This is a genomic window from Sutcliffiella horikoshii, assembly GCF_021991925.1.
Taxonomy (GTDB): Bacteria; Bacillota; Bacilli; order Bacillales; family Bacillaceae_I; genus Sutcliffiella_A; species Sutcliffiella_A horikoshii_F.
Map to the genome: position 1 here is coordinate 1 of NZ_RXZI01000004.1, position 57,671 is coordinate 57,671.

Sequence of the window (57,671 nt, forward strand, 5' to 3'; positions counted from 1 at the left end):
CCTGCGGGGGGATAGCGACAATCTTGAGACCCCGCAGGGCGCAGCTCGAGGAGGCTCAAGGTCGCCCCGCGGAAAGCGAAGCCGTTTGCGAAGATTAACAGCGGTGTTAACCAGATTATTAACATTCATTACTTTTTCAGTGGCCTTGCTTCGCCCTGCGGGGTCTCCCCTGTCCCTTCCTCCCGCAGGACAAGGAAGGCTACGACAGCGATACATCGCACGAAGAAAATGCGATAGCATTTTCGAGGAGTCTTCGCGCCTTCCACTACGATCAACTTGAAAATTACCATGAAATGTACTTTGTCTTCAAGCTGAAACTAGGTACCGACATCGGCCCCTAGTCTGTAGAAGGTTTTAAGTTTTCACATCATGATGCCGCCATCCACATGGAGCACCGTCCCATTCACATAGTCCGATTCATCTGATGCCAAATACAGATACGCATTCGCAACGTCACTTGGTTTTCCAAGTCGCTGCATCGGAATGACCTGAAGTAATCCTTGGATCACCTTTTCTGGAACGGTGGCTACCATATTCGTATCCACAAATCCCGGGGCTACGGCATTGACATTAATATTCTTCCTACCAAATTCCTTTGCCCATGATTTTGTCATTCCCACCACTGCTGCTTTGGACGCGGCGTAATTCGTCTGACCGACATTACCATAAACACCACTCACCGAAGATGTGTTAATAATTTTCCCTTTTCCATTTTCCAGCATATGCGGGACCACTGCCTGCGTACAATTAAAGACACCGTTGACATTGACATCCATCACCTTTTGAAAGTCTTCTCCGGTCATTTTCAAAAGCATGTTATCTTTTGTAATGCCTGCATTGTTTACTAATATATCAATCTTGCCAAATCTTTCTTTTACCATGGAGACCATCTCCACAACCTTTTCCTGATTGGCTACATCCACTTGATAGAATGACGCCTCTCCTTCCGCTTGCAGTTCTGCCGTCCTTTGTTCTCCTATTGATGCATCATAATCCACAAGGGCCACCTTTGCCCCCTCTTTTAGAAATAGTCGTGCAGCTTCCAAACCAAGTCCATTAGCCGCACCGGTAATGATAGCAATTTTCCCCTCTAATCTCATTTGTACTGTTCCTCCTGTTTGAATACGAATGATGTAATCGCTTGCAATAACTGTGGTAGATCATCTACTTGTGCAGAGTGTCCGCACCCTTTCAATGTAACAAGCGTTGCCACTTCGCCAAGATCCTCCATTATTTCGATCGCCATCTGTTCTGATATGACAAGGTCTTTTTCTCCTGCCAAAACGAGTACAGGGATATGGATATTTTTTGCTTCCCCAGTACCTTCTTTCAATCCATTATGTTGGGTACTGATGTTGAATGTATTAAGTGCATGCAATATTTCTGGATAGTTACGTTGTGTCAACATATCTTCCAAATATGCTTCATAACGAACGGCTTCCGGTTTATTATCATGGTAAATGGCATAGTCCCAAATCATTCTTAGTACATCCTTATTCCGTGATTCATAAGCCTTGGAAATGGTGATGGTCCTTGTCTTGTCTTCCAATACCTGGTCATAGTTTGATAATCTTTTTGCAAAATCCGGTTGACCGCTTTCATCGGTCTCGTACATCGGATATCCTCTTGTGGATGCGGAAGCAAGCAAAATAAGTTTTTCCGCATATCCCGGATGATCGGAAACGAACTGCATGGCCACAGCCCCACCAGTAGACCAACCTACAATTGTAAAGCCTGATAGCCCCAACTCGTTCACTAACAGTTTCATGTCAGTCGCCAAGTCCTTGATGGAATATATTTTCTCGTTATAAGTGGATTCACCGAACCCCCTCATATCCACTGCGACAAGGTGAAAAGAAGAATCTATGTTTTCCATCAGGAGGTCCCAATGCTTGGAAGAAGTCATATTTCCATGGATGAGGACGATGGTTTTCCCGGGACCTTCACGTTCCCTATAGCCATAAGTCTCGCCATTCGGCAGTTTCACTTGCTTTTGTACGATCATTAAAAAAACCTCCTTTAAGGTTTCCCCCATTGAATAGTCGTGGCTCCCCACGCATAGCCTATACCTGCACTCACAAGTACAATTATGTCGCCACCTTTAATTCTGCCTTGCTGCAAAGCAAGCTCTAGAGAAAGAATCTGATCAATTTGCCCGATGTGGCCATAGTTTTCTAGATAGATAGATTGATGTTCCCTCAAGCCAAGTTCCTGAAGCACATAATCATGGGCCGATTTTTTCATATGGAGAATTCCGAGATAATCCACATCTTCTTGGGTATAGCCGCTTTTTGATAATGACTCTCTTATCACTTTCAGGAAGTTATTCATTGATTTTTCTTCTAGTCTTGATTTCATCCCTTCAGGATCGAGTACATCCAGCTTATTTCTCTTTAATTCCAAAGCTTCTGCTGAAATGGGGTATTTCGTTCCACCGGCAACCACGACAACATCTTCCGAAAAGGAACCGTCCGTAATAAGATGGGAAGACAATACCGTATTCCTCCCATAGTCTTTTTTTAGAAGGATGGCACCCCCTCCCGCTCCAAGGTTATACATGAAACGGGTGCGGGGGTTTGTATAATCAATAAAATCTTCATTGCGATAACCACCTGCAAGCAAGACGGTCCTAATGGATTCATCCGCTACCATCATGTCCTTTGCCAGCTTCATCCCCATTATCGTGGTTCCGCAACGCAATGCCATATCAAACCCCACTGCATTTACCGCCCCAAGGTGTTTTTGCATATAAAGGGCTGCCGTCCATAAAGGATATTCCTTATGCTCTTCTCCGATATAGATGATCAGGTCTATTTCTTCCGGAGCAACATCCCCTTTTTTCAAGGCAATTTGTGCAGCTTTTATACCCATTTCACAGGTATGATCCTCATAAGAGGCCACAGGCTTGGATTTTATACCAAGTTTTGCTTCCACCACCTCTATAGGTATTCCAGATTTTTCGGCAATCTCCTTGCTGGTCATGAATTTTTCTGGAATAAATGTGCCGACACTGACAATTCCGATGTTTGTCATGACCTCACCCACTTAGTTTTTCTTTCATATATTCACTTACTTTTTCAAAGGAAGTTACGGTAATTTCCTCTTCTCCTTGCACATGGCTGACTGTTATTCTCCATACCGGAGTCGGTTGTCCCGCATCCAATAAACTTGTGCAACGAACAATAAAGGATGCTACGTGAGGCTGACTGACCATTCCTTCTCCTCCTCTCACCCTGAAATATCCTTTTCGTTTTGACCCGTGATTTGCGTTCCTTTTTTTCTAACCCACCACATTTTCACGGTACCTACAATACCTTGCGGGAAAAACATCACCACCACGATATAGAGGATCCCAAAGAAAATGATCCAGCGTTCAAATATCCAATGCACCTTCGCAAGGTCTGTCAACCAGTGGTGCGCAAACTCTATCAATCCTGCTCCAATAATGGCACCCACCAACGTGCCTACACCTCCAATGATGGTCATCAACAAAGCATCAAGCGTGACATCCACCGCAAAGACGGAGGTATTGACAAATCTTAGAGTCAAAACATAAAGACTGCCTGCAAAACTTGCAAGGATCCCTGCCACCACACTGGCTATTACTTTATAATGCAATACATGATATCCGAGCGATTCTGTCCGGTCCTCATTTTCCCTTATCGCTTGGAGGACCTTCCCTACTGGGGAATGTGTAAATCTCCTTAATAAAAGAAAGATCATCATCATAAGAATCAATGCGATCAAATATAAATTCAATCTGTCTCTTAAAGGATCCGGGATACTGAAAGTAAATCCATCGTTCCCAAAGGTTAGTGTTCTCCATTTTTCCGCCAACACCAAGAAAAGCCCTGAAAAAGCTAGTGTTAACATCGCATAAAAATGACTTTTCAATCGGAGGGAAAGCATGCCAACGATATAACTGACAATCCCTGCAATGATGGCACCCACTAATACTGCCAGCAGAAGCATGGGAATGGTACTATCATATTGCTTCAGCATGATTCCTGTTGAGTAGGCACCGATACCGAAGAACATGGCATGACCAAAAGAAACGATCCCTGTATAACCGAGCAAGATATCATAGCTCATTGCAAAAATGGCAAAAAGGAAGATTTGGGTGAACATGATTAAAAGAGTACGAGAGTCCGTGACAAAAGGGAGGGCAAGAAGCATCAGGAAAATAATGAAATACACCGTATTGGATTTTGTCATATATCTGTTCATGCGCTCACCCCTTTACTCCAAATAGACCTTGAGGACGGAAGATCAAGACTATGGTCATCAGCAGCATGTTGACTGCCAGAGCTAAGTCTGGTACGAAATATGCCATAAATGATCCACTTATTCCTACCAAGATGGCTGCAAGGACCGAACCTGTAATACTTCCCATTCCGCCGATGACCACCACAATGAATGCCAATATCCCAAATTCAAGTCCCATCTCTGCATAGATGACTCCAGAATATGGTCCAAGCAGCATCCCCCCGAGTGCGGCCATTGCCGCTCCCGCCATGAACACAAGCATGAACACCCTTTTTATATTAATGCCCAGAGCCTGCACCATCTCCTTATTAATAACACCCGCACGAACGATAAGACCTATTTTCGTGTTTCTTAAAATATAGAAAATGACTCCAAATACAAGTGCACCTATTACAATGATGAACACACGGTATTTAATGATGATGATATCCCCAAACTCCCAACTCCCGCTCAAATAAGAAGGGGTTCTCGCGCTGAGCTGATTGGGGCCGAATACCACTTTGATCATCTCACTTAACACAAGCATGACCCCTAACGTAATCAGGATCTGCTGTACATGGTTTCCATAGACAGGTTGAATGATATAACGCTCTAACGCCAAGCCTAAAATAAGTCCAGTTCCTATTGCAGCAATTATTCCAATCATAAAGCTGCCTGTTGCCGTGTACACCCATATTCCGGAGAAGGCGCCCCAGGCAAATAGCCCTCCATGAGCAAAGTTCAGAACATCCATTAGACCAAATATCAATGTTAGACCAGCAGCAAGCAAGAATATCAGCATTCCCGTTGCCAATCCGTTAACTGTCAGATTCACAATTACTTCCACGTATCGCCCCTCCTATTATGCAATTCCAAGATAATTTCTCTTTAGTTCCTCATCCTCCTTCAGTTCATGCATGAGGCCATGATGTACCGTCCTACCGTCGTCCAATATATAAAAGCAGTCCCCGATTGTACTGGCCATGTAAAAATTCTGCTCTACCAAGATGATGGTCGTTTCTTTTTTCATCTCTTGGATGGAGTTCATCACTTTTTCCACCATGATTGGAGCAAGTCCCTTACTTGGTTCATCTATTAATAACAGCTTGCTATTATTTATATAGGCCCGGGAGATTGCCAGCATCTGCTTTTGTCCACCGCTTAAATTCCCACCTCGTTTTTTCCAATATGTCTTTAAATCTGGGAAAAGATCGAGAATCCAATCCAATTTTGCCCGTGTTTCGTCATCATTCTTTCTCATGGCGACCTTCATATTTTCCTCCACTGTCAATTCACCGAAGACACCTTGATCTTCTGGGACATAGCCTATTCCTTTATTGGCAATTTCATAGGTTGCAAGGCCGGTGATATCCTCTCCATCAAAAATAACCGATCCTTTTTGAGGAGGGTTCAATCCCATGACACTTCTGAGTGTCGTTGTCTTACCAGCCCCGTTCCTCCCTAAAAGAACGGTGACCTCCCCTTGTTTTGCCTCAAAGCCAACACCTTGCAATATATGGAACTGTTCGATATACGTCTGTATTTTCTCCACTTTAAGAAGCGTCGTCATCATATAATCCTCCCAAATACGCAGACTGTACCGTTTCATTATTCATAATTTCTTCAGGAGTGCCGTCTGCCAACAGCCTACCGTTGAACAATACCGTTACAGAATCAGATAAATCCAAAATCATATCCATTTTGTGTTCAATCAAAACGATGGTCCGGTCCCCCTTTGCTTTTATCATTTTAATAACCTCCAAGATTGCAGGAACCTCTTCTATTGACATACCTGCAGTCGGCTCATCCAAGAGAAGGATTTCCGTTTCCAGCGCCAGGAGCATCGCAATCTCAAGCTTTCTCTTTTCCCCATGGGCAAGATTTTTTGCTAAAGAGTGGGCTTTGTTCTCCAACAGCACCGTCCTCAACAATTCCATTGCCCGCTTTTCAAATTCCTTAAAGTGAAGAAAGTGATAAAACATGTTATACCGGACGCCTCTTTGTGATTGAACAGCCAGGCGAACATTCTCCAACACGGTCAGATTGGGAAACACATTTGTTATTTGAAAGGAGCGACCAATTCCTTTTCTCGTCCTTTTCATCGGAGGGAGCTTTGTAATGTCCTCCCCTTTCCAGAACACTTCCCCCTTTGTCGGCTTTAACTGGCCACTCAACAAATTAAAAAAGGTTGTTTTTCCTGCCCCATTCGGACCGATAATGGACTTGAAATGAAATGGTTCGACTGAAAAATTCACGTGGTCCACTGCCACATGCCCACCAAAGTTTATCGTTAAATCCTTTGTTTCTAAAATAGGATTCAAAGTTACTGCCTCCTTTTTTTTCAAGGGTTTTATAGACAAAGGAACCTCAGAGCAGCGCCCCAAAGTTCCTTCCCCCTTCTTACTGATTATTTCGAACTGGTGGCGCTGTTTCCTCAGGAGTCAGTTCCCTCATCAACACAGGAACCGGATAATCAAAACCATCCACTTTCTCCAGACGCACAGCATATAAAGTTTGTAGCGCCTGATGATCTTCAGCACGGAATGTCATTTGACCCTTTGGAGTATCAAAGCTCATCCCCTCCATGGTCTCAATGATTAGTTCCGCATCCGTATCACCTTCTGTTTTCTTCAGCGCCTCCACAATTGCTATGGCAGCACTCATTCCTCCAGGAGTAAATAGATCCGGAACTTCCCCATTGAATTTCTCCTTATGCTTTTCCACCAGCCAATCATTGACCGGATTGTCTGGAAGTGTGTGATAGTAAACCGAGAATCCTTCCATTCCTATCAACTGCTCCATCGTATATAATGCTGCAATATCTGGAGCACCCGTGGATATTTTTATTCCTCTTTCTTGAACTTTCATATCGGAGATCTGATTCCATGGTGAATTTGCACCTGCCCATACTACAAACAGATAATCAGGCTTAGCATCCAGGATTTTCTGAATATTAGAGGTAAAATCGGTTGCTGCCGGATCTGCGTATTCTTCCAAAACAATTTCAGCCCCAAGGTCCAATGCAGCTTCTTTAAAAGCGGCAACTCCATCATGCCCAAATGAATAGTCTGGTGCCAATGTAGCTATTTTTACCCCTTCACCAGCAATTGCAGCTGCACCGGCCACTGCATCTTGGGAAGAGTTTCGTGCTGTGCGGAAAATATACTTGTTCCAATCCGCTCCAGTAATACTATCTGCTACCGCTGGCTCGACCAGCATCACCTTTTCATATTCTTCCGCTAGCGGAAGCACTGCTAAAGTATCTCCAGAACTAGAAGATCCCACTAAAAAGTCCACTTTGTCATCTTCCAATAACTTTGTAGCTTTTTGAATGGCTACTTCCGGTTTGGTTTCTGTATCTTCCACTACAAACTCAATTTTGTGGCCGTTCACTTCCATGGTTCCTTCTGTTGCATACTCTAGACCAAGTTCAAATCCTTGCACTGTCTGCTTTCCATACGTTTCAAGCGCTCCAGTCAGAGAGGCTAGCACACCAACCTTGATTACCTTATTACCTCCATCTCCGCTTGAGTCTGCGTCTGTCCCAGCATTACTGTCACTGCATCCGGCCAAAACGAGCAAAATCATGCATAGAAGCAAAAAACCTGTCTTCCACTTTTTCATCTACCTTCCCCCTCAACCCATTGATTTGTAAAGTTGTAGTATCAGCATATATGGTGGCGGTTACAAACGGGTTACAAGCAGGTGGAAAAATTAAACCCCACCATCCTGGCGGGGTTTAATTTGCTTTTCCTAATACCATATCGTACATCTGCTTCGTAGAAAACATCGGCTCCACACCGAGCTCACTTTCCAAATACTGCTTGCACTTAGCAAACCACTTCATTGCTTGTGACCGATTGTTTTTTTGATAATAACAGAACATCAACAGGCGATATGCCTCTTCCCATGTTGGATCCTTTTCAATCACTCTCTCGCACCATTGTATGGCGGCATCATACTCTTTTCGTGCCACCAAAAGCTGAGCAAGCTTTTCACTGCATCGCAAATAGTAGACTAAAAGACGTTCCCTCTCATTCAGGCACCAATCCGCATACTTTTGGTCAGGAAGAAAGTCCCCTTTATATAAAGCCAACGCTTTTTCCAAAAATGATTGTGCCTTAGCAGGATCCTGTTCTTCCAGCCCTGCAGATGCAAACGATTCAAATTCGATAGCATCTACTATATACCCGCTATTAGGGCTCAATCCGTACGAATTTCCTTCTCTTTGAATGAAGAAAGGCTCTGTTCTTGCCTTCCTTTCAGGCTCTAAAGCATTGTTCAAGGCATTCAAGGCGACCTTAAAATCCCTTGTCATGGATTTTTCCGGTACATTCGGCCACAATGCCGCAAAAATTTCATCTCGTACTACGTGATTGTTTCTTTTTGTTACGAAGTACTCCAGCAGTTCTTTTGCCTTTGCACGTTGCCAGTCTTTTGCATCCACTTCCTTATGACCCAACCAGACCCTGAAATTTCCCAACGCTTGGATTTTCAAGGTGTAACCAGGATGGTTCTGAACATTTGAGAAGCCAAGCTCATTTAACAAGGATGTGACATATTCTCGCTGGATGCCCCTATTTTGCGCTTCCATTAGAAGTGGCGTAAACCGTTGAAGGTCACTTGGCCCAAAAGTGGTTCGATTAAATAGGATAAATTCATAGTTTCCTGTTTGTAAAGAATTCAAAAATGAATTGATGGAATTGGGGAAAGCATTCCACTCTTGGCGTTCATAATGATAAATAGATTCCCATAAATTCAGAAGCATTTCTGCATACTTGTCTCCACACTTACGTAAAAGCTTACTTGCACGAAGGCCATAAAATTCTACTCTTTCCCACTTAGTATTTTGAATGGAAGCAATTTTCATTGCGAGGTAGATGAGACCTGAGAGCCAATTGTCTTTTACCTCTTCGGTTTCTTTCAATGCTTCTTCCCCGCAGAGAACGGCTTTCTCGTAGGCTCCCTGGTATGTATATAAAATACACAACCCCATGTTTGCCTCTGCCTTCCCTCGAGAAACATTCAATTCTTCCATAATCTCCAGTGCGGTCTGATAACAGTCCTTTGCAAGAACACTATCGTATACCTCCATCAACTGTACGGCATGTCCAAGGCGTATCCAGCCACACGCTTCCACAAAGGGAGCTTGAAGCTTGATTCCTTGTTTAATCCCTGCATCAGCAAGTCCCTTTGCCTGATCTGCATTGCCGATAAATGCTTCCACAAGTGATAATAGAAGATCTGTCTCTCGGTGTGATTGAGGCAGTGCCCCATCAGTCTCCCCTTTCTTCTTGTTCAGTAAAAGTTTCTTCGCCATCTGCAAGTTTCCAGAACGCAACAAGATCCTGGCTTCCAAGTTCCCCGCCTTTTCCTGTTTATAAACTGTATCCAGCTTTTCAAACCATTCCAGTGCTTTCCCTGCATGACCAGCATTTAAAAGGTTTTCTGCCATAATCGCATAAAGTTGATTTTCTTCCGATTTTTCAATAGGACAGGTTTGCAGCATTTTAATCGCTTCTGATAGTACTCGCTCCGCCTTAATTGGTTGGATAGTATCCAAATATATTTTAGCAATTCCTTTTAGGGACCTTATGATCACAAGTGAATCCCCAGATATCCTGGCAGCATCCAAACCTTTCTTATACGCTGCTTCTGACTCTTCATATTGACAGCGATAGCGCAGGATCTCGCCTTGAATATACCACAGCATATAATATCTATCTTTAGTAGGGACATTTATTTTGAGCAGTTTTTCCAGTACATAGGAAAGCTGTCCTTGTTCCAGAAGTTGAACCCCATGTTCATGAATCAGCGCTCCGATAGAGGAATAATCATTAATTTTTTCAAAGTGCGCGATGGCAGGGAGAATATCCCTTTGCTTCATATACCATTTGGCACAGCGCTTATGCAATTGCATGTATTGTAAATCTTGTACTTTAAGCCTTCTTTCCAGGAATTCTTTGAACAGGGCATGATATCGATATCTGTCCTTTCCATTGACGGTGATGAACAGGTGACGTTCTGTCAGGGATTGCAGCATATAATTGGAACCATTGATTCCAAGAACTTCATCACATATCTCCCCGCTAAGCACATCCAATATGGATGTCTGTTCTAGAAATTGCTGTACCATAGGTGTCTGTTTCATGAACACTTCCGTAGCCAAGTATTTGAACAAATCTTCCAATGTTCCTTGAGTCATGAACAGTACATCTGTGGATGCTTGCTCTACAAGGCGCTGACTCAATAAGCCTAATGCCATGACCCACCCCTCTGACAAAGAATAAATTAGTTCTATATCCTCTGTGTTTACATCAAGCATATAAACATCTTGTAGAAGCACCTCCACTTCGTCTTTGGAGAATTTAAGGTCGTCCTCCGTTATTTCCATGAGCTCATTTTTCACTTTCATCGCTGTAACCATTTCCCAATCAGGCCTTTGCCTAGTTATTAAAATTAAATGGAGATTGTTTGGGATATGATGCAGCAACCAATGGAACCATATAATAATTTCGGTATTGTTCTGGACAAAATGAAAGTCATCTATTATTAGAATGAGAGAATTTTGGATCTTGGCTATTTCATTAATGAATAAGGAACAAAAGTCTTGAACTTCTTCCTCACGGATATACCTGTCCATTCTATCAAGGAAATATAATAGATTTTCGCCAAACTCACCATTTTCATTTCGAATGGAGTGGATAACGTATCTGAGAAAGGGAATTAATTCATCATCAAGTTCTGTTGCGGTATACCAACAGGTAATAGCATCAAACGCAGGTACAAATGATGCCACAATGGTACTTTTTCCATATCCAGGTCCAGAGTGGACCATGGTGACACCGAAGTTGGTAACCGCTTTCAATTTTCTTGCAATCTTAGCTCTCCTAAGGACATACTCTTTGACAGTTGGTGCCGTAATTTTGGTTTGCAATATGGTATCTTGAGAAATCATCAACCCGCCTCCTTTTTTCAGAATCTTCTTAATTCAATTATAATTATTTACACTTCCAATATCACTAAAAAGAACAGCTTTTCTACACAAAAGCTGTTCTTTACTTGAAAGTTGTATTAAATTCATCAAACGGCCAATAACGGACATGAACCTTACCAACAATATTCTCTATCTCTACAAAACCGAAATGCCTGCTGTCCAAGCTATTGAGCCTATTATCCCCGATGACGAACACATGACCTTTTGGCACCTCTTTTTGCCCGGTAAGCTCTTCAAGGGAAAAGTCTCCGGTGAAATTCCCTCCGAATACCTTTAAATGATCGGAACGGATAAACGGCTCCATAACAAGTTCACCATTCACATATAGCATATCCTGCTTATATTCTATCTGATCTCCCGGAAGGCCGATCACTCTTTTCACATAATTGTACTCAGCATTTTCCTGTTGAAAAACTACTACGTCAAAACGTTCAGGCTTGGTAAAGGAGTAGACCATCTTATTGACCATGAGGAAATTTCCCTGTTCCAAGGTGGGATTCATGGAATGCCCTTCCACAATATAATTAGAAAAGAAAAGCGCACGAACCATAAGCACCAAAAGGAATGAGACAATCAACCATTTCATTGTCGATTTACGTTTTGTGATCTTTTCTTTCAAGTCATAACCCCCGAATTTCTATCTCATAGGACTTTAGTACTTTAATATTATCACAATATACTGAATTCTTACAAATAAATCTTATTCATGGCTCTTTTTGTATACTCTGATGCTTTTATGTAGAGCTTATTTATCCCCTGACAGCTGCAGGCGCAACTCTACTTTCTTCCCGATGAACCACAACACCAGCATGATGGTGATTGCAATTGCCGTTTTGATAGGGGCCCTTATGAAGGATAACAGGTCATAACCAATATAGCTGATGGTAAATATCATGACCATTTTCCCAGCCACAAGGGCAAGGAAGAATTGATAAAATTTTATCTTGGAAAGTCCTGCGACCACGTTGATTAAAAACGATGGTGTAAAAGGGAAACATAGCAAAAAGAAAATAGGACCAAATCCATGGCGTTCTATCCAGGACATCGTTTTCCTGATTTTTTCTTTTCTGAGCAAGGCCTGTATTCGGCGGCTTCTCTTTAGTTTATGTACAAAATAGTAAACAATCACCGCCCCCACCACGGAACCCGCCCACGAAATCAAGAAACCCATCCAGAGTCCAAAAGCAGCAGCATTAGCCATGACGATGACAATCAGTGGTAAAAAGGGCAAGAATGCTTCCAGTACCACCAACAAAAAGCCAGGAAGCATACCAAATGATTGATATTCTTCCAAAAGCTCAAGTAGATTCTCCATTGTCAGTAAATCCTTGATATATTCGATAAATTCCATTATGTTATCTCCACTTCTGTGCAAATCATTCTCTCTCTATTGTACTAGTTATTCCTTTATTCCCCCAATAAATAACTTCAATTTTAAAACAATCTATTTATTAATTTACCATCGGCAACCTAACCACACTATTTTCCATGGATTTTTCTGTATTTTACCATATGTAATTTCTCAAATATAAAGATGCTTTTGTAAAATTGGATATTGTATTCTTCTCCATCCTCAAGCGACCAGCAAGTGGAAAGTACACCATGCGCAAAGCCCCAGGCCAGTATCCTCCTTTCATCTAGTTGAAGTCTTTCGACTAAAATATCGATTCTTCTTGCGAGGATCGGTTCGATATTTTCCTCAGGGAGTTTATTTAAAAGGAATTGTATCGTATCGTATTCCCGTTCCCCTACCAACCCTTTAGGATCGATGGCCAGCCATGAAGATCCCGACTTTAATATATTGTAGTGGTGTAGGTCACCATGCAGGATATACCGCTGATTTTTCTCCTCCAGCAAACTACGGAAGGTGTGTATCGCTTTTTGAAGGAGTTCTTGGGTAATCGGGGCTCTTCCTTTCGGATGTTTCCTGTGGAAATTTAGCAGGCTCCGCTCTCTTTCTTCTATTTTGGGCAGATTCAAACCTGATGTTTCCGGTATCCATAATTCCCCCATGATAGCAGCAGCAATTTCCGTTGTTTCTATGTCATCTTCGTGAGTTGCAAGCGTGTTTCCCGGAGTCAGACGTTCCAAGATCAATATCCCTTTTTCTACTTCCGTCTCGATGATCCGGACCATACCGATTCCATCAAAATATCTTAGTGCTTCCACTTCAGAATGAAACTCCTTATTGGGGACAGAGAGCTTCAGGACCACCTCTCCACCATCCTCCTTTTTCGCTGGAGCCACAAAGTTATACGAGAGTTCAAAAGGTGGGAGGACCTTAAACTTCCATTTAGTCTCGCAATAATCAATCAGTGCGTCAAAATTTTTTAGCCAGACCTCCCCATTCCCTTTATGTATGTTTTTAATTGTTTGAACATAATCATTCGGTAAATTCAACATGGTCCTATTCTCCACGCTCTGTAAACGCCCAGCGGTGGCCATCAAGGTCCTCAAGTTCAAATTGGATGTCTCCCCATGGACGTGTTACAGGCTCAGTAAGAACCTTCTTCCCATTTTGATGGTCAATTGGAGTAAGTCCATTTTCTTGAACAAAGCGAAAAAATTCCTTTACATCTGAAACGGCTGCATGAACTTCAGTAATGCCCGGGTTCGTTGCATCGGTTGGATGAAGCATTACCAGTCCACTACCAAGGTGAAACCAGTGCATCCCTTCATAGCCGTGTGAGTATTGGAACCCTGCGATTTTGTACCATTCCTTGGAGTTTTCCGTGTCTTTACAAAATAATACGATATGGTCCAGGCCTTTTATCATATCGCTTGTTCCCTCCTTGTCCCCATCTAAATTAATATCTTATTCAGAAAAACAAAGCTCTCCCAAAAGGAAGAGCCCCGTCTGCCACCTATTACTTTACGCCATCCAAATACTCTACAAACCAGTTCTTGATATGCTCTAAACGGTGAATGCGCAATGCGGGATCCCCACTTCTTGATAGTTCATGATTAGCACCTGGGAAACGTACCAGCTTTGTCGTTTTGCCTTGTTTTTTCAGGGCAATGAATAGCTGCTCCGCTTGTTCCACTGGACAACGATAGTCTTTTTCTCCATGAAGGATTAACAATGGCGTATTCACATCTCCCACATATTTGATTGGGGAATGTTCCCAGAGCTTCTCCACATTGTCTCCCATATCGCCTTTCACTTCCCACTCGGAGAAATAATAGCCGATGTCACTGACACCATAGAAGCTAAGCCAGTTTGAGATAGATCGTTGTGTTACGGCTGCTTTAAACCGGTCTGTATGACTTACCACCCAGTTCGTCATAAAGCCGCCATAGCTGCCACCTGTTATACCCAGATTATCTTTATCGATGAAGTCGAATGTGTCAAGCGCATATTCCATCGCAGCCATCACATCAAGATAATCTTTTCCTCCGTAATCACCGCGCACGGCATCAACAAACTCCTGGCCATACCCATGACTACCACGCGGGTTAGTGAATAACACGACAAAACCTTGTGCCGTCAAGGTTTGGAATTCATGGAAATACGTATTGGCATACATGGCATGAGGACCGCCGTGCACTTCCAGAATCGTCGGGTATTTTTTGCCCGCTTCAAATCCTGCAGGTTTCATGATCCATCCATGGAGATCCCAACCATCTGGTGCTTTGTAGCGGATAGGTTCTGCCACACTTAATTCGACTTCATTTTTCCAAGGTTCATTGACATTTGTCAATCGCTTTCTTGATTGTGATCTGAAATCAAGATGGTAAAGTTCGCCCGGATCAGTTGAGTTGCTTACACCCACTATCGCCTCATGCGTGTCAGTCAGCATACTCACCGCATAGACATGCTCATCAGGAAGATGGATCGGATACATCGATCCATCCAAGGAACCAAAGTAGATTCCTGTTCCTCCCTGGTCACTCATCAGAAAATAAAACCCTTCACTATCCTCCGCCCACATAAGACCCGGATTCACATTTCCGGAATGGAAATCGCCAATTGCCACATCCCCAACCTCCACATCGAGGTTCTCTGTTAGACAGTGCGTTTCACCTGATGCAAGTTGCGTTACCCATACACGTGTCAACGTGGCACTTTGGAATTCTTTTTCATGTCCCAGGAAACCAAGGTACTGTCCATCTGGGGAGAAGGAGATAGTGGAAAAAAAACCGTTACTATGGGTAATCTTTTTTTTCTGTTTTGTTTCAAGATCCATCACATAAACATCAGAGACCAAGGAAACATCCGGATTCTCTTCAAGATTTGCCACAAAAGCAATTTTTGTTCCATCTGGTGACCAGGCAGGACTGCCGTAATCCCTATCCCCTTCCGTAAGAAGGCTTACTTCTTTTGTTTTCAGATCCAATAAAGCAAGGTGGTCGTTTTTCTTATCAAGAAACCCTTTTGCATCCGATTTATAGCGCATTTTTTCCACTACAAGCGGTTCCGGTTTTTTCTTTTCCTCTTTTTTATCCCTTGTTGCATGCAGATCTTCCGCACCTTCCACAGAAGTACTGAATAGAATTTTTGTTCCACATGGTGACCAGGCCGGCCCTCTTGCACCATTCTTACAGAAGGTCACCTGCTCTGCTTCCCCGCCGTTCACAGGCATCACATATAGCTGGCTTTTCTCGTTCCGGTTGGAAACAAAAGCGAGCTTACTGCCATCAGGAGACCATCTCGGACTAGTGGCTCTACCCTTACCAGCTGTAAAAGGTACTGCATTCCCCTCCAAATCGCCTACGTAAATGGTGGAACGATATTCATTATCTTCTTCCTGTATCGTTGTTTGGACAAATGCATACTTACGGGAATGTTTATCCCACTGTGGATCGGTTAAAGATGTTAAACGAAACAGATCGGTTGACTCTATTTTTCTTTTTGCCATTCTAATCTCTCCCTTATGTAAAATTCTCCATTCTACTTATTTCGACAAATGAAATAATTCCCCTTTAAAAAAGATAAAAAACCCGTTTTTTTTACGAGTTTAAAAAGTAGCTTGCATAATTTTAGATTCTTGGTATAAAATAAATACGAACAAACGTTCTAAGTGTTTAGGAGGAAGGCTCGATGACCAGATTATCAAAAGAACAAATAAACCTGTTTGAACAGGCTATTTATCTTCCTTTGCTACTTATTGTCCTGGAAAGGGATACAGCGATTATCAAAGATAGCAGCATCAAATTAAAAGAACCTTACCTGACGCTGATTGACCATGTCATGCGTAAAATACAGCTTCAACTTAAAGAAATAAAAATGGACATGAAAAAACAACAGATGAAGCTCCACAAATTGAAACAGGATGAATCGTTTACTATGTATGCTTTTCTATTCAATGGGTATGAAGAACATCACAATTACTTCAACCCTCGAATCAGGAATAGAGTAAATGAGCTTTTAATGCAATATATTTTGAAAGCAGAAGAGGGCTCCACTAATGAAAAATAGGAATCGACGGGTTTGATGCAGGATTGCGCAAAGACACATGCAATTGATTATCTTCGTTTATGGACGCGTAAAATACATCCTCCACAGTAACTATTTCCTGTTTTAACAGTTCCTTCCGAAGCCATGTTTCATCTAATCCTTTGTATGCTAAAGTCTCCTTGTAGATACGACCGTCCATTATGACAGGGAATTCTATCGAATTAACATATTCTGCAGGGCGAACATCTTCCACCTTTGCTGCCTCTTTTCCAGGCTTAAGCTTTACAGAGAGATTTCCGTTCGCTTCGATTAGGGCAAAATAGACATCCTCCACCTTGAACACATCTTTTTCTCTTAGCATCTGAAGAATATTGTCAATCGAATAGCTAATCTGTTGCAAGTTCCTTATATGAAATTGCCCTTCATAAATAACCAGTGTTGGCTCAAAGGTTAACAACCTGCCTACCCGGTGATTTTTTATCTTCGCCCACGCTATTACCTTCTGTAGAAGAGCTATAGCAATAATGGCACCTGCTGTAGGAAGATGATGGATGCTGGGGTCTGCAATATCCGCACCCACCACAGCCCCAAGCGTAATGATGACGATGAAATCAAAAACGGGAAGTTCTCCGATCGATCGCTTTCCCATATACAAAGTAATGATCAACATAAGCGGTAGAATGGTAATGATTCTACCCAGCACCTTTATAAAATCCAAGAATAGTTCCACTCTTCTCTCCCTTTCTGTCTGCCTTAGTGAAAAATTGGTATGCTTTTTGTATAGCCTGGGTTTCTCATGGTAATATTCAATCTGTTCTCTTCATTGATTGCCGCATAGAAGACATCTTGCATATTTACAATGTCTCCTTTCAGTAGCTCCTCCCTCAACCAAGCTTCATCCAAACCTAAATGCTCCAATGCTTGTTGCTGTATTCTCCCATCCATGATGACGGTATATTCAAACGAGGGTTTCAACTGAGCTGACTGCAAATCTTCCTTTTTCACTAATTCTTTTTCCGGTTTTAATTTCACAGATAGCTCCCCGTTCGCTTCAATCAATGCGAAATGGACATCTTCCAATCGAAAAACATCCTTTTCCCTTAACATCTGGAGGATATTATCAATAGAGTAACTGATCTTTCGCATATTCTTGATATGAAATTGACCTTCATAGATGACAAGGGTCGGTTCAAAGGAAAGTAGCCGCCCCACTTTATGGTTCTGCATTTTCCACCATGCGATCAGCTTTTGTAAAAGGGCAATCGCAATAATGGCACCCACAGTAGGCAGATGATGGACGTTAGGGTCAGCGATGTCTGCTCCGACTACCGACCCGAGTGTCAAAATGACAAGAAAATCAAAGACAGGAAGTTCCCCAATTGAACGTTTCCCCATGAATAGGGTTACGATGAGCATTAATGGCAGTATAGTAACGATTCGAAAAATCACCTTAACTAAATCCATGACAAGTTCCATAAAATGCATTGCTCCTCTATCCTTTTTCCTTAGCGTTATTCAAAAAGGGGAGGATATGCATATTTCTTCAAGAAAAATACGCCTTTCTTTTAAAAAGGCGTAAAACTATGACAAACCCTAATAATCTTTAGATTTGCTTTTAGTTGTTGACCTCCGTTCCAGGAGCTTCAATCAACATGAAAACTGTTATGAAATTTGATTTGCCTACACACTAACGCATTTTAAAGAAATTGGAAAGATTATCAGCATTGTAGGTCTTTATTGCCTCTCAATCGGTACATCATACCTGGTGTCGCGACAAGGCTGCGGTTTGCATTATTCCGCTTTCTATTCACTCTTTGTTGAAGCTTTGCCCGAAAAAGGGAAGTACGATGAACTTGGGCCTCATAAGAGGTTTTGGAAATGGGAAATTCCACTATGGTATTATTCGGAAACGTGACTTTAGTGGTCGCTACAGGAGTTTTTTTATATTCATAAGCGTAGTGTAGTGATATCCAGATGCAGTTTTCGTTTGTAGGTGATGCAGTGGGGAAAAAGAAAATATCATTCATCGGATCAACGACGATTGGGGGTTTGTGGGTATAGCCGGAGATGCCCTTGGTGCCTTGCTTTCTTCCTTCAAAGCTAGATCCGTAGAAGTTGCAGCTGTCTTCCATAATCTTCATGGGGGGCAATGCTACATAGATCTCTGCCTCCTCTTCAAGTACCTTTGAATACAAGTTCCCCTCCATTTCAACAGGAATGATTGCCATTGTAAATCCATTAATTTCATAGTCTACCGATATATCGACGTTATTCTTCATCTTACTCACCCTTTCCCTCCAAACCCCTTGCCAGAACATGACAAAAGACTTATTAATTTGTCTATTTATGTATATTTTCCCAGAAAACACATGTAGTGTAAAGGTTTTTAAAATATTTTAAATATTTTAAAAACTTGTTGATTTTTATGACGTTCCTCAATATACTATTAAAAAGGCTCGAGGTGAGGAACTCATGAAGAATGAGAAGTCTTATACGGAATTGATGAAAACGAAGAAGATGAACAAGAAAGTGTCCGTTGAAGCCTATATGATGAATGTGTATGTTCAGATGATCATTGATGAGTCTTTATTCCACTACCACAAAAACCTTCTGCAAGAGAAAATTGACAGTGCATTGGATGCCAATGACCCTTCCCTGTTCCGCTTACTTTCCGCCAGATATAAAAAATTCCTGAATGATTGGGGCGTTTCTGCTTAGACAGTAAAAACGCAAAATAAAGAGAAGAGCACAGTCGGCTCTTCTCTTTTTTTTTGTGAATGTTGACTTTATTTTTTTCCTTGATAAAACTGGGCTTCTTCTGTTGATCCACTTAATGCAGTTGTGGAGGAAGTGCCACCGGAAACAAGCTTTGCCACTTCATCAAAATATCCTGTTCCCACTTCACGCTGATGGCGGGTTGCCGTATAACCATACTGCTCACTATCAAACTCTGCCTGTTGAAGCTCTGAATATGCTCCCATGCCACGGTCACGGTATCCTCTTGCCAGTTCAAACATGCCGTGATTCAATGCATGGAATCCTGCTAATGTCACAAACTGGAATTTATAACCGAACTGGGCAATCTGCTGTTGGAACGTTTCAATAGTGGCATCATCCAATTTCGCTTTCCAGTTAAAGGACGGTGAACAGTTATATGCCAACAATTTGCCTGGGAACTTTTCATGTATGGCTTCAGCAAAGGCTCTTGCCTGCTCAAGGTTTGGTTCGGATGTTTCACACCAGATTAGATCGGCATATGGTGCATAGGCAAGACCACGTGCTATTGCCTGTTCAATGCCAGCTTTTGTGCGATAAAATCCTTCTGCCGTTCTCTCGCCAGTCAAGAATGCATGATCGTTTTCATCTATATCACTTGTGATAAGATCCGCTGCATCCGCATCCGTTCTGGCGATCAGGATAGTCGGCACACCCATTACGTCTGCTGCCAAACGTGCTGAGATCAGGTTTTTCACTGCCGTTTGTGTAGGCAATAATACTTTTCCTCCAAGATGGCCGCACTTTTTCTCGGAAGATAATTGATCCTCAAAGTGAACACCGGAAGCACCGGACTCGATCATCCCTTTCATCAATTCGAACACATTCAATTGACCTCCGAACCCTGCCTCTGCGTCCGCAACGATCGGTGCAAAATAATCCACTTCTTCGCTACCTTCTAGGTATTGAATTTGATCTGCACGCTGTAAGGCTTGATTGATACGTTTAACCACATGAGGCACACTGTTTGCGGGATAAAGACTCTGGTCAGGATACATATGTCCGGAAAGATTGGCATCTGCAGCTACTTGCCAACCACTCAAATAGATGGCTTTCAGTCCCGCTTTCACCTGCTGGATGGCCTGATTTCCTGTTAAAGCTCCAAGTGCATGCACATAGTCTTGTGTATGAAGGAGGTCCCAAAGTTTCTGTGCCCCTCTTTTCGCCAAAGTATGTTCGATATCAATGGAACCTCGTAGACGAAGTACCTCTTCTGCAGAATAGGGTCTTTCAATGCCATTCCATCGTTGTTCTAACTCCCAGCTTTCTTCTAACTGTGCAATTCTTTCTTCTCTTCTCATTACTAATTCCTCCTTTAGTTTAGGTATCTATTAATCTTCCAATAAATTGTAAGCTGGAAGAGTCAAAAATTCAGCAAATTCATCATCCTTGATCAGTTGTTCAAATAATGTTGCAGCCTGATCCAACTTCCCATCTGAGTAACGAGTTGGGCCTACTTTATCAAGAATGGCCCTCTTTTCTTCCTGAACCAATTGTTTGACTAACTCGAGGGTGATTTGTGTTCCATCTTCTAGTTCTGCTTGAGGATGTCTTATCCATTGCCATACTTGGGATCTTGAGATTTCCGCTGTTGCCGCGTCCTCCATCAGGTGAAAGATTGGTACAGCACCATTTCCATCCAACCATGCGGCAATATACTCCATCCCGACATGAATGTTTTTGCGCAAACCCTCTTCCGTTATCGTGCCACCTGGAATTTGCACGAGCGCTAGTGGGTCAGCAATGACATCCTCCCTCTTTCGATGAACCTGATTTTGCCCGTCCATATGCTCATTGAATACTTCAAGCGCTACGGGAACTAATGCCGGATGGGCTACCCACGTTCCATCATGTCCATCTTTCACTTCCCGAAGCTTATCTTCTCTTACTTTTGCAAATGCTTGATTATTTGCTTCTTCGTCATTTTTCACTGGAATCTGTGCCGCCATGCCACCTATTGCAAAGGCACCACGCTTATGGCAAGTCTGTATCACCAATTGCGTGTAGGCCCTCATGAAGGGTACTGCCATCGTAACTTGACTTCTGTCCGGTAAAAGGAAGGATGGGTCGTTTCTGAACTTCTTGATAAAACTGAAAATATAATCCCATCGTCCACAATTGAGCCCTGCTGCATGCTCCTTCAGCTCATACAGTATTTCTTCCATTTCAAAGGCTGCCGTAATTGTTTCAATTAAAACCGTCGCTTTAATCGTCCCTTGTTCGATTTCAAGCTCCTTTTGTGCGAAAACAAACACATCATTCCACAGTCTTGCCTCCTGATGACTTTCAAGCTTCGGAAGATAAAAATATGGAGCGCTTCCATTTTCAAGGAGCACTTTGGCATTATGGAAAAAATAGAGTCCAAAATCAAAAAGGCTTCCTGAAACTGGCTGATTGTTTATTTGAATATGCTTTTCGTCCAGATGCCATCCTCTTGGTCTCACAAGGAGTGTTGCGATCTCTTTGTTCAGTTTATATTCCTTTCCATTTGGAGCCGTGAAGTCAATTTTCCGTTGGTTGGCATCCCGTAGGTTAATTTGTCCTTCTATCATGTTGCTCCAAGTCGGGGAAGAGGCATCCTCAAAATCTGCCATAAACACCTTTGCTCCCGAATTGAGTGCATGAATAATCATCTTGCGGTCAACTGGCCCCGTGATCTCCACTCTTCTGTCTTGAAGGTCGGCTGGGATTTCATTTACTTGCCAGTCACCTGTCCGGACAGCTTTCGTGCTCTCTAGAAAGTTTAACCTTTCTCCCTGGTCGATTCTTAATTGCCGTTCTTTTCTATCCGCCAGTAATTCTTTTCGGCGGCCATTGAAGGAGTGATGCAGTTTCTCGATGAAGGATAGGGCCTCCTGTGTTAGTACAGTTTCATAGCCACTTTTAGTTTTACCTGTTACGTTGATGCCTGTTGTACCAGTATTCACGATATACTTGCTCCTCTCTTGTTATGAAACAGTTAGTATATTTGTATTGTATTATATAACAGAGTGTTCGTGATAAAAAGCCTTTTTTTAATATTTGTTTGTAAATATTTTTCGACATTGGAAAAATTACAATAAAAAAAAGCAAGCAACGCACTCTTTCACGCTGCTTACTCCTCATTAACATACCGCTCCAAATGGGCGATCCTATCAACCATTGGTGGATGTGTATATCGGAAAAATTTCACTAAGGCTGGAGGATTGACTTCACTTAAACTTGATCTCGTAATTTCCTGGAAAGCTAAAATTGCCGGCTCTGTTTCCCCAGTCAGCTCAATGGCATATACGTCTGCTTTGTGTTCCTGATGGCGCGATACTGCATTCGTAATTGGGCTTGCTAGGAAAAGAAGCAGTGACACCAGCAACAATAATAACGGAAGCGAAGCAAGTTGGCTTAAGCTGTACACCTTCAACTTCCGCCCATACTTGTCTATAACCTTATTTGCCATCCAATGAATCAGATAAAAAGCGAAGAATGAAAATACGATGTATCCACTAATTCCGATTACAATATGATTCATCACATAGTGTCCCATTTCATGTGCCATGATGAACAGAATCTCCTCATCCTGAAGGCGAGTAAGGAGCGTATCCCAAAGTACAATACGGGAGTTTCCTCCAATCCCGGTTACGTAGGCATTGATGCTATTTGTTTTCTGTGCCATATTTACTTCATACACCCGGTCTGCCGGAATATCTGATTCAGCCGCCAGGTCCAAGATTTTTTCCTCTAACACTTTATCTTGCAGTTCGGTGAAATCATTATAAAGTGGGTCAATGACCACCGGTTGGATATACATCATGAAAAATACGAACGGAATAAAACAACCCCAGGCAATCGCCCACCACCACTTTTGGAATTTATGGATGAGTATATAAAGGACCAGGACCACTATCCACATGATGAGTAGGCCTTCCCAAAAACCGACAACCTGGTCACGCATCCATCCTGAATAGGATTGAACAGTGATACCATAATCTCTTGAAAGTGAATAACGAAGGTAGCTTAATGGAAAGTGAATGACCGTGCTGAATAGGGTCAGCCAAAAAAGATAAATACCTGTCTGCAGCGTTTTATAGCTTGTTATTTTCTCTGCCCATGTTTGAATCGCCCTTGCACCACCTAAAACAAGAAGAAGGAAATAAAAGATCCATTCTACAGGGAGCGTCAGGAAATAGATGGTATTGCGTATCTTGGAATACTCTTCAGCCAATATCAGTTCTTTTTCACTCAAGAAAGTATTCGGGTCCGCTTTTGTATCGACTAGTTCAGCCGGAAGCGAAGTATCTGCTCCCACCCATATGTAAAACGTCACCGCTAAAGCATAGAGAATATAACCGACCAACGTAATAGGGACTATTTTCTTCACTTTTTCGCACCTCCTCGTCCTAGTAACCTTGTTATATTCTATGCAACAGTAAAAAAAATAAGCAGGCCTTGAAAATAAAAGCCTACTCACTTTAATTCTAGCCAACCAGCCAGGAATATACACTAAGTGCTGCTATAGAACTAATGACAACCACAATAACGTTTGCCCCTAGATAAGCGACAATACATGCAACGGCTGCACCGATAACTCCATACATGATATCTTCATTGATAAGGAAAATCCCTGGTACAATAAGTGCCCCCAGTGTGGCATAAGGTACGTTTTTCAATACCGCCTGTACGAAGGGCGGCAGTTCCTTGCCTTGGAACATGACAAAAGGAATGAGCCTTGGAAGATAGGTAACAACAGCCATACCGACTATCATGATGAGAATGGTGCTATTCATTTCTATTCTCCTCCTTCGCCCATTTATTAAGTAAAAGCTCAATCCCAACAGCACTTGAGATGGTTGCAAGCACGATAGACCATCCTGCTGGAATGCCCACTACAAGGGAAAAAACCGAATTTAGGATAGCTGCAGTCCCAGCGAGCACAACCACTTTCCGGTGCTTTTTCAAAGAGGGCATCAATAAACCAACAAACATGGCATAAAGTGCAACAGCCATACTTTCCTGAAGGGATGCAGGCAGACTGCTTCCAATTACATGTCCCACCCCGGAGCTGACCACCCAACTAGAATAGGCGATCAGGATAACCCCGAACATATATCCTGTTTGGATGAATCCCTCTTTGGTCGCCGCGACGGAAAATGTTTCGTCTGTTATCCCAAACGAGAAAAGTGATTTTTTCCAGAGAGTCTTTTCTTCCACCTTCTCATTCAAGGAAGCGCTCATCAAAAAGTGACGGATGTTCAGAATAAAAGTGGTCATGACGATCTCAAAGACTCCTGAACCAAGCACAATCATATTAAGAGACATATATTGTGCAGCTCCGGCAAATACGAGCAAGCTCATCAGCACGGTCTCAGAGACCGTTAAGCCCGCAGATTTCGCCAAAAGGCCGAACGTAATGGCGATTGGAATGTAGCCGATTGCGATGCTGACTCCAGCTTGCAACCCGTTTCGAAAAGAAGAGGTATTTCTAGCTGCGATGGTTGTTGCCACTGTGCATTTCTCCTATACTAGTAAATTGAATTATTTATAAATATACTAGTAGATTACTTGGTATGTAAAGAGTATTTCGAAATACGAGATAAATTATGTTTTATAAATAGAATTGGTTCAGGAAAATGTGCTTTCTGTTTCATGATCATGTTTGGTAGTCTTGTTTGAAAAGCGAACTTCTTTCTCTTTTCTCTTTTCGCGTTTCATACACCTCCTATGACACGCGAACTTCTTTCTCTTTCCTCTTTTCGCGTTTCATACACCTCCCATGACACGCGAATTCCTTTCTCTTTCCTCTTTTCGCGCTTCATACACCTCCTATGACACGCGAATTCCTTTCTCTTTCCTCTTTTCGCGTTTCATACACCTCCTATGACACGCGAATTCCTTTCTCTTTTCACTTTTCGCGTTTCATACACCTCCTATGACACACGAATTCCTTTCTCTTTCCTCTTTTCGCGTTTCATACACCTCCTATGACACGCGAATTCCTTTCTCTTTCCTCTTTTCGCGTTTCATACACCTCCTATGACACGCGAATTCCTTTCTCTTTTCACTTTTTGCGTTTCATACACCTCCTATGACACGCGAATTCCTTTCTCTTTCCTCTTTTCGCGTTTCATACACCTCCTATGACACGCGAATTCCTCTCTCTTTTCACTTTTCGCGTTTCATACGACAACCATTCATTTCCTACACAAGAAAAACTCCCCCTTCCTAAAGAAGAGAGAGTCCTGCAAAAAAAACTTATTTCCCCTTAAACTCAGGAGCCCGCTTTTCACCAAACGCAACAAGCGCCTCTACGCGATCCTCTGTGGGGATGATCACTTCATATGCTTTCCGCTCGATTTGCAAGCCTGTCTGCATGTCCACTCCCATCCCTTGGCGGATTGCGAATTTGGCCTGCTGTACAGCTACAGGACCGTTTTTTAACATTTCATGTGCAAGCTCCATGGCTCCATCAAGCGCATGGGAGGCTTCATCAACTAATCTTGTAATCAAGCCAAAACTGTAAGCCTCTTCTCCAGAAAAACGGCGAGCAGTCAAGATAAGCTCCATTGCTTTTGCTTCCCCGATAATACGTGGCAGGCGCTGAGTTCCCCCTGCTCCTGGAATGATTGCCAAGCTTGTTTCTGTTAGTCCCATTTTCACTTCTTTACCCGTCACACGGAAATCACAAGCAAGAAGAAGCTCCATCCCGCCTCCAAACGCATACCCATTAATAGCTGCGATTGTCGGCTGCGGCAAGTCGGCGATGCGGTTGAACACATCCCCGATCTTGTAAACATTACGTCTTACTTGCTGCTCGGTAAGGCCTCTTCTTTCCTTGAGGTCCGCTCCAACACTGAATGCCTTTTCCCCTGCTGCCGTTATTACTACGACACGCACATCAGCATTCGTGCGGAGCTCTTCCGTTACATTCCCTAATTCTACTAACATATCATAATTAAACGCATTCATCGCATCAGGGCGATTGAGCGTTACGGTTGCTACATGATCTTTTACCTCTACTGCAATATAACTCAAATCTGTCCGTCTCCCTCCAAGATTGTTAGCGGTTACAAATTTCGCTATTTTATACATTCTCTACAGAGAGAGAAAATCCTTTATACACCCAGTTTTTCTTTTAATGCCCTTCTTAGAATCTTCCCAGTTGTGTTTTTCGGAAGCTCCTCTAAAAATTCAATAGATGTTGGAACCTTATATTTCGCTAAACGTTCCCCACAATAACCAAGTAAATCTGATTCATGAACTTGAGCATTCGTTACAACAAAACACTTTATCGCTTCACCGAACTGAGGGTCAGGCACCCCGACAACTGCCACTTCCACCACATTTTCATGACTGTAAAGTACTTCTTCCACTTCACGAGGGTAAACATTGTAGCCTCCAACAATAATCATGTCCTTTTTACGGTCCACGATATAGAAGTAACCGTCTTCGTCCATTTTTGCTAGATCGCCTGTATAAAGCCAACCATCACGTATGGCAACGGATGTTTCTTCTGGCATTTTATAATACCCTGACATGACATTCGGTCCTCGGACCACTAGTTCCCCAACTTCACCTGGTGCCACTTCTTCTCCAAGTTCATTGACAACTTTATTTTCCACATTTACAATCGTCGTGCCGATGGAGCCAGCTTTACGAGGCTTATCTAATGGATTGAAACATGTAACAGGGGATGCCTCGGATAGCCCGTACCCTTCTGAGATGATGACATTGTATTTCTTTTCAAAATTCTTCAACAGGGCTACAGGCATCGAAGCCCCACCAGAAATGCAAAGTCTTAACGATTTTAAATCGTCCACATCTCCCGGTGACTGCAATAAGAAATTGTACATGGTCGGAACTCCAGCAAAAACAGTTGCCTCATATTCTTTTACCACATCAAAAATAACCTGTGGGCTGAATCTTGGAACTATGATGACCGTCGCACCATTCATCAATGGTGCGTTCAATGCAACTGTCAAACAGAATACATGGAACATAGGCAGAGTCGCCACAACCTTGTCCGTTTCGTTCATCTTCAAAAAGTCCGCGGAATCCTTGGCATTGCGATACAAGTTCTTATGTGTCAGCATTGCCCCTTTCGGCTTGCCTGTAGTCCCGGATGTATAAAGGATCACCGCCACATCGTCATCCTTCAGTTCCGGCCCTTCATATGTAAAGCTTCCAGAAGCCATGATGGATGTAAACGATTTCAATTTTGGATAAACCGAAAGTTGTTCAATCGGAAAATCCTTCGCTTTTTCTTTTCCGTCAGGTGTTTCGCAAATAATGTAATGCTCAAGTCTTGGCAGATAGCCATGAAGCTTTTCAAAAAGTGGAACAAGAAGGTCTAAGGTGATAATGGCTTTGACGTCGCCATCTCTAAGAATGTAAGAAAGTTCGTCTGGAGTATAGATTGGGTTGATAGGAATAACAGTGGCGCCGATTCGAGCCGCCCCATAAAGTCCAAGGACGAAATATGGAGAGTTTCCGACTACAAGTCCGACATGATCTCCCTTTGTGATTCCCATCTTTTCAAGTCCTGTAGCAAATGCGTTGATTGCAGCGTTCAACTCTGCGTAAGTTTTTGAATCCCCTTCAAAAATATACGCTTCTTTCATTGGATTAGTTTTCGCTGTTAGTGCTAATTGCGATGAAATATTCAAGTGTTTCATCTCCCCTTCGAGTAAATTGAATGAATGACCATTCATAAATCTCCCATTATCCATTATAGTAGATTGCTAGATATCTGTCATTAAATTATGTCGATAAAATTAAAATTTTCAGATAAAATATTTTGATATAAAAAAAGAGCAAGGAATCCCTGCTCCATGCTCTTAAAATTAATATATCAGATCAATCAATTCATCTATGGTAATATTTCCAAAATAATGTTTTACATCTAATCCCTCTAAAGCCTGAGAAATTTCTGCTTTCTCATACTTCACACCTAATAAAAGGTTTTCCACTTCTGACACATCTCCAACACCGAAGAAATCTCCATAAATCTTGCAGTTTTCTATTTTCCCTTTTGTTACGTCCAGGCGCACATCAATCTGACCAACTGGAAAACGGTGCGAATGCTGGAGATTAAACTTCGGTGACTTTCCATAATTCCAATCCCAGTTTTGGTATCGTTCTTTGGAAAGTTCATGAATGTTTTTCCAATCTTGCTCTGTTAGTTCGTACTTAGGAATGTCTTTGGATTTAAAGATTGCCTCCAACAAAAGCTGACGAAACTGCTCAATCGTAATATCTTCATTTAGGAATTCTTTTATATTTGCCACGCGGCTGCGAATCGATTTAATTCCTTTGGATTCTATTTTATCCTTCTTTACATTCAACGCAGAAACGACATGCTCTATTTCAGAATCAAACAATAGGGTTCCATGGCTGAACATGCGTCCCCTTGTAGAGAACTGCGCATTCCCGGAAATTTTGCGTCCTTCAGCAAGAATATCATTGCGGCCACTCATTTCTGCGTCTACTCCAAGGCTTTTCAGTGCTTCCACAACAGGCGCCGTGAACTTTTTGAAGTTATGAAAGCTTTCTCCGTCATCTTTTGTGATAAAACTGAAGTTCAGGTTTCCATGATCATGATAGACCGCTCCACCACCAGATAATCTACGTACCACATGAATGCCATTGTCCTCGACATACTTTGTATTGATTTCTTCTACACTGTTCTGATTCTTCCCGATGATAATAGATGGCTCATTGATGTAAAACAGCAAATAGGTGTCTTCAATATCGAGATTTTTAAGGGCATATTCTTCTATCGCCAAATTGATTCTTGGATCCGTAATTCCGTTATTATCTATAAAAAGCATCATTTCTTTCCACTCTCCCAACTAAATCCTTCTTGTGCTAAATCAATTTTTCCTTTATAAATACTTGAAGCCTCTTCTACCAACTGCTCTACTGTACCGAAATGTGGAAGATGTGTAATTAGCAATTGAGGCACTCCAGCACCTTGCGCAACCTTTGCCGCATCATGGCTGTTCATATGACCAGCGCCCTTGCCATCTTGATGAGCATAAAGATTACACTCACATATCAGTAAGTCTGTTCCTTTTGTAAAAGGGATGAATGATTCCTGATAGCTTGTATCTGCCGTGTACACAAACGAACCTTCGTCTGTGGAAACCCTCATGGCATAACACGGGACAGGATGTGTTGTTTTCAAGAATTCTATTTTGAATGGCCCAACTTCGAGCGGCTGGGAAGGATCATATGCAATCCCTTTGGTGTATTCTTTATGATCAAGTGTAGAAAACCCTTGCATGTCCTCCTGGTGCCCGTAGATAGGAAGCTGCGTCACTGATTTGCCCATATAAAATGAAATCAATCTCGCAAATTGCAATGGCCCTATGTCCGCAACATGATCGTGATGATAATGTGACAAAATAACGGCATCAAGCTCTGTTACCTCTATGTAATTCTGAAGCTGTGCTAATACACCACTTCCGCAATCAATCAATAATTTAAAATTTTCATGCTCGACCAAATACCCAGATGTTGCACTGTTAACAGCCGGATATCCTCCCCAAAACCCTACCACAGTAAGCTTCATGGCACTACATCACCCTTCTTTTGGTTTCCAAAATCAAGTCTACCATATCCCTGCCCATTTTCCTATTTTGATTAGTTGTTTTAAAACAGTTGTTGACAGGACAAGTTCTGTTATAATACAATACCAACAAATAAGAAAACGGAGGGTGATAACATGTTGATTAAAAGTACAGAATTTTTCAAAACCTTACCACCTAAAAAATGCGTAGAATGCAAAAAGACAATGGATGAGCAACACGAGTGCTACGGCAACCATTGTGATGAGTGTATGTCCAGTCAACTAAAATAAATTTTATATAAAAGCCAGGGAGTTTGCTAGATTCATAGCGGCTTCCCTGGTTTTTTTATGTGAAAGAAGAGTGGGTTGTAGCGGAAGGCACTCGACTCCGGCGGGAGGTAGCGGTAGACTTGAGACCCCTGAAGCGTTGTGAGGAGGCTCAAGCACCGCCCCGCGTAAAGCGAATGCCTGCAGCGAAAAGGAACGTCAAACTTTAGCGCGAATAATAAAAAGAGCACTCATCCCCATAAGTGCCCTTCTTTTTATTCTATACGTAAACCCCTTGTTTGACCGTTGATTCCCGAACAATGAGCTCGAGATCATATTCATAGATTTCCTTGTGGCGATAACGTTTGGAGCGGACCTTTTCCATCATGATCTGGAATGCTTTTCGCGCCATTTCATCAATCGGTTGATAAACCGTAGTGATGGTCGGTTCGACTAGTTCCGTTATCGCTTGATTATCAAATCCTACCACCGCAAGATCTTCTGGAATCTTCCAGCCAGAGCGTTTAGCCTCTGAAATGATGCCGGCCGCTACTTCATCGCCACCGGTGAAAATGGCACTAGGTTTCTCTCCCAGCTCCAAAATTTCTTGAAACACCCTTCTTCCATCATCAATGGTAAAAGCGTTTCGGAAGGCAAACTCCTCTCGGTAATCCACCTTGTATTCTGCCAGCGCTTTTTTAAAGCCTGCCTCTCTGCATTTGGCTACATTACTTTTATAGCCACCAGTACAATAAGCAATACTACGATGGCCAAGCTCTAATAGATGCTTAGTGGAAATGTAACCTCCATACGTTTGGTCAAGCCTGACAGATGGTACTTCTGCTGCTTCTTCGAACTCATTGCACAAAACGATTGGGCCATATTCTAAAAACGGTTCTATTATATTCCAGTCATTTTGTATGGAAGAAAGGATGATTCCGTCTACCTGCCTTGTTTTCAATAAGTTTAAATAGTCCAGTTCCTTTTTCTTGGAATACTTCGTCTGACAAATAATCAACTGGTATCCATTTTCAGCTGCCGCCATTTCCATCCGTTCAATCAGTTCACTGAAAAATGGATTCATGACACGGGGTATCAGTAATGCTACCATTTCGGTTTTCTGACTTCGCAGACTTCTTGCGGAAGAGTTTGGAACATATCCTAGTTCACTCATTGCATTTGATACAAGTACACGTTTCTTTTCCGACACATACGGGTGGTTATTTATGACACGGGAAACAGTGGTCCTTGATAACCCTGCCATTTTTGCTACATCTTCTATTGTTGCCACGAGTCTCGCCACCTTAGCTGAAATTGATAAGTTAGTAGAATGTTTGAAATCGTTTTCATAACTACTAGTATAAAAGGAAATGTAAGTGTTTTCAATAAAAATTTTACATTTGACAGCTTAAACTGGCTGTTCCCTATGAAAAAAGGAGCCCACACAGCTATATGGTGGACTCCCTCCGTTACATCTAACCTTTTATAGGTGTGTGTTCTATCGGACTCGTATTATTGTAATCTTTTTTAAATTTGTACACAAAGTATGCCCAAGTTCCGGCAAGCATCATCATCATGAATCCACTTAAGATCCAGACGTTTTCCCACATGAACCCTATATCTCCGCTTGAAATGACTGCTTTAAAACCAGACACCGAATACGTCATCGGTAAAAGCAGGTTGAACGGCTGAAGCGCATCTGGTATCAATTCCAATGGGAAGGTTCCTGCACTTGTGGTTAACTGCAGGATCAAAATTAAGATGGCAACAAACCGCCCCGGGTCTCCAAGTGTTGTCACCAGAAATTGAACCATTGCAATAAAGGTGAAAGAGGTAAGAATGCTAAATAGGATAAATAGCGGCAAACTCTTTACTTCCACCCCTAAGCCTAAAATCAACACTGCATCAGCCAGTAAGGCTTGCAATATCCCTACAGCTGCGAGAACTGCCACTTTACCTGCGAACCATGCAGTCCCTGAGCGTGGCTCACCAGCAGGATCTCGCATCGGATACACGATGGATAGTAATAACGCTCCAACAAACAAGCCTAATGATAAAAAGTAAGGCGCAAACCCGGTTCCATAATTAGGAACTCCATTTTCCACTTCTGATTTGACCTTTACCGGTTCTGAAATCATGTTGTAGGTTTTGTCGGTCCCTTTTATGGAACCCGATTTTTCCGAAGCATCTTTTAACTTACCTTCTAGCTCTTCTGTACCTTTACCGACTTCAGACAGCCCGGAGGAGATTTTATTCGATCCTTCTGCAAGCTCTTTTGTCCCTTGTTGAAATTGTTTGGATCCCCCGTCTAATTGTTCCATACCCTCTAAGAGCTGACCGGACCCTTCTGCTAGCTTTTTGCTGCCCTCATTTGCCTCACTCAATTTTTCACCAAACTGTGTTAGTCCTTGGTTGAATTCCGTTTGGCCCTTAAGAAGTTCTGATGAGCCTTCTGTAAGTTGTTTTGTTCCATTTGCCAATTCTGCCAAACCTGACTGAAAGTTTTTATTGCCTTCTGCAAGCTTTCTGCCATTTTGCTCCAAAGAAGCGGTTCCTGCATTTAGTTCTGAAGCCCCTTGTTCAAGAGCCATCAACCCTTGCGAGAATTCACCACTGCCTTTCATCAACTCTTCAAAAGAAGCATTTATATGTGCTTGCTGTTCTTCGCTTGCCTGCTCAATCATAGGTTCAAGTGCTTTCTTCAATTGCATCATTCCTTGATTCAATTGCTCTGCCTTTTGTTGCGCATGTGAAGCCCCCTCTTCAAGCTTGGAGGTCCCCGCGTTTAATTTTGCTGCACCATCTGCCAGGCTACCCGCTCCATTGGTGAGTTCTTGTTGAGCTTGTTGCAACTGTGCCATTCCATCATTGCTTTTTACTAAACCATCGTTAAGGCTTCCTGCTCCAGCTTGGAGTTGCTCAGATGCGGAGGATAATTTGCCTTGACCTTCAAGCAATTGCCCCAAACCTTTGGAAAGCTCCTGATTTCCCTTATGAAGATCTTTCACTCCACCATAAACCTTTCCCACTCCATCTTGGAATACGATCGATTTTTCTGCCGCTTGTTCCAACCCTTTTTTCAAAGCAACAGAACCATCTTGTAATGCATGGACGCCATTGTTTAGTTCGCTTGTACCATCTGCAGCCTGTTTATAGCCATCTGCCATCTTTTCCAAGTTATCAAACATGGCTTCTGCATAAGTACTTGTGAGCTCTTTTGCTACTTCTTCCTTTATTTTCTCTACTGCTGTTGATCCAATTTGAGCTGAAAGGAAATTGTAGCTCTCATTTGGGACAAATTTCATTTCCAAAGCAGAGGGGTTCTCATCCAATAAAGTTGTCGCCCTATTTGAAAAGTCCTTTGGAATTTCAATTACCATATAATAGAGTTGTTTGTCCAATCCTTGATAAGCCTGCTCCTTTGACACAAACTCCCATTTAAAGCCATCATTTTCTTTCAAATTATCCTGAAGGTCTTTCCCTATCGTCAATGGTTCTCCTTCATAATTGGCGCCTTCATCCATATTGACCACCGCTACCGGAAGTTCATCAAGCTTCTCATATGGATCCCAGAATGCCCATAGAAACATTCCACTATATAGCAACGGAATCAAAAGTACAGCTATCACTGGGATCAGTATCTTTTTATTTGTGAGCAATTGTTTCCACTCATACATTACACTTTTCATTCATTATTACCTCCATATAACATACATTATGACTATTTTTGTCATTTGGTCATTTTCAGATAAAATTGTAAGGATCATCACGTGGACAATCCTTTAATAAAATATAATTCAAAAAGATTCGCTATTTCCTCTTTTGATAAGGGGGTATGATGTTCTTCCCAGTCCACCACAAGGGCCACATAAAGCTTTAGCATCAAGAAGGCTGTTACTTCCGGGTCGCATTCCCTTATTTCTTCTTTTTCAATGGCCTTCTCGATTCTTTCTTTGATAAAGGTAATGATCATTTGCTCTAGCCTGTTAAGTTCCTGATTGACTACACGGGTTCCGAGCTCTTTTTCTTCCTGAATCAATTTGACGGTTAATTGATGTTCGTTGCGGAAATCAAGCAAGCTGATAAGGGCCCTGTGAGCATTTTCAAAAAAGGATTGCTCCGGGTTGATAGATCGGTCTGCCACTTCCTGCATCTCTTTTAATATACCTGCTACAATCTCACTGAATAGTTCTTCTTTATTTGAATAAAAGGTATAGATGGTTCCTTTGCCAACATTGGCTATCCTTGCTACCTGATCCATAGTGGTAGCTTTATATCCAAACATGGAGAACGATTTTAACGCCGCATCCAGGATGCTCTGTTTACGATCCATTTGATCGCTCCTTCCTGCAGTATGACCGAATGGTAAATACGGTCAATTGGTTTTCATTATAATTCCTATCCTTTCAGAATGCAAGAAAAAAAAGGTTCAGTCACATGAGGGTAGCGACTGAACCTTTTTATTATACCTTTAGGGCAGGTTTCTTATGGAAACTCTCTAGTACAGCTTTAACAGCAGCTTCACCAGAATCGATGCAGTCAGGCAACCCTACGCCTTCAAAAGAACTTCCTGCCAGATAAACCCCGGGCATGTCTTGTGCCAGTCGTTCATTCATCTCGTGAAGCATCTTTTTATGACCAACAGCATATTGTGGCATTGCTTCTCTCCATCGAGTGACAATCGTGAATTCCGGTTCTGTACCGACCTCCATAATTTTGTTGAGATCATCGAGTACCACTTTCTGTATTTCTTCGTCACTCTGGTCGACTATTGCTTCTTCTCCCACTCTGCCAACATAACAACGAAGGATCACTTTTCCTTTTGGTGTTGTATGTGGCCATTTCTTATGGGTCCAAGTACACGCCGTGATTGTATAATCGTTGTTTCTTGATACAACGAACCCTGTTCCATCAATGTCCTGTTTGAGTGCTGATTCGTCAAACGCCATTGCAATGGTTGCAACAGAAGTGGATGACATCTGTTGAAGGGGAGCCAGGTAGTCTGCCCCAGGAATCATGTTTGCCGTTGCATGATGAGGAGTGGAAACAATGACATTTTCACAATCAATGGTGGTGCCATTGCTTAAGGAAAGTCGGTATTCACCACCCTTTTTCTCCAGGCTGTCTACTTTTACTGCTTTTAAAATGTTCACTTGGTCTAACTTGTCCTCCAAAGCCTCCACAAGTGTTTGAAGTCCGCCTCGAAGCGTCTGGAACATTCCCTTTTTCTTTTGAGCAGGTGCAGGCTTTTGTTGAGGAGTTGTCTGTTTCATCCCCAAAATCAGGCTACGGTATTTCTCTTCCACCTGCTGAAATTGCGGGAAAGTGGCCTGTAAGCTCAGCTTATCAATGTCACCAGCATAGATCCCGGATAACAATGGCTCAATGAGATTTTCCACCACTTCATCCCCAAGCCGTCTTCTGAAAAAAGAACCAAGTGATTGGTCTTCTCCTCCATTGTTGGAAGCAGGCAAAATCAGGTCAGCTGCTGCACGCATTTTTCCCATAGGAGAAAATAGACCAGTTGTCACGAATGGGGATAGTTTCGTCGGGATCCCCATCACAGCCCCCTCTGGCATCGGGTGAAGTTGACCTTTAAGAAGAATGTATGCCTGGCCAGTTGCATTGTGCACAAGTTGATCTTCCAGTCCCACTTCTTTTACCAGTTTACCGGCACTTAGCTTTCGTGCAAGAAAGCTATCAGGGCCGCGTTCAATGGTAAAGCCATCTCGTTGTACGGTTTGGATCTTTCCTCCAAGCCGGTTGCTTGCTTCAATCAGGGTAATCTCTACATCAAGGTTTTTCTCTTTCATTTCTTTTTGAAGATAATAGGCGGCAGATAGACCTGTAATGCCTCCACCGATGATGACAACCCTTCTTTTCTCCTCATTCATGGTTTCATCGCCTTCTTTTCTAGATTTACTGAGATACTTTTTTTAATTCTTCCAATACAACGGTAGCCATTGCATCGATAAATTCAGGTTGAGTATTTGGCATTTCTGGACGGTAGTACTTGGCACCGATCTCGTCCGTTACTATCTTACACTCATAATCATTATCATATAAAACTTCTAGATGGTCCGAAACGAACCCTACTGGTGTGTATACGAAGGACGTGTAGCCTTTGTCCTTATGAAGGTCACGGGTGATGTCCTGTACATCTGGCCCCAACCAAGGATCTGGTGTATTCCCTTCACTTTGCCATGCGATTTCATAATTTTTCACTCCGGCGCCCTTCGCAATCAGGTCTGCCGTTTCTTGTAGTTGGTCCGGATATGGATCCCCCATTTGGATTATTTTTTCCGGTAGGCTGTGCGCTGATACAATCAGTACTGCCTTTTCACGTTCTTCTTCATTCATGGAAGCGAATGTGTCTTTCACGCGGTCCACCCAATACTGAATGAATTTCGGCTCGTCATACCAGCTTTCAACAGACACAATGGATGGCCCACCGATTTTTTCGGCCTCTTCTTGCGCACGGCCATTATAGGACTTCACACTGAATGTTGAGAAGTGAGGTGCGAGCACGATACTAACTGCCTCTTCTATCCCGTCGTCTTTCATCTGTTGGACAGCATCTTCAACAAATGGTTCGATATGCTTTAATCCAAGATAGACTTTGAATTCGATGTCATCTTGCATGTTGTTTAAGTGTGCACCAAGTGCGTTTGCCTGTTCTTCGGTGATGCGTGCAAGTGGGGAGATTCCACCGATCGCGTTATAACGGTCACGCAAGTCTTGCAGCATTTCATCTGATGGCTTTCTGCCGCGTCGGATGTGTGTGTAGTAGCGCTCCAGGTCTTCTTCTTTATATGGTGTACCGTATGCCATTACCAAAAGGCCCATTGTATTTTTAGACATAACGTTTACCTCTTTTCATATCTGTATTTTTTTGAATAACTCTGTTAAACACCGCTGTTGATTTCCGCAAACGGCTTCGCTTATCCAGAGGGCGACCTTGAGCCTCCTCGGGCTGGAGTCTTCGCCTATTGCTCCAATCAACAGCTAGGTTGCTGCTAAAATCAACATTACGCTTTAAAAGAGCCTATTGAAAAGTATCTTGTGAACACCTGTAGATTTCCGATAGTCGCTTATCCAGTGGGCGGTGCTTGAGCCTCCTTGCAAAGCTTCAGGGGTCTTAAGACTACCGCTAATCCCGCCGGAGTCGACCTCCCTGTCCTACCATCTACAGGGGAATCAGATAAACTTTTTATTTATTAGAAGAATAGTCATGTACGAATGTTGCTAAACGTTTTAGTGTGTCTGGGTTTACTTCCGGGAATACACCATGGCCCAGGTTGAAAATATAGCCCGGCTGTTGCATTCCTTGGTCTAAGATTGCTTTTGCTTTCGCTTCGATTACTTCCCATGGTGCTAAAAGAATAGCAGGGTCCAGGTTACCTTGAACCGTTTTTGTGATCCCGCGCTCTCTTGCTTCTGCAATCGGTAAGCGCCAGTCTAGACCTACAACATCTAGTGGAAGGTCGTGCCATTCGTTAGCCAAGTGGCTTGCACCAACGCCAAACATGATCAAAGGTACATTTTCCTCTTTCAACGAAGAGAAAATACGGTTCATGACCGGTTTGATAAAATAGCGGTAGTCTTCTACATTCAATGCTCCCACCCAGCTGTCAAAAATCTGAATGGCTTTCGCTCCTGCGTGGATTTGGGATCTAACGTAAGTAATCGTCATATCTGCAAGCTTATCCATCAATGCGAACCAAGCCTTCGGTTCTGCATACATGAATGCTTTCGTTTTATTGTAGTTTTTGGAAGGACCGCCTTCAATCATGTAGGATGCAAGGGTAAACGGTGCACCTGCAAAACCGATCAACGGAACATCAAGCTGTTCTTTTGTTAATAGCTTGATTGTATCCAATACATATGGAACATCTTCTTCGGGATGTATTTCTCCAAGCTTTTCAACGTCTTGCATGGAACGGACCGGGTTGTCGATGACAGGACCGATTCCTGATTTGATTTCCACGTCCACACCAATGGCAGGAAGGGGACTCATGATATCCTTATATAAAATGGCTGCATCTACGTTGTACTGATCTACAGGTAGTTTTGTCACATATGCGCAAAGCTCCGGCTGATGCGTAATTTCAAATAAAGAATACTTTTCCTTTATTTTTCTATATTCAGGTTGAGAACGACCAGCTTGTCTCATATACCATAATGGGACATGCTCCGTTTTCTCCCCTCTACATGCTCTTAAAAATGTATCATTAAACTTTGGTTGATTCACAATGATGACCCCTTCCATCTGACTTTTTTTCTGCTTTTATTACGTTACACTTCTGTCATGTTACACTATACCCATAAATGCTAGGAAAGTATAGAACGAGCGCTTATTGTTCATAAAATTGACGATTATTCGGTTAGTTGGAATGTGGCAGAAGGATCTCCACGGTAGATCCTTTGTCCACTTGACTGTGAATGGACAATTGACCACCATGGTTTTCAATAATTTTCATGGAAACCATTAATCCAAGACCGGTACCCTGGTCTTTTGTGGTGAAGAAAGGCTGTCCGACTTTATGGATGACCTCTTCCGGAATTCCTGTTCCCTCATCCATGATCGAAAGGTGGACAAACCCTTCCATCACTTTTGTCTGTATCGTGATCTTTCCGCCATTCGGCATTGCTTCCATCCCATTTTTTATCGTATTGATTAGTACCTGCTTCAATTGATTTGGTTCACAATTCAACCATATGTATTCGTCTGGATGCACCACTTCGATAACCACCTGATGGATAAATGCCTCGCTTTCGAGAAACAAGCATACCTCTTGGATAAGTTCTTTCAAATCTTGTTTTTTAAAGTGGACAGCCTGTGGTTTGGCTAGAGCCATGAACTCATTGGTGATCTGATTGATACGCTCAAGCTCCTTGTCCATGATCGTATAGAATTCTTTTTCCCTGGTTTCCTGCGATAGAATATGTACGAAGCCCTTCAACACGGTAACAGGATTTCTGATTTCGTGTGCCACTCCAGCTGCGAGTTCACCGATGACAGATAACTTTTCCGACTGCATCAGCGCTTCCTCAGTCCGTTTCTTATCTGTAATATCTTTCATAAGGAAGACAAGTGCCAAAATGGTTCCATCACTATTTTTCACAGGAGTAACGGTAATGCTTACATCAATAGGAGCACCACTTTTCGTGGAGGTCAATAATTCAAAGGACAACTGCTTTTGATTCGTTAATTTGGTTAGGAAAACCCGCAAAGAGTTCCCAGATGTAAAGGAGAGGAAGCTTGTCTTGTTCCCTACTATATCCTTTGCTTCCACCTCGAACATTTTCTCAAAAGATCCATTGGCCTTTAATATGGTCCCTTGCAGGTCATACACCCCAATAGCATCGGTTGTATTATTGAAGTAGGCTTCTAGGTATTCTTTTGTAGACAGAAGCTCCAATGATGTCCTTTTTTCCTTTTCTTCTGCCCTTAATAGGAGACTCCCTGTCAGCCTGCTCGAGAACAAGAGAAAGATTGTCACAAAGATAGAAAATAAAATGAAGTAGATGACATCCACTTTTAAATGGTTGGAAAATACGATATTGCTATAGTCAATATAAAAGAATGACAAGGTGATACAAGTGATGAAACTGGATATAATGATGGGCAAAATTCGATTGTATAAAGACGACATAATCAAAGGCATCGATAGAAAGTAAAAGTTGATGACATCTTTGTCGAGATAGGCCACCACCCAGAATGGGACGAAGGATGCACATACAGTCACGTACATCCCTACCTTGGCAAGCTTGGGATGCAAGACAAAATAGCCAACCACCATACACCCCAATCCTGCCGTAATGATGATGGTTGGTATTATTTCAGGGAATATAAAGATATTTGTCAGTATATCCAGGAATAAAAGTGTAGTGAACACAACCAGCATCAGTTTATTTTTTTGATGAATGATATGAACTTGTTCCCTGTTCATCCGTTTCTCATTTAGCCAGATTTCCCTGATACTCGCATGAAAGCGAGTAAACATCGTTCCTAGTGTATAATTCATCTCCTGCTTCTCCTCTAACAGTTCGTTTCCCGAATATATTTCTCTTTCTATCTAAACGTAGGCTTTATTGATTTGGATGGTTGTCCCTCTTTTTTTGTTTGAGTATTGTAAGGGACTACATAGTACGCCGGGACTTGAAAGACATTAACATTTTTAATGGAATATTGATTATCCCCTGAAACTTCATTCACCAAGGTTTCCTTGTCGCCTGTAACAGCATAGATGCGGTAGACGATACGATCGTCACTTGCTTGTGTCCACTCTAGGTTGACGGTGAATAAACTTAGTGGATGAAATGTCATCGCCCCGCTTAATTTTGTATCTTCAGGTAAAGAAATCGGGTCCTCTAAATCTGCTACACCGACAGGAACCGAAAATGCTCCGTTATCTAAACCAGCATCTTTTAAAATATCTTTCAGCAATCTTGTAGGAAAGGCCCCTCCTGCCGTTAAATGCTGTTCTGGCGTTGTCGAATCATATCCCATCCAGACTGTCCCGATCACATCCTGTGTATATCCCACAAACCATGTATCCTTAATCGCCCCGTCGACCCCGGGGTAGTTGGTGGTGCCTGTCTTACCGGCCAATTCCCCATTAATAGTACCTGCCTGTGCTGAGCCGTCCTGCACCACACCCTCTAACATTCTCGTCATATTCCAGGCCGTCTGGGGACTGAAGACTTCTTTTTCTTCTTTTTTTGCTTTTGCAATCACTTCGCCTTTTCTTGTCTTGATTTCTTCAACGAAGTAAGGCTCTATTATTTTTCCATTATTGCCAAATGACCGATATGCTTTAGTAAGTTCCAATGGGGTAACCCCATCCGTAAGACCTCCAAGGGCAATGGCCAATCCATTATCAGGAATGGAAAGTTCTAGCTTATCAAGATAACTCTTACTCTTTTTTACACCCAATTCATTCAATGCCCAGACAGCAGGTGCATTTAAAGAATCTCTTATTGCTTCATACATCGTTACTTCCTTTTTATATTGATGGTGATAGTTTCTTGGTTTATAGACTTCCTGACCGTCCTCATAAGATAGCAATTCATCTTTTAGAAGACTGTATGGCTCGTACTTCCCTTCCTCCAGTGCTGGTGCATAGACCGCTAAAGGTTTGAATGTAGACCCAGGCTGCCTTTTGATATTAACTCTATTAATGCCTTTTGTTACATAATTCCTTCCGCCGATAACAGCCATGACTCCGCCTTTGTGCTGATCCAGCATAACAAAAGCACCTTCGACATTATCATTGGTCCCAGGAAAATATTGATCCTCCTGAAAACGTTGGTAGGCTGCATCCTGAGCAGCTACGTTCATGGGAACCGTAATTTTATACCCTCCTCTATGCAACTCTTCCGGAGTGAGTCCGTACTTATCTTCCGCTTCTTCTGTGACCATGTCAATATATGTTAAATATGCCTGTTTTTCCGGAGATTCCACAATTTCCAAACCTAACGTTCTCCCCATGAACCCAACGGCATCTTCTGCTTCCAAGTATCCTTGACTTTCCATGAGATGCAAGACAAGGTCCCGTCGACTTTTCGCCTCATCGGGAAAATTTATAGGGGAATAAGCATTTGGCGCTTTCGGAAGAGCTGCCAGTAAGGCTCCTTGCTCAACTGTCAAATCTTCTACGTTTTGATTAAAATACACCTGAGATGCTGCTTGAACTCCATAGGCACCGTGGCCGAAATAGATCTGGTTCAAGTACATTTCCAAAATTTCATTTTTGGTATATCTCCGCTCAAGGTTGATGGCGATGACGGCCTCTTTTGTTTTTCGAAGCCACGATTTTTCATTTGTCAAAAAAATATTTTTAGCCAACTGCTGGGTAAGGGTACTCCCTCCCTCAGCCTTGCTCCTTGCAAGAATATCCCGATAAACCGCCCTTCCGATAGCCCGTACATCAATCCCACGGTGTTCATAAAAGCGGTTATCCTCAACCGCAACAAATGCTTGTTGTACATGTTTTGGAATTCTATTTATTTCTACAATTTCCCTATTTTCAAAAAATAGAGAAGCTATTTCATTACCGTTTTCATCTACCATCGTGGTAGTGGAGTCCATGATCAGTTTTTTTTCATCTATCACATAGTCCCCTAAGAAGATGATGAAGATATACCCTATCAGACCAACAGCTACAATACTGGCAAAAATAAAAGGAATAAGGAAGTACTTTTTAGGCAAGATTGTTTTGATGTTATGTAACTTCTTAATGGATGGTTTTTTTCCTTTAAATCTTTCCAAAATGGTTTACCTCCTCCAAGAGTTCGGGAATAATTAGTAAGTAAGGTTAGTTTCAAAGGTTAGCGCACCCTATATTCTACCTTATTCTACATATTTTTTCTCGGGTTTCCCTTATTTTGTAATTATATAGCACTAATTAAACATAAAGGAGTGGGTTCAGAATGAATTTTTATATGACGTTCGGCACAACCGATTATTTAAAGGATTTAAAAACCAAACTAGGAAATGGTGAATCCTTGCAGATGTTTGGCGACGACAATGCTGTATTGATGCATGAAACACACGAACAGTCCAGCTTCAACTCAGGAAAAAATTATGAAGTCCTTGACTCGAATGGCAATTTGGCTAATGGAAAATTTGCCGTCCTCAATAATATTCCCGTTACAGATGAAGGCCGCCCAGTATTCGAATACCGCTTCAGCCAGCGTGCAGGTCTCATTGAAAAAGAGCCAGGCTTTTCAGCAATCCGTGTATTGCGCCCAACTGACTCGGATACCTATGTCATCTTAACATTGTGGGAAGATGTAAAATACTTCAAGCAATGGCAAGAATCTAAAGCTTATGATAAAGCGCACGAAAAACGCGGAACCTCAGAAGGAGTCGACCAGAAGCAACAGATTTTCCCGCGTCCTTCCTATGTAACCACCTATTACGCAGAAATGAAGGAAGAAGATTGATAAACCAAACGGCCCCGCTCTCCCAGTTGAGCGGGGCCGTTCATGTAGAATTAGAATGGGAGTTTCTTAAATAATCCGCTTGCAAGAATGCGAAGCTCTTGAAACGGAATCAACAGCGTAGGGACCAGGTTATTTTTTTTCACGTAGTACACCATGCCTGTTTGCATAAATCGCTGCCTGTGTCCGATCTGCCACCTGCAACTTGCTCAAAATATTGCTCACATGCGTTTTCACGGTCTTCACCCCAATAAAAAGCTCGTCACTTATTTCCTGATTGGTCAGACCATCTCCAAGACACATGAGTACTTCAAGCTCCCTCTCCGTCAAATCATCATGTGGAAGCTTAGACGGGGCACGGAACCGGTTCATCATTTTACTTGCAACTTTCGGCTCTATGACAGGCTCGTTTTGCGTAGCCTTCTCGATTGCCTTGATAATATCTTCGGCTCTTGCTGTTTTCAAGAGATAACTATATGCTCCAGCTTCAATGGCAGGAAATACTTGTTCATCATCAAAATAGCTCGTAATGATGATTATTTTACATTCCGGAAGAAATTTGACGATTTCACGCGTCGCTTCAATACCTGTTCCATTATCCATTAGAAGATCCATCAATATTACATCCGGCTTTTCCTTTCTTGCCAACTCTATCGCTGCCTGTCCGCTCGAACCTTCCCCAACAATCTCTATGGAAGGCTCTGTAATTAGATATGCCAACAAGCCTTTTCTTACCATATCATGGTCATCCACCACCGCGACTTTAATTCGATCCATTTAATTCTCCTCCCCTCTAATCGGAATATGGATTTCAATATGCGTCCCTTCCCCTTTTTTGGAGCGAATACTGAACTGTCCTCCTATTTCTTCACATCGTTCTCTCATGGTATGGAGTCCATAAGAGGCCTGTTTATATTGATTGATTTCAAAGCCTTTTCCATTATCACTAATAAATATGTATACATACTGGTTTCCTTTTTGATGCATGTCCAACTTGACAATTGTTGCATCTGCATGCCGGAGAATATTGGATATGGCTTCTTGGATGATTCGGAATAAATGGTCTTCGGTTGCATTGGAGAGTACATTTATCTCTTGTATATTTTTTTGGAAAGTGATAGGTGTACGTTCCTCCAGTTCTTCTAGCAGCTTATTGATTCCAACGCACAACGTATCATTTGTCAAAGATATCGGCCTTAGATGGAGAAGCAACGCTCTCATTTCCCCTTGAGCCTGTGCAGCAATGGAGGCAATATCCGTTAACTGTTTCTTGGCCTCTTCCGGGTAAGAATCAAACATTCTGATTGCCGCGGAAGACATGATGCTGAGTGCAAAAAGCTGCTGACTAACTGAATCGTGCAACTCCCGCGCCAGCCGCTGACGCTCTTCAATCGTGGCAGCATTGTGGGCTTTAATCGCGAGCTCGTTTTTTTCTTCGGCAAGCTTTTGCAAGGATTTCACTTGATTCTGTATTTTATTGGCCAGCTGGTTGATATCTTCCGTTAACCTCCCCAGCTCATCCGTCTGTTCAACAGCTATTCTTTCCGAAAACTTCCCTCTCCCAAGCGTGGCAATGAAGGTGGAGATATCCTCCACACGTTTTTTCATATAACCGCTTTGCTTATATCCAAAATAAAGGCTGGTTACTGCCATGAGGATAAAAGCGGCAACTGTCATCAACATACTCCATTGGACATTGATTAACAGGCCTTGAGGATAAAATAGCAATACACTTTGTAGGAAAATGAAGAAAAGAAAGGCTGAAACAACCGATACGACAATAAAGGAACGGATGTACCAAAATCGCAAGCTTTCAATTTTCTTCCCTTTATCAGACCCGATCAATTCGAACATCTCCTATTTTCATATCTAGCACGATGTTGAGTTTTCTGGTTGCTTCTCCATAGTTTGGAGATTCATAAAATAATTTGTTCCCCTTACCTTCAGACGTATTGCCAAGGATGTTTAATTGACCTATTTTCACCTTTGCTGCAACTTTGATTGGCAGGTCCTCTGGTATGAGCATTTTTAAATCAGCAACCACGCCTTTGATTTGGATGTTTGTTTCCTTATCCGGAATATAAGCCTTACTGAAGTCGAAATAGTAATCCCCCACCACGTTCCATACAGTCAATGGCTCCACTGCCCAGTTCTGTTTATTCATTTTCATATCACCGATGGTTATCACTTTCTTTGTACCGGCTGTTTTTGTTTCTTGATATTCCACCCTTTCCTCTGCCGGGTCGAATAGATCATCAAAATCAGTATCCCCTTTAGTGAACGAGACTCTTACGGGACGCTTGTTTACAAAAAGCCTTACACCTAAGTAAATGATCAATAACGGCCACAGTTTCCAGAACATATGAAATTCAAATACTAGGTATCCTGCCCTATCCAATAACAGTAAACCACCAAAGGCTATTAGAAATACACTTAGGAAGAGAGCGCGTGTATGATAAAAAATGGTGTCCACCAGGAGTTTAAAGCCATAAAGGACAATGAGGACGGGATAGTATGTGACAAAATACTCTTTTATTTCCAAGGAAATGACACCTATATTAACAAGCAACAGCATGATTCCTATAAAAACAAAGATTATGGCAATTACTTTTTGATTGAATGTCTTCATCTTATTTCCTGTAGCCTCCCTTCTTCTAATATTTGACACTGTTAGGGGTAATTCCTCCACTATACAGTTAGTTTACTAATTTCCAAGAAGGAAAGCCCCTATCCCCGGTCACTTTCTTTGTCCGTCTGGAGGCGGAAATCACTTGGTTAGTGAGAGAATTTATCGTTTTCCCCGGGGGACCTTGATCTCCTCACAAAGCTTCTGGGATCCCAAGATTTTCGCTTCTCCTCCGTAGGAGTCTCCATCACTTGCAACTTGCCTTATAAAAAAGCGATGAGCTTCAGCTACATCGCTTTTCTCTTCATCACTATAGTCTGTATTCCTTCGTACACCAATAACCCGAGGATCAAACAAATATATCCAGCAGCATATCCGGCAAAAACATCGGAAGGATAATGGTAGTTTAAAAAGATTCTACTTGTTCCAAGTAATAGGATAAACATCGTTCCAAAAATAGCGATCACAAGCTTTTTTTTGCTTCCCTCTGTATAGGCTAAGGCAAAATAAAGTAATAACCCGTAAAAGAAAAGTCCCACCATCGCGTGACCACTAGGGAAACTAAGGCTTTCCGCTCCTGGTCCCGTCATTGGCCTTTCGCGACCAGTATAATCTTTCAACCACTTATTGAGCTCATTGACAATAATGACACCTCCAACAATCACGCCCATTGCTGCATAATCCTTCTTTAACCACCATATAAGACCTATGGATAATAACATGATGATGATCACACCGGTTTTATCACCAAGCATCGTAAATAGCTGAAAAAAACTAACTAACAGATCGACGTCCAGACCATTTACCGCACTGCGTATTACTTCATCAAACCCTATCGTTTTTTGCAAAATAATTTGTTGGAATGACCAAATAAAAAACGCTCCACAAATAACAAACAATGTAAGCCTTCTCCATTTCTTTTTGCTTTTTTTACTGATCAATTCCTGCCCATATTCCGCATGCATACCAATCATCTCCTATTGTTCGATCATACCTTCTTTATTTTACTAAATTTATGAAAGTTATGACTATTCTTTTTTTACAGAGTCATATAGAATACTATATTAAATACAAATCTTTGAAATGGGGAGCGCTATATGTTAAATAAACTGAATCAACTGTTAGAAAATCGTTATGATGAAATGGTAGAGATTAGACGTTATTTACACCAATTCCCTGAGGTTTCTTTTAAAGAATTCCATACTGCAGCCTACATAGCAGACTTTTATAAAAAGTTGGGTATTGCCTACCAATCAAACGTCGGTGGCAATGGTGTGGTGGCTAAAATTGCGGGGGGACGCCCCGGTAAAACCGTTGCACTGCGAGCAGATTTTGATGCCCTACCTATTCAAGACGAAAAAGATGTTGAATATAAATCAAAAGTTCCCGGAGTCATGCACGCATGCGGACATGATGGCCACACAGCAACTTTACTGGTCCTTGCAAAATGCTTGAATGAATTGAAAGAAGATTTGGAAGGTAATGTCGTCTTTATCCACCAGCATGCGGAGGAATATGCACCAGGGGGAGCAATTGCGATGATCAATGATGGATGTCTTGAAGGGGTGGATGTTATCTTTGGTACGCACCTATGGGCAGGTGTGGACCTTGGAACCATTCAGTACCGAGTCGGACCGGTAATGGCTGCTGCCGACCGTTTTTCCATCAAGGTGCAAGGTTCGGGTGGACATGGTGCCCAACCGCATAAAACAAAAGATGCTGTTGTAACAGCTTCTCAACTTGTCCTAAACCTGCAACAAATTGTCAGCAGAAGAGTGAACCCAGTTGATCCATCGGTCATCTCAGTAGGAACTTTCAAAGCAGAGAATGCCTTCAACGTTATCGCCGACTCTGCTTACCTAGAAGGAACGGTTCGTACATTCAATGATGATGTGCGTGACCAGATCGAAGCAGAAATAGATATTGTTGCTTCCTCTACATGCGCGCTGAATGGTTCGACATATGAATACAAGTTTGACAGAGGGTACCCTGCTGTCGTCAATCACAAGGACGAAACAGACTTTGTTGTGAACGTTGCGTCCTCTGTAAATGAGGTGAAGGCTGTAGAGGAAACTGCTCCACATATGGGAGGAGAAGACTTTGCCTATTACCTGAGACATGTCAAAGGGACGTTCTTCTTTACCGGCGCTAAACCGGAGGGCGTGGAAGTCGCCTATCCACACCATCACCCTAAGTTTGATATCCATGAGAAGGCATTGTTGATTGCCGCTAAAACGTTGGGTGCGGCAACTGTTCTGTATCACCAGCATGAGCAGGAAAAGCTCGTTCCCTCCCATCAATCATAGTTGGACTTTAAACAAAGCACCAGCCTCCCAAAAAGGAGACTGGTGCTTTTTACATATCTATCCCTTTTTCATGGAACATCCTCAAACGGTAGCAGTTTTTTGCGGTTGTACCCAACTGGTCAAGAAAATTATAGTTTGCATATGCCCCAACAATTGCTCCCAGACCGGGGATCATTTGCAGCATTTTGATCAAATCGATATGGTCGCGATACTCCTGTTGAAACACTCTCCAATCAAGCTCTTTTGCCTCCTCTTTGTGCTCCTCCCAATTCTCTATATACCTCAGTACCTCTTTACGTCTGGCATCACTGGAGAAGGCCAATTGAAAAACATATAGCACGAATACTCTCTCTTCATAATTTTTTGTATCGTATCCATAGATGGCTGCCACTTCAAATAGAAATTTCATTTTGATGGAAAGAAGCAGTGGAAAATCCGCCAATCCGAGCAATATCCCCCCTGCTCCTGTTCCCGCACCTTCTACGGCCGCCGTACGTTTATACACGTTTATTTTTTCCTGAATCCATCTTTCTTTTTCTTCAAGGGTCATGACGGTATGCCCCTCATTCAATTTCGTTGTCATATTGCTTCCGACAAGCGTCCCTTGCACCATTTTCTTGATACTTTCCGTCATGACTACATGAACCTTATCCGGAAGCAAGGTATTTACCTTATTTTGCGCACCCTTGGAAAAACGCTGGAACATCGTAGATTTTTTGGCCACCTGCATTTTCCACTTTCTAACCTCTTCGATTATTTTCTGTTCGTACAATGGAAACACCCCTTGTATCATTTTGCCTTATATACGTGTAAATAGAGCATATGATTCAAAATAAGAAAAACACCCAAAAACATTTGAGTGTTCCAGACTGTTGACAAACTATAAATTAGTTAGGTTATCTGTTGTAAGAGTTGATCTTCGTTGCAGGAGCTTCGCTTTCCGCGGGCGGTCCGGAAGCCTCCTCGGGCTACGCCCTGCGGGGTCTTCCCTGTCCCTTCCTCCCGCAGGAGTCTCCGCTCCTTCCACTGCGATCAACTAGATATTTTTATCATTTTTGGACTTGGTCTACACACTGAAACACCCAAAAACATTTGAGTGTTCCTCCTCTATTTAAGTGATGCAATTTTTCGTTTGACAACCCCTTGTACATATAAGTAGGCAAAGACAATTCCCCCAACAAGGACAATCGCCATTTCCAGCCACGTTGCCACAAAAACCAACAGTGCTGTGAGGATTATCACTTGAGAGATGAGTATCAAGGTTATCATTTTGGTAAAAGCATGTACTCGATGTTCTTCCTTAACCGGATAGATGGAAAGCCACAGTTTGTTATAATGATGTCTCCACATTGGGATAAGCTGAAATCCGGTCAGATATAGAACAAGCACCGGTACCAGATAGGTTGCATAGCCCACAGGAAGCGTCAGAAGAAGGACACCACCAATAATCAGCAGGCGAAGATATAATCCGAAATAGTCACCTGAACGAAGGAAAGTTCGTAAGTACAGGTAGTGAAAAGATTTCTCTTTTGCGTACGGTGTGAAAGACAAGATAAAGTCGAGCCATCTTCTCCTTTTGACTTTTTCTTTCAAGCCCGGCACATCCACGAACAGGTTTGCCACCCGATAGAATAACTGCATTCTTTTCGTTTCATTTTCAATCAAGAGGTCCCATTTCCAATTCATCTTTTGCGAAGCCTTTTGGAAATATAAAAGGAGCATCACCATCACGCCAATAATTACTCCAATGAAGAGGAAGCTCGCTTCAGAAAAAACAAGATACAGTAAACCGAAATTTAGTGCAAGCCTGATCCACCAGTCCGTCAGCCTCACTTTTCTATCTGTATAGAAATTTACAAGCCATGTCATCCACAGGTTCCAGGCTTTCATCCCAAGCAATAATAGAAGAATGGCTAAAAGTGTTTGGAATGTAGCATTTGTCAATGTGAAGAATAATGGCACGGATACACCAAAAACCAATAAAAGAAAATAACTTTCTAACACGATGGAATAAAGAAATGATTTCTTTATATACGGCTTCAACTTTTCTTCCAATGGGAGCAAAAACACAAGGTCCGGGTCCTTTAAAAATGTATGTATGCTACCTCTGGTCATCAATAAGGCAAGTAACGCACCCATGAGCCATGCATATGGAAAATCAGGCGGGACAATCTCCAGCCAGTTCTGATAGGCTAGGGCGAGGCCGCTCAGTAGAAAAATCATCACGATGACGAGGTGATCGTTGAACATATATCTTAAATATCTGCGAGTATCCTTTACATATTGACTGAATCTGGACTTCCAGAGCTGATCGACATTAAACATTGCTCTCTTCCTTTGTCAGCTGGATATAAAGATCATCTAAGGAAGCCATCGGCATTTGGAACTGCTGTCTAAGTTCTTGAAGCGTTCCTTTTGCCCGTACTTCTCCCTCATGCAGGATGACGAAGGAATCGCAGTACTTCTCCGCAGTTGCGAGGATATGCGTCGACATGAGGATACCGGCTCCACTCTTTTTCGCTTTGTCCATGATTTCTAAAAGGGAATGGATAGCAAGTGGATCTAAGCCTACAAATGGCTCGTCCACAATGTATAACTTTGGTTCAATCAAAAAAGCTGCAAGAATCATCACCTTTTGCTTCATTCCCTTAGAGAAATGTGCCGGAAACCACTTTAGGCGTTTTTCCATACGAAATTCCTTCAATAATGGATGGAGGCGTTCTTCAAAAGTTTCCTTTGATAAGCCATATGCCATCGCCGTTAATTCAAGATGTTCATATAACGTCAGCTCATCATATAAAATTGGCGTTTCCGGAATAAAGGTGAAAGTCGAGCGATATTTAGTCGTATCTTCTTGAATGGAAATGCCATCAATTTTGATGGAGCCCTTCTTCGGCTCCATCGTCCCAATCACATGCTTGATCGTCGTACTCTTCCCGGCCCCATTAAGCCCAATCAATCCGACCAGCTCATTTCGCTTCACCTCAAACGAAATATCCTTCAACACCGCCTGATTCGTATACCCACCAGTCAACCCGCTAATCTCCAATAAACTCACATCAACCTACCCTTTCTGCCAACCATTTTATGTATAGAGTATAGGTACTACATGGAGGGCGAAATTCCTTCAAGGGTCTGACCCCCTTTCAAAATTTAATCCCCCTGTAACCTATATGAAATAAAACCTTATAATTAAATTTTACCATAACATAATTTAAACGAAAGTGCGCATGATATGTAAGGAAGGGGAATGAGGGGCTCTTATACAAGCCTTAGTTGACTTCTTTGTAGATGAGGTGACTGTCAAAGACAGTTTTGCTTTGATCTAGATAAAGTTACACATTTCTATTGTCGTTGCGGGACTTAACCGACTGCAACTACACGATCATCTGTAACGTAACTCCGATTGATGAAGAAATGAGGTGCTTACGGGCGACACTTTACTCTAAAGTCGTAACCTGTGATTGATTCATTCTGAAAATGAGGTGTTCGTTAAAGAGACTTTCAGTCGATAGCCGCGTTACTAAAGTTGTAAAACTCAGTAACAAGGGGATGGTTGTCTTGAACAGGAAAGCTGACCACTAGACACATTTTTAAAATCAAATGAGGTGTTCATCAAACACAGTTATTTGAAAGCTAAAATGTTGTTTGTAAGCTTCTCCTTATTCAGATAGAGAAGCTTGTTGCCTCTCTTCCCTTTCTTCGCAAGCAGGAGCTCCGGCTCTTGCTTGTTTCATTTGCATAGAACATTATTAGGCTCCATGTCCAAAACATGGTAAAATAGATAAAACTAATTACTGAGGTGATCCATGATGAGTGATTGTATTTTCTGTAAAATAATCGATGGTGATATTCCTGCCGCAAAGGTTTATGAAGACGAGCATGTGCTCGCTTTTCTTGACATCAGCCAGGTAACAAAAGGTCATACGCTAGTCATTCCTAAAGTACATAAAGAAAACATCTATGAACTAACACCAGAAATAGCAGAAAACCTTTTCAAAGTGGTACCGAAAATCGCCAATTCCATTAAAGAAAAGTTCGAACCAATCGGGTTGAACTTGTTGAATAACAATGGGGAAGCTGCCGGGCAGTCTGTTTTCCATTATCACCTTCATATCCTGCCACGCTACGGCAAGGGCGACGGTTTTGGAGCAGTGTGGAAATCAAATGAAAGTGACTATACTCCTCAAGATCTGCAAGAAATAGCTTCCCAAATTAAAGAAGGCGTAAAATAAGAAAGAAAATGACGCGGGAGCAACTCTCCCGCGTCATTTTACTTAAGAACACCCCATAGTTTGCTAACCACATCAAAATGATCTTTTCATCTCCCCCACTGAAACAATGGTTTCTACCTCTTTCCAGTCCGAGTGATCAAACGTGTGGGTGCATTCAGACTCCAAGTAATCCTCCACATAATCTCTATATCTTCTGTCCCACCTTAATAAGTGGATAAATTCTTCCCGCGTTCCTTTATGTTCCACAGCTACTTTCAACTCGTTTAACATATCACTTTGCCAAACGGAAGGAAGTGGGCTGTTCCCAGGAATATCCGCAAACCTGCGCATTTTCCCCTCCCATAACAGGGCTTGAGGCTTATAGTAGGCATAGACCCGCTCAAAAACTTCTCCGGTATCCAAATGCACTTTCTGGCCGGAGTGCTCCCTCAGTTCATAATCTATTTCGGTAGAGTTGATCAGTTCCAACTGCTTTTTATCAATGAACGTCAACCATACCTCTGCGACGGCACCTTTTACAGGGGCGATGACTGCAGGCAATGAACCATATGGAGCTAAAAATGGGGCATATACAATATCTGAATCCAGCACTTTCCCCTTCAGACAAAGCATAAAGTCATCTTCCTCCGGTCGCAGTCCAAATTTATATTGAAGCTGTGCCAGGCAGACATTCGATCCATAAGCAACTACTGGAACTTTAGATGACAGTCCATCTTCTAGTAAAACTTCTTCCACCTTTTTTACGTTAGCGCTTTGAAAAGCAAGACTGCCCAATACATGATCCATATTGGGAAAGTGGATCGAATGCTGCTCGACAGGGAGGCCTTGTTCCGCCTCCATTCGATGGGCTTTTCCCTTCCAATACAAAAATGAAGTGGCAGGTCTTGGGCCAGGATAAATATCCGGGTGATCATATGGACTTACATCAAAAGGCTTTTTTTCACGATACATGTTAAAACTCCTAACGTTTTTCTAAATCTTTCATGTATTCTAACACAATCCATGATAGGATATATATTAATATTTTCAGAATACTTTAGGGGGTTAATAGGATGAAGCGTGTCTATAACTTTAATGCAGGACCTGCTGCACTGCCAAAGGAAGTACTAAAGAGAGCTCAACAGGAGTTATTGGATTTTGATACTTCTGGCATGTCCGTGATGGAATTGAGTCATCGGAGCAAGGAGTACGAAAAGGTTCACAATAAAGCAACAACCCTATTAAAAGAACTAATGCATATCCCAGAAGACTACGAGGTTCTCTTCATGCAAGGTGGCGCGAGTCTCCAGTTTACTGCTATTCCCATGAATTTTCTTCCCACGGGAAAAAAGGGGAATTATAGTCTAACTGGCTCGTGGTCTGAAAAAGCCTTGAAGGAAGCTCAGAAACTCGGAGAGACACATATAGCCTCTTCCACAAAAGAAACCGGATATACGGATGTTCCAGCTCAATTAGAGCTATCTGAGAATCCGGCCTATCTACATATCACAAGCAATAATACCATTTTCGGTACCCAGTGGCGGAGTTTTCCTACCATATCAACGGATGTACCATTTATTGCAGATATGTCGAGTGATATTCTGAGCAGGACGATCAATGTGAGAGATTTCTCCCTCATTTATGCTGGTGCCCAGAAAAACCTCGGTCCTTCAGGTGTGACAGTGGTTGTAATCAAGAAGGAATTACTGGAGAGTTGTCCAGATAACATCCCGACCATGTTGAATTATCAGACCTTTGCCAAGAACAGGTCCCTTTATAACACCCCTCCCACTTTTTCCATCTATATGTTGTCTCTTGTATTGGAATGGGTGGCGGAACAGGGAGGTGTGGAGGAGATAGAAAAGAACAATCAAAAGAAGGCTGACCTTCTATATGGAGCTATTGATGATAGCAACGGTTTCTTTATCGGCCATGCGAAAAAAGAAGCAAGATCCCACATGAATGTAACCTTTAACCTCTCCACACAAGAACTTACAGCCTCCTTTCTGGCTGAGGTTAAAGAGCAGGGCTTTGTCGGACTTGGAGGACATCGTATGGTTGGTGGCTGTAGAGCGTCCATTTATAATGCCGTCCCACTAGAATCATGTGAGGCATTGGCAGAATTCATGTATGGTTTCCGAACCAAATATAGTTAATGGCAAGCATTACCCTTTTCAAAAGGGGGAATATTTACTATACTAGTACCTAATAATTCGCATTAGACAACGAGTGTACTAATGGGGTTATAAAAAGAAGACTAGATTAGTTGAGGAGAGATGAGAAATGAAAACGAAGACTTTAGTGTCACTGGCTTTACTGGTTGGAATCGGTGCTGTATTGCACACGGTTGTACCAGGTTTTATCCTTGGTATGAAGCCTGATTTGGCTTTAACGATGATGTTTCTCGGAATTATGCTATTTCCAGAAAAGAAGAATGTATTACTTATTGGAATGGTGACCGGAATGATTTCCGCACTTACCACCACTTTTCCGGGAGGGCAAATTCCAAATATCATTGACAAACCGATTACCGCATTCCTGTTTTTCTTCCTGCTTCTTGCAGTGAAAAAGGTCAACAAACCACTAGTTAAAGCAGGACTTCTAACTGCAATCGGCACCCTCATTTCAGGAGCGATATTCTTATTATCCGCCCTGACACTTGTAGGTCTGCCAGGCGAAGGAACGTTTGTATTTTTCATGGTGACAGCTGTACTTCCTGCTGTTGCAATGAATGTAGTAGTCATGATTATTCTCTATCCAATAGTAACAGGCATTGCAAGACGCTCCAACTTAGTTCCAGCAACATAATAAAAAGAGGGAAACTCCATTTTAGGAGTTTCCCTCTTTTTGGTATTCCTATCATCTATTTCCTTTAAGCAATCCAGGTTGCAAGTACCGCCAACAAGAGGATGAACCCTCCCGCACCACTGATGGCAAGGGCTTTTTGTTGCAATACTCGTCTAGGTGGGTATGCCCCTGCTCTTTGCGCTGCAAGATAGTAGTTTCCCCCTCCAAAAAGAAGCAAAATGCTTATGGTGAATAATCCGAATGTTATGCCTGCCAATTTTGTCCGCCCCCTTTTCTTTCATAAGTATGCGGAGCAGTCTGCTCTTATGAAACAAGTTATCCTTCCTAGCCATTAAGTCCCATCATATACATTTATAATTTGGGTTTCATTGGCATCCTTTAAATGAGCTTTGGGAATAATAGAAGTATATGACCTTGCATGGTTCCAATTTATTGCCCCTTGTCGAAACAAACTCCATAAAAAAGTACGAAAAAAGAGGATTTTTTTTAGAAATGTTGAATTATATAATAATCTTAGGGTATTGAACTATACTTACATAATTTTTAATTCGAGGTGATTACTATGAATGGGAAATCATTCATCTATGGCGTTTTATTAGGAGGAGCTATTGCCGGCATTTCCACTTTACTGACAACCCCCGTTTCTGGTGCTGTCAGAAGAGAACAAGTTAAGGATGCCGCACGCAATGTCCAAGCAACACTGGATGAATTGAAAAACGAAGCAATTCAGGTTAAGGATCAAGTAGCACAAGCGCTTGAGGAGGGCAAAGCAACGGTAGGAACCATTGCCGAAGAAATTCAAGTATCTGTTGATCTATGGCAAAATTCCATTAAAGCACATCAGGATTCCATTCAACAGAACATTGCAAATGTAGAAAAAGAATTGGAAAATCTTGAAAAAGAAATAGCAAAAAACTCAACAAAATAAAAAAATTTTAATTTTTTGTAAATTTTGACCTTTATTAATTTTTATTTTATTGTCATAATAGATAGTAATATATTAGAAAAAAGTAGGTGAGTTTGTGAATACACAGAATGGACAATATTCATTAAAAGAAGCCATGCTATTCAGCCAGCGTGTTGCACAGCTTAGCAAAGCTCTTTGGAAAACAATAGAAAAGGATTGGCAGCAATGGATCAAGCCTTATGACTTAAATATTAATGAGCACCACATTCTATGGATTGCCTATCATCTGAAAGGAGCAAGTATTTCAGAGATTGCCAAGTTTGGAGTCATGCATGTCTCTACTGCATTTAACTTCTCCAAGAAATTAGAGGAAAGAGAATTGCTTCGCTTCTCCAAGAAAGAGAACGATAAACGCAATACGTATATCGAGCTTACTGAAAAAGGAGAGCAAATTCTTCTGGATTTGATGGAAAGCTATGATCCTAGCAAAAATTCGGTATTCAGTGGTGCATTGCCTATGCATGATTTATACGGAAAGTTTCCGGAACTGTTGGATATCATGTGTGTAATACGTAATGTGTACGGGGAGGATTTCATGCAGATTTTTGAAAGGTCCTTCAACAACATTGAAGAGGACTTTGTAGAGGTTGATGGAAAGCTTTCAAAAAAAGAAGAAACACTTATAGAGAAAAATGAAAGCGTTACTTCTTCTTGATCAGCTTGTGAAATTCATCCATTAGTGAAGTGTAAAGCCCTTGCGATCTTAATGCATAAATGGTCTCTTCCCATGGTAAACCGGATGGCAAGGCTTGCCTGAATTGTATAAGAAGCGGAGTAAAAGTCACAAAACCTTCCGCTTTTTGTTTTTCCATCTCCTTGCTCAATTTTTCACATGTATGATATATAAATTCTACTTCCCTCCTGCTAAGCCTTACACGGATAATGAAAGCATCCCATGGGAAACGTTTATGATCCAATTGTTTCAGCAATAACTCCATGTAGTATTCTAATGTTGCAAGTCTTTCTTCCAATTTACTCATTCCTCGCTAAATCCAATTCTTTTTCGCATTGAGCTATGGTAGTCAGCCACCTGCTTTTTTATATTTTACATCAAATCAATCCACTTACCAATATTTAGATGACTAAGTTGAAAAATAAATTACATTCACCTATTGATTTTTTCATTTAAAAAGCTTACATTAATTTAGTAATTTTGATTACGACTAGCAATTACGGTAGGTGATTCAACTATGAACTGTTGGAAATCCATTGATATTTCAAGACAATATGGACTCCATCGCATTACACTTGTATCGTTTATCATCACTTTACTTTCGTTTATTGTGTTATTTTTATCTTTTAGCCTTATGTATCATGACAGTACTGTTTCTTCAGCCAATTTTGGATGGTTCATCCTCGGGCTTGCAGGAATGTTCACCATGCACAAGTTATGTCATGTACTTCCGCTAATTGCGACCAGAAACCAAGTAAAACTCAGATGGAAACTAAAGTGCTATATGCCTTATATGAAAATAAAAACTAAAAAACCTTTTACAAAAATTCAATCCTACGCTGTTCTAATGGCTCCATTTGCCATTATTACGACTGCGTGCATCTTACTTGCCCACATCTTTCCAAGC

The 57,671-nt window shown here is 42.0% G+C and carries 56 protein-coding genes (1 of these 56 running past the window's edge); 11 read left to right on the top strand and 45 right to left on the bottom strand.

Annotated elements, in window-relative coordinates:
• Positions 1-362 precede the first annotated feature (362 nt).
• From fabG to EKQ44_RS12290, 15 genes are all read right to left on the bottom strand, one after another.
• On the bottom strand, positions 363-1,100 hold the full coding sequence (gene fabG / locus EKQ44_RS12220; protein ID WP_237663852.1) for a 3-oxoacyl-ACP reductase FabG: 738 nt from the start codon (positions 1,098-1,100) through the stop codon (positions 363-365).
• Positions 1,097-2,005, bottom strand: coding sequence for an intracellular short-chain-length polyhydroxyalkanoate depolymerase (phaZ, locus tag EKQ44_RS12225; protein WP_237663853.1), 909 nt, complete (start codon positions 2,003-2,005; stop codon positions 1,097-1,099). The genes fabG and phaZ overlap by 4 nt, the downstream gene beginning before the upstream one ends.
• Positions 2,006-2,019: 14 nt before the next feature.
• Positions 2,020-3,033, bottom strand: coding sequence for a 3-oxoacyl-ACP synthase (locus EKQ44_RS12230; RefSeq protein WP_237663854.1), 1,014 nt, complete (start codon positions 3,031-3,033; stop codon positions 2,020-2,022).
• A 4-nt stretch (positions 3,034-3,037) separates the two neighbouring features.
• Entirely contained in the window at positions 3,038-3,214 is a 177-nt protein-coding gene (locus EKQ44_RS12235; protein WP_237663855.1) for a hypothetical protein, read from the bottom strand.
• Positions 3,215-3,228: 14 nt separating this feature from the next.
• Positions 3,229-4,227, bottom strand: a complete 999-nt coding sequence (locus tag EKQ44_RS12240) for a branched-chain amino acid ABC transporter permease (protein WP_237663856.1) — start codon at positions 4,225-4,227, stop codon at positions 3,229-3,231.
• Between the two features lie 4 nt (positions 4,228-4,231).
• Entirely contained in the window at positions 4,232-5,092 is an 861-nt protein-coding gene (locus tag EKQ44_RS12245) for a branched-chain amino acid ABC transporter permease (protein ID WP_237663857.1), read from the bottom strand.
• A 15-nt stretch (positions 5,093-5,107) separates the two neighbouring features.
• Positions 5,108-5,815: an ABC transporter ATP-binding protein gene (locus EKQ44_RS12250; RefSeq protein ID WP_237664073.1), complete on the bottom strand. Its 708-nt coding sequence runs from the start codon at positions 5,813-5,815 to the stop codon at positions 5,108-5,110.
• Entirely contained in the window at positions 5,799-6,566 is a 768-nt protein-coding gene (locus tag EKQ44_RS12255) for an ABC transporter ATP-binding protein (RefSeq protein ID WP_237663858.1), read from the bottom strand. The genes EKQ44_RS12250 and EKQ44_RS12255 overlap by 17 nt, the downstream gene beginning before the upstream one ends.
• A gap of 79 nt (positions 6,567-6,645) precedes the next feature.
• Entirely contained in the window at positions 6,646-7,869 is a 1,224-nt protein-coding gene (locus EKQ44_RS12260) for a substrate-binding domain-containing protein (protein WP_237663859.1), read from the bottom strand.
• A 115-nt stretch (positions 7,870-7,984) separates the two neighbouring features.
• A complete protein-coding gene (locus EKQ44_RS12265; RefSeq protein ID WP_237663860.1) occupies positions 7,985-11,203 on the bottom strand; it encodes a BTAD domain-containing putative transcriptional regulator in 3,219 nt (1,072 codons plus the stop codon).
• A 100-nt stretch (positions 11,204-11,303) separates the two neighbouring features.
• On the bottom strand, positions 11,304-11,828 hold the full coding sequence (gene lepB, locus EKQ44_RS12270) for a signal peptidase I (RefSeq protein ID WP_237664074.1): 525 nt from the start codon (positions 11,826-11,828) through the stop codon (positions 11,304-11,306).
• Between the two features lie 159 nt (positions 11,829-11,987).
• Entirely contained in the window at positions 11,988-12,593 is a 606-nt protein-coding gene (locus EKQ44_RS12275; protein ID WP_237663861.1) for a TVP38/TMEM64 family protein, read from the bottom strand.
• 128 nt (positions 12,594-12,721) lie between these two features.
• Positions 12,722-13,645: an aminoglycoside phosphotransferase family protein gene (locus tag EKQ44_RS12280; protein ID WP_237663862.1), complete on the bottom strand. Its 924-nt coding sequence runs from the start codon at positions 13,643-13,645 to the stop codon at positions 12,722-12,724.
• 4 nt (positions 13,646-13,649) lie between these two features.
• Entirely contained in the window at positions 13,650-14,018 is a 369-nt protein-coding gene (locus tag EKQ44_RS12285; protein ID WP_237663863.1) for a VOC family protein, read from the bottom strand.
• 91 nt (positions 14,019-14,109) lie between these two features.
• Entirely contained in the window at positions 14,110-16,101 is a 1,992-nt protein-coding gene (locus tag EKQ44_RS12290) for a S9 family peptidase (protein ID WP_237663864.1), read from the bottom strand.
• A gap of 182 nt (positions 16,102-16,283) precedes the next feature.
• Here EKQ44_RS12290 and EKQ44_RS12295 point away from each other — a divergent pair, with 182 nt between their 5' ends.
• A complete protein-coding gene (locus tag EKQ44_RS12295; RefSeq protein WP_237663865.1) occupies positions 16,284-16,661 on the top strand; it encodes a hypothetical protein in 378 nt (125 codons plus the stop codon).
• Here EKQ44_RS12295 and EKQ44_RS12300 read toward each other — a convergent pair.
• The 3 genes from EKQ44_RS12300 to EKQ44_RS12310 all read right to left on the bottom strand — a co-directional run bounded on the left by EKQ44_RS12300 (position 16,648) and on the right by EKQ44_RS12310 (position 18,919).
• Positions 16,648-17,370 (bottom strand): DUF421 domain-containing protein, encoded by a 723-nt coding sequence (locus EKQ44_RS12300; protein WP_414491303.1) that lies wholly within the window; start codon positions 17,368-17,370, stop codon positions 16,648-16,650. The two genes, EKQ44_RS12295 and EKQ44_RS12300, sit on opposite strands and share 14 nt — an antisense overlap.
• A 23-nt stretch (positions 17,371-17,393) precedes the next feature.
• A complete protein-coding gene (locus tag EKQ44_RS12305; protein ID WP_237663866.1) occupies positions 17,394-18,116 on the bottom strand; it encodes a DUF421 domain-containing protein in 723 nt (240 codons plus the stop codon).
• 242 nt (positions 18,117-18,358) lie between these two features.
• On the bottom strand, positions 18,359-18,919 hold the full coding sequence (locus tag EKQ44_RS12310) for a competence protein ComK (protein WP_237664076.1): 561 nt from the start codon (positions 18,917-18,919) through the stop codon (positions 18,359-18,361).
• Positions 18,920-19,112: 193 nt separating this feature from the next.
• Between EKQ44_RS12310 and EKQ44_RS12315 the strand changes: the two genes are divergently transcribed.
• Positions 19,113-19,358: an IDEAL domain-containing protein gene (locus tag EKQ44_RS12315; RefSeq protein ID WP_237663867.1), complete on the top strand. Its 246-nt coding sequence runs from the start codon at positions 19,113-19,115 to the stop codon at positions 19,356-19,358.
• A gap of 68 nt (positions 19,359-19,426) precedes the next feature.
• Here EKQ44_RS12315 and aceA read toward each other — a convergent pair whose 3' ends face one another.
• From aceA to EKQ44_RS12360, 9 genes are all read right to left on the bottom strand, one after another.
• Complete coding sequence (gene aceA / locus EKQ44_RS12320) at positions 19,427-20,716, bottom strand: isocitrate lyase (protein ID WP_237663868.1); 1,290 nt, start codon at positions 20,714-20,716, stop codon at positions 19,427-19,429.
• 30 nt (positions 20,717-20,746) lie between these two features.
• The gene (aceB, locus tag EKQ44_RS12325) at positions 20,747-22,342 is read right to left on the bottom strand and encodes a malate synthase A (RefSeq protein WP_237663869.1); all 1,596 of its coding nucleotides are present in this window, start codon (positions 22,340-22,342) and stop codon (positions 20,747-20,749) included.
• 167 nt (positions 22,343-22,509) lie between these two features.
• Positions 22,510-23,769: a M48 family metallopeptidase gene (locus tag EKQ44_RS12330; protein WP_237663870.1), complete on the bottom strand. Its 1,260-nt coding sequence runs from the start codon at positions 23,767-23,769 to the stop codon at positions 22,510-22,512.
• Positions 23,770-23,866: 97 nt separating this feature from the next.
• Complete coding sequence (locus tag EKQ44_RS12335; RefSeq protein ID WP_237663871.1) at positions 23,867-24,175, bottom strand: AzlD domain-containing protein; 309 nt, start codon at positions 24,173-24,175, stop codon at positions 23,867-23,869.
• Positions 24,168-24,893, bottom strand: a complete 726-nt coding sequence (locus EKQ44_RS12340; protein WP_237663872.1) for an AzlC family ABC transporter permease — start codon at positions 24,891-24,893, stop codon at positions 24,168-24,170. The genes EKQ44_RS12335 and EKQ44_RS12340 overlap by 8 nt, the downstream gene beginning before the upstream one ends.
• A 747-nt stretch (positions 24,894-25,640) precedes the next feature.
• A complete protein-coding gene (locus tag EKQ44_RS12345; RefSeq protein ID WP_237663873.1) occupies positions 25,641-26,420 on the bottom strand; it encodes an enoyl-CoA hydratase-related protein in 780 nt (259 codons plus the stop codon).
• An 80-nt stretch (positions 26,421-26,500) separates the two neighbouring features.
• Positions 26,501-28,051 (bottom strand): fatty acid--CoA ligase family protein, encoded by a 1,551-nt coding sequence (locus EKQ44_RS12350; RefSeq protein WP_269151659.1) that lies wholly within the window; start codon positions 28,049-28,051, stop codon positions 26,501-26,503.
• 177 nt (positions 28,052-28,228) lie between these two features.
• Complete coding sequence (locus tag EKQ44_RS12355; protein ID WP_237664078.1) at positions 28,229-29,215, bottom strand: lipoate--protein ligase; 987 nt, start codon at positions 29,213-29,215, stop codon at positions 28,229-28,231.
• Positions 29,215-29,958 (bottom strand): MBL fold metallo-hydrolase, encoded by a 744-nt coding sequence (locus EKQ44_RS12360; protein ID WP_237663874.1) that lies wholly within the window; start codon positions 29,956-29,958, stop codon positions 29,215-29,217. The genes EKQ44_RS12355 and EKQ44_RS12360 overlap by 1 nt, the downstream gene beginning before the upstream one ends.
• 153 nt (positions 29,959-30,111) lie before the next feature.
• Here EKQ44_RS12360 and yhfH point away from each other — a divergent pair, with 153 nt between their 5' ends.
• Entirely contained in the window at positions 30,112-30,246 is a 135-nt protein-coding gene (yhfH, locus tag EKQ44_RS12365) for a protein YhfH (protein WP_082380846.1), read from the top strand.
• Between the two features lie 256 nt (positions 30,247-30,502).
• Here yhfH and EKQ44_RS12370 read toward each other — a convergent pair whose 3' ends face one another.
• The 8 genes from EKQ44_RS12370 to EKQ44_RS12405 all read right to left on the bottom strand — a co-directional run bounded on the left by EKQ44_RS12370 (position 30,503) and on the right by EKQ44_RS12405 (position 42,436).
• On the bottom strand, positions 30,503-31,513 hold the full coding sequence (locus EKQ44_RS12370) for a LacI family DNA-binding transcriptional regulator (RefSeq protein ID WP_237663875.1): 1,011 nt from the start codon (positions 31,511-31,513) through the stop codon (positions 30,503-30,505).
• 184 nt (positions 31,514-31,697) lie between these two features.
• The gene (locus tag EKQ44_RS12375; protein ID WP_237663876.1) at positions 31,698-33,911 is read right to left on the bottom strand and encodes a YhgE/Pip domain-containing protein; all 2,214 of its coding nucleotides are present in this window, start codon (positions 33,909-33,911) and stop codon (positions 31,698-31,700) included.
• Between the two features lie 77 nt (positions 33,912-33,988).
• Entirely contained in the window at positions 33,989-34,555 is a 567-nt protein-coding gene (locus tag EKQ44_RS12380) for a TetR/AcrR family transcriptional regulator (protein ID WP_237663877.1), read from the bottom strand.
• 130 nt (positions 34,556-34,685) lie between these two features.
• On the bottom strand, positions 34,686-36,116 hold the full coding sequence (gene hemY / locus EKQ44_RS12385) for a protoporphyrinogen oxidase (RefSeq protein WP_237663878.1): 1,431 nt from the start codon (positions 36,114-36,116) through the stop codon (positions 34,686-34,688).
• A 25-nt stretch (positions 36,117-36,141) separates the two neighbouring features.
• Positions 36,142-37,083, bottom strand: a complete 942-nt coding sequence (gene hemH, locus EKQ44_RS12390) for a ferrochelatase (protein WP_237663879.1) — start codon at positions 37,081-37,083, stop codon at positions 36,142-36,144.
• 349 nt (positions 37,084-37,432) lie between these two features.
• Positions 37,433-38,491 carry a uroporphyrinogen decarboxylase gene (gene hemE / locus EKQ44_RS12395; protein WP_237663880.1) on the bottom strand — a complete coding sequence of 353 codons (1,059 nt, stop codon included), beginning with the start codon at positions 38,489-38,491 and terminating at the stop codon, positions 37,433-37,435.
• Positions 38,492-38,606: 115 nt separating this feature from the next.
• Entirely contained in the window at positions 38,607-40,250 is a 1,644-nt protein-coding gene (locus EKQ44_RS12400) for an ATP-binding protein (protein WP_237663881.1), read from the bottom strand.
• A 47-nt stretch (positions 40,251-40,297) separates the two neighbouring features.
• Complete coding sequence (locus EKQ44_RS12405; RefSeq protein ID WP_237664079.1) at positions 40,298-42,436, bottom strand: transglycosylase domain-containing protein; 2,139 nt, start codon at positions 42,434-42,436, stop codon at positions 40,298-40,300.
• Between the two features lie 221 nt (positions 42,437-42,657).
• On the opposite strand from EKQ44_RS12405, the gene EKQ44_RS12410 reads away from it, so the two are divergent.
• Positions 42,658-43,173 carry an antibiotic biosynthesis monooxygenase family protein gene (locus EKQ44_RS12410; RefSeq protein WP_237663882.1) on the top strand — a complete coding sequence of 172 codons (516 nt, stop codon included), beginning with the start codon at positions 42,658-42,660 and terminating at the stop codon, positions 43,171-43,173.
• 129 nt (positions 43,174-43,302) lie between these two features.
• Here the strand turns inward: EKQ44_RS12410 and EKQ44_RS12415 are convergent, their stop codons facing one another.
• The 4 genes from EKQ44_RS12415 to EKQ44_RS12430 all read right to left on the bottom strand — a co-directional run bounded on the left by EKQ44_RS12415 (position 43,303) and on the right by EKQ44_RS12430 (position 46,761).
• On the bottom strand, positions 43,303-43,947 hold the full coding sequence (locus tag EKQ44_RS12415) for a response regulator transcription factor (RefSeq protein ID WP_237663883.1): 645 nt from the start codon (positions 43,945-43,947) through the stop codon (positions 43,303-43,305).
• Positions 43,948-45,015 (bottom strand): sensor histidine kinase, encoded by a 1,068-nt coding sequence (locus EKQ44_RS12420; RefSeq protein WP_237663884.1) that lies wholly within the window; start codon positions 45,013-45,015, stop codon positions 43,948-43,950.
• Positions 45,002-45,799: a cell wall-active antibiotics response protein LiaF gene (gene liaF / locus EKQ44_RS12425; protein WP_237663885.1), complete on the bottom strand. Its 798-nt coding sequence runs from the start codon at positions 45,797-45,799 to the stop codon at positions 45,002-45,004. Before liaF ends, EKQ44_RS12420 begins: the two co-directional genes overlap by 14 nt.
• 284 nt (positions 45,800-46,083) lie before the next feature.
• Positions 46,084-46,761, bottom strand: a complete 678-nt coding sequence (locus tag EKQ44_RS12430; RefSeq protein WP_237663886.1) for a phosphatase PAP2 family protein — start codon at positions 46,759-46,761, stop codon at positions 46,084-46,086.
• Positions 46,762-46,893: 132 nt separating this feature from the next.
• Between EKQ44_RS12430 and EKQ44_RS12435 the strand changes: the two genes are divergently transcribed.
• Positions 46,894-48,102 carry a M20 family metallopeptidase gene (locus EKQ44_RS12435; protein ID WP_237663887.1) on the top strand — a complete coding sequence of 403 codons (1,209 nt, stop codon included), beginning with the start codon at positions 46,894-46,896 and terminating at the stop codon, positions 48,100-48,102.
• Between the two features lie 49 nt (positions 48,103-48,151).
• Here EKQ44_RS12435 and EKQ44_RS12440 read toward each other — a convergent pair whose 3' ends face one another.
• The 3 genes from EKQ44_RS12440 to EKQ44_RS12450 form a co-directional block, all read right to left on the bottom strand.
• Entirely contained in the window at positions 48,152-48,874 is a 723-nt protein-coding gene (locus EKQ44_RS12440; protein WP_269151660.1) for an EcsC family protein, read from the bottom strand.
• Positions 48,875-49,209: 335 nt separating this feature from the next.
• The gene (locus EKQ44_RS12445) at positions 49,210-50,427 is read right to left on the bottom strand and encodes an ABC transporter permease (RefSeq protein ID WP_237663888.1); all 1,218 of its coding nucleotides are present in this window, start codon (positions 50,425-50,427) and stop codon (positions 49,210-49,212) included.
• Positions 50,420-51,160 (bottom strand): ABC transporter ATP-binding protein, encoded by a 741-nt coding sequence (locus tag EKQ44_RS12450; RefSeq protein ID WP_237663889.1) that lies wholly within the window; start codon positions 51,158-51,160, stop codon positions 50,420-50,422. The genes EKQ44_RS12445 and EKQ44_RS12450 overlap by 8 nt, the downstream gene beginning before the upstream one ends.
• Positions 51,161-51,914: 754 nt before the next feature.
• Between EKQ44_RS12450 and EKQ44_RS12455 the strand changes: the two genes are divergently transcribed.
• Positions 51,915-52,337 (top strand): HIT family protein, encoded by a 423-nt coding sequence (locus EKQ44_RS12455; RefSeq protein ID WP_237664081.1) that lies wholly within the window; start codon positions 51,915-51,917, stop codon positions 52,335-52,337.
• 72 nt (positions 52,338-52,409) lie between these two features.
• Here the strand turns inward: EKQ44_RS12455 and EKQ44_RS12460 are convergent, their stop codons facing one another.
• A complete protein-coding gene (locus tag EKQ44_RS12460; RefSeq protein WP_237663890.1) occupies positions 52,410-53,288 on the bottom strand; it encodes a hypothetical protein in 879 nt (292 codons plus the stop codon).
• A gap of 101 nt (positions 53,289-53,389) precedes the next feature.
• On the opposite strand from EKQ44_RS12460, the gene serC reads away from it, so the two are divergent.
• Positions 53,390-54,472, top strand: coding sequence for a 3-phosphoserine/phosphohydroxythreonine transaminase (gene serC, locus EKQ44_RS12465; protein WP_237663891.1), 1,083 nt, complete (start codon positions 53,390-53,392; stop codon positions 54,470-54,472).
• 127 nt (positions 54,473-54,599) lie between these two features.
• Positions 54,600-55,124, top strand: a complete 525-nt coding sequence (locus tag EKQ44_RS12470; protein WP_237663892.1) for a tryptophan transporter — start codon at positions 54,600-54,602, stop codon at positions 55,122-55,124.
• A gap of 64 nt (positions 55,125-55,188) precedes the next feature.
• On the opposite strand, the gene EKQ44_RS12475 is transcribed toward EKQ44_RS12470, so the two are convergent.
• On the bottom strand, positions 55,189-55,380 hold the full coding sequence (locus tag EKQ44_RS12475; protein WP_237663893.1) for a hypothetical protein: 192 nt from the start codon (positions 55,378-55,380) through the stop codon (positions 55,189-55,191).
• A 306-nt stretch (positions 55,381-55,686) separates the two neighbouring features.
• Between EKQ44_RS12475 and EKQ44_RS12480 the strand changes: the two genes are divergently transcribed.
• Both EKQ44_RS12480 and EKQ44_RS12485 read left to right on the top strand, forming a co-directional pair.
• Positions 55,687-56,052: a YtxH domain-containing protein gene (locus EKQ44_RS12480; protein ID WP_237663894.1), complete on the top strand. Its 366-nt coding sequence runs from the start codon at positions 55,687-55,689 to the stop codon at positions 56,050-56,052.
• A 94-nt stretch (positions 56,053-56,146) separates the two neighbouring features.
• Positions 56,147-56,746: an HTH-type transcriptional regulator Hpr gene (locus tag EKQ44_RS12485; RefSeq protein WP_331254661.1), complete on the top strand. Its 600-nt coding sequence runs from the start codon at positions 56,147-56,149 to the stop codon at positions 56,744-56,746.
• Here EKQ44_RS12485 and EKQ44_RS12490 read toward each other — a convergent pair.
• A complete protein-coding gene (locus tag EKQ44_RS12490) occupies positions 56,733-57,071 on the bottom strand; it encodes a DUF1878 family protein (RefSeq protein WP_237663895.1) in 339 nt (112 codons plus the stop codon). The genes EKQ44_RS12485 and EKQ44_RS12490 overlap by 14 nt on opposite strands.
• Positions 57,072-57,281: 210 nt before the next feature.
• Here EKQ44_RS12490 and EKQ44_RS12495 point away from each other — a divergent pair, with 210 nt between their 5' ends.
• A protein-coding gene (locus tag EKQ44_RS12495) for a DUF3267 domain-containing protein (protein ID WP_237663896.1) crosses the window boundary here: on the top strand, positions 57,282-57,671 show its 5' portion. Its footprint extends 165 nt past the window's final position; 390 of the gene's 555 nt are visible here — the first part of the coding sequence; its start codon is at positions 57,282-57,284; the stop codon falls past the right edge of the window.

What these genes read in the sequence shown, in the direction of transcription:
- EKQ44_RS12480 (WP_237663894.1), top strand. Translation starts at nt 55,687, where the DNA reads ATGAATGGGAAATCATTCATCTATGGCGTTTTATTAGGAGGAGCTATT.
- EKQ44_RS12445 (WP_237663888.1), bottom strand. Translation starts at nt 50,427, where the DNA reads ATGTTTAATGTCGATCAGCTCTGGAAGTCCAGATTCAGTCAATATGTA.
- EKQ44_RS12410 (WP_237663882.1), top strand. Translation starts at nt 42,658, where the DNA reads ATGAATTTTTATATGACGTTCGGCACAACCGATTATTTAAAGGATTTA.
- EKQ44_RS12285 (WP_237663863.1), bottom strand. Translation starts at nt 14,018, where the DNA reads ATGATAAAAGGCCTGGACCATATCGTATTATTTTGTAAAGACACGGAA.
- EKQ44_RS12310 (WP_237664076.1), bottom strand. Translation starts at nt 18,919, where the DNA reads ATGAAGAATAACGTCGATATATCGGTAGACTATGAAATTAATGGATTT.
- EKQ44_RS12235 (WP_237663855.1), bottom strand. Translation starts at nt 3,214, where the DNA reads ATGGTCAGTCAGCCTCACGTAGCATCCTTTATTGTTCGTTGCACAAGT.
- EKQ44_RS12250 (WP_237664073.1), bottom strand. Translation starts at nt 5,815, where the DNA reads ATGACGACGCTTCTTAAAGTGGAGAAAATACAGACGTATATCGAACAG.
- hemY (WP_237663878.1), bottom strand. Translation starts at nt 36,116, where the DNA reads ATGAATGAGGAGAAAAGAAGGGTTGTCATCATCGGTGGAGGCATTACA.
- EKQ44_RS12415 (WP_237663883.1), bottom strand. Translation starts at nt 43,947, where the DNA reads ATGGATCGAATTAAAGTCGCGGTGGTGGATGACCATGATATGGTAAGA.
- EKQ44_RS12360 (WP_237663874.1), bottom strand. Translation starts at nt 29,958, where the DNA reads ATGAAGCTTACTGTGGTAGGGTTTTGGGGAGGATATCCGGCTGTTAAC.
- EKQ44_RS12315 (WP_237663867.1), top strand. Translation starts at nt 19,113, where the DNA reads ATGAAGAATGAGAAGTCTTATACGGAATTGATGAAAACGAAGAAGATG.
- aceA (WP_237663868.1), bottom strand. Translation starts at nt 20,716, where the DNA reads ATGAGAAGAGAAGAAAGAATTGCACAGTTAGAAGAAAGCTGGGAGTTA.
- EKQ44_RS12240 (WP_237663856.1), bottom strand. Translation starts at nt 4,227, where the DNA reads ATGAACAGATATATGACAAAATCCAATACGGTGTATTTCATTATTTTC.
- yhfH (WP_082380846.1), top strand. Translation starts at nt 30,112, where the DNA reads ATGTTGATTAAAAGTACAGAATTTTTCAAAACCTTACCACCTAAAAAA.
- EKQ44_RS12490 (WP_237663895.1), bottom strand. Translation starts at nt 57,071, where the DNA reads ATGAGTAAATTGGAAGAAAGACTTGCAACATTAGAATACTACATGGAG.
- EKQ44_RS12460 (WP_237663890.1), bottom strand. Translation starts at nt 53,288, where the DNA reads ATGTATCGTGAAAAAAAGCCTTTTGATGTAAGTCCATATGATCACCCG.
- EKQ44_RS12230 (WP_237663854.1), bottom strand. Translation starts at nt 3,033, where the DNA reads ATGACAAACATCGGAATTGTCAGTGTCGGCACATTTATTCCAGAAAAA.
- fabG (WP_237663852.1), bottom strand. Translation starts at nt 1,100, where the DNA reads ATGAGATTAGAGGGGAAAATTGCTATCATTACCGGTGCGGCTAATGGA.
- hemE (WP_237663880.1), bottom strand. Translation starts at nt 38,491, where the DNA reads ATGGAAGGGGTCATCATTGTGAATCAACCAAAGTTTAATGATACATTT.
- EKQ44_RS12470 (WP_237663892.1), top strand. Translation starts at nt 54,600, where the DNA reads ATGAAAACGAAGACTTTAGTGTCACTGGCTTTACTGGTTGGAATCGGT.
- EKQ44_RS12380 (WP_237663877.1), bottom strand. Translation starts at nt 34,555, where the DNA reads ATGGATCGTAAACAGAGCATCCTGGATGCGGCGTTAAAATCGTTCTCC.
- EKQ44_RS12295 (WP_237663865.1), top strand. Translation starts at nt 16,284, where the DNA reads ATGACCAGATTATCAAAAGAACAAATAAACCTGTTTGAACAGGCTATT.
- serC (WP_237663891.1), top strand. Translation starts at nt 53,390, where the DNA reads ATGAAGCGTGTCTATAACTTTAATGCAGGACCTGCTGCACTGCCAAAG.
- EKQ44_RS12260 (WP_237663859.1), bottom strand. Translation starts at nt 7,869, where the DNA reads ATGAAAAAGTGGAAGACAGGTTTTTTGCTTCTATGCATGATTTTGCTC.
- EKQ44_RS12455 (WP_237664081.1), top strand. Translation starts at nt 51,915, where the DNA reads ATGAGTGATTGTATTTTCTGTAAAATAATCGATGGTGATATTCCTGCC.
- EKQ44_RS12275 (WP_237663861.1), bottom strand. Translation starts at nt 12,593, where the DNA reads ATGGAATTTATCGAATATATCAAGGATTTACTGACAATGGAGAATCTA.
- hemH (WP_237663879.1), bottom strand. Translation starts at nt 37,083, where the DNA reads ATGTCTAAAAATACAATGGGCCTTTTGGTAATGGCATACGGTACACCA.
- EKQ44_RS12435 (WP_237663887.1), top strand. Translation starts at nt 46,894, where the DNA reads ATGTTAAATAAACTGAATCAACTGTTAGAAAATCGTTATGATGAAATG.
- EKQ44_RS12400 (WP_237663881.1), bottom strand. Translation starts at nt 40,250, where the DNA reads ATGAATTATACACTAGGAACGATGTTTACTCGCTTTCATGCGAGTATC.
- lepB (WP_237664074.1), bottom strand. Translation starts at nt 11,828, where the DNA reads ATGAAATGGTTGATTGTCTCATTCCTTTTGGTGCTTATGGTTCGTGCG.
- EKQ44_RS12375 (WP_237663876.1), bottom strand. Translation starts at nt 33,911, where the DNA reads ATGAAAAGTGTAATGTATGAGTGGAAACAATTGCTCACAAATAAAAAG.
- EKQ44_RS12335 (WP_237663871.1), bottom strand. Translation starts at nt 24,175, where the DNA reads ATGAATAGCACCATTCTCATCATGATAGTCGGTATGGCTGTTGTTACC.
- phaZ (WP_237663853.1), bottom strand. Translation starts at nt 2,005, where the DNA reads ATGATCGTACAAAAGCAAGTGAAACTGCCGAATGGCGAGACTTATGGC.
- liaF (WP_237663885.1), bottom strand. Translation starts at nt 45,799, where the DNA reads ATGAAGACATTCAATCAAAAAGTAATTGCCATAATCTTTGTTTTTATA.
- EKQ44_RS12355 (WP_237664078.1), bottom strand. Translation starts at nt 29,215, where the DNA reads ATGCTTTTTATAGATAATAACGGAATTACGGATCCAAGAATCAATTTG.
- EKQ44_RS12430 (WP_237663886.1), bottom strand. Translation starts at nt 46,761, where the DNA reads ATGCATGCGGAATATGGGCAGGAATTGATCAGTAAAAAAAGCAAAAAG.
- EKQ44_RS12305 (WP_237663866.1), bottom strand. Translation starts at nt 18,116, where the DNA reads ATGGAACTTGTCATGGATTTAGTTAAGGTGATTTTTCGAATCGTTACT.
- EKQ44_RS12265 (WP_237663860.1), bottom strand. Translation starts at nt 11,203, where the DNA reads ATGATTTCTCAAGATACCATATTGCAAACCAAAATTACGGCACCAACT.
- EKQ44_RS12280 (WP_237663862.1), bottom strand. Translation starts at nt 13,645, where the DNA reads ATGTTGAATTTACCGAATGATTATGTTCAAACAATTAAAAACATACAT.
- EKQ44_RS12290 (WP_237663864.1), bottom strand. Translation starts at nt 16,101, where the DNA reads ATGGCAAAAAGAAAAATAGAGTCAACCGATCTGTTTCGTTTAACATCT.